General features: G+C 69.6%; 56 protein-coding genes and 1 tRNA gene (1 of these 57 only partly in view). 26 read left to right on the forward strand and 31 right to left on the reverse strand.

Annotated elements, in window-relative coordinates; translation table 11 throughout:
* Positions 1-320 precede the first annotated feature (320 nt).
* Complete coding sequence (locus AC25YV_RS12140) at positions 321-1109, forward strand: hypothetical protein (protein WP_488124114.1); 789 nt, start codon at positions 321-323, stop codon at positions 1107-1109.
* 121 nt (positions 1110-1230) lie between these two features.
* Here the strand turns inward: AC25YV_RS12140 and AC25YV_RS12145 are convergent, their stop codons facing one another.
* Positions 1231-1410, reverse strand: a complete 180-nt coding sequence (locus AC25YV_RS12145; RefSeq protein ID WP_488124115.1) for a helix-turn-helix domain-containing protein — start codon at positions 1408-1410, stop codon at positions 1231-1233.
* Positions 1411-1525: 115 nt separating this feature from the next.
* Here AC25YV_RS12145 and AC25YV_RS12150 point away from each other — a divergent pair, with 115 nt between their 5' ends.
* Positions 1526-2137: a hypothetical protein gene (locus AC25YV_RS12150; RefSeq protein WP_488124116.1), complete on the forward strand. Its 612-nt coding sequence runs from the start codon at positions 1526-1528 to the stop codon at positions 2135-2137.
* A gap of 413 nt (positions 2138-2550) precedes the next feature.
* Here the strand turns inward: AC25YV_RS12150 and dacB are convergent, their stop codons facing one another.
* From dacB to AC25YV_RS12175, 5 genes are all read right to left on the reverse strand, one after another.
* Positions 2551-4068: a D-alanyl-D-alanine carboxypeptidase/D-alanyl-D-alanine endopeptidase gene (gene dacB / locus AC25YV_RS12155; RefSeq protein WP_488124117.1), complete on the reverse strand. Its 1518-nt coding sequence runs from the start codon at positions 4066-4068 to the stop codon at positions 2551-2553.
* Positions 4069-4134: 66 nt separating this feature from the next.
* A complete protein-coding gene (locus AC25YV_RS12160; RefSeq protein WP_488124118.1) occupies positions 4135-5331 on the reverse strand; it encodes a serine hydrolase domain-containing protein in 1197 nt (398 codons plus the stop codon).
* A gap of 109 nt (positions 5332-5440) precedes the next feature.
* Positions 5441-6820 carry a helix-turn-helix transcriptional regulator gene (locus tag AC25YV_RS12165; RefSeq protein ID WP_488124119.1) on the reverse strand — a complete coding sequence of 460 codons (1380 nt, stop codon included), beginning with the start codon at positions 6818-6820 and terminating at the stop codon, positions 5441-5443.
* 66 nt (positions 6821-6886) lie between these two features.
* Entirely contained in the window at positions 6887-7873 is a 987-nt protein-coding gene (locus AC25YV_RS12170; protein ID WP_488124120.1) for a hypothetical protein, read from the reverse strand.
* Between the two features lie 50 nt (positions 7874-7923).
* On the reverse strand, positions 7924-10665 hold the full coding sequence (locus AC25YV_RS12175) for an OmpL47-type beta-barrel domain-containing protein (RefSeq protein ID WP_488124121.1): 2742 nt from the start codon (positions 10663-10665) through the stop codon (positions 7924-7926).
* 153 nt (positions 10666-10818) lie between these two features.
* Here AC25YV_RS12175 and AC25YV_RS12180 point away from each other — a divergent pair, with 153 nt between their 5' ends.
* Positions 10819-11214 (forward strand): hypothetical protein, encoded by a 396-nt coding sequence (locus AC25YV_RS12180; protein ID WP_488124122.1) that lies wholly within the window; start codon positions 10819-10821, stop codon positions 11212-11214.
* 32 nt (positions 11215-11246) lie between these two features.
* On the opposite strand, the gene AC25YV_RS12185 is transcribed toward AC25YV_RS12180, so the two are convergent.
* Entirely contained in the window at positions 11247-11588 is a 342-nt protein-coding gene (locus AC25YV_RS12185; RefSeq protein WP_488124123.1) for a DUF6804 family protein, read from the reverse strand.
* Positions 11589-11752: 164 nt separating this feature from the next.
* Here AC25YV_RS12185 and AC25YV_RS12190 point away from each other — a divergent pair, with 164 nt between their 5' ends.
* Entirely contained in the window at positions 11753-12877 is a 1125-nt protein-coding gene (locus AC25YV_RS12190) for a cystathionine gamma-lyase (protein ID WP_488124124.1), read from the forward strand.
* 44 nt (positions 12878-12921) lie between these two features.
* Here AC25YV_RS12190 and AC25YV_RS12195 read toward each other — a convergent pair whose 3' ends face one another.
* Positions 12922-15126, reverse strand: a complete 2205-nt coding sequence (locus AC25YV_RS12195; protein WP_488124125.1) for an LLM class flavin-dependent oxidoreductase — start codon at positions 15124-15126, stop codon at positions 12922-12924.
* Positions 15127-15236: 110 nt separating this feature from the next.
* Here AC25YV_RS12195 and AC25YV_RS12200 point away from each other — a divergent pair, with 110 nt between their 5' ends.
* Together AC25YV_RS12200 and AC25YV_RS12205 are read left to right on the forward strand one after the other, a co-directional pair.
* The gene (locus AC25YV_RS12200; protein ID WP_488124126.1) at positions 15237-15740 is read left to right on the forward strand and encodes a DUF2243 domain-containing protein; all 504 of its coding nucleotides are present in this window, start codon (positions 15237-15239) and stop codon (positions 15738-15740) included.
* Positions 15697-16536 (forward strand): cytochrome c oxidase assembly protein, encoded by an 840-nt coding sequence (locus AC25YV_RS12205; protein ID WP_488124127.1) that lies wholly within the window; start codon positions 15697-15699, stop codon positions 16534-16536. The genes AC25YV_RS12200 and AC25YV_RS12205 overlap by 44 nt, the downstream gene beginning before the upstream one ends.
* A gap of 22 nt (positions 16537-16558) precedes the next feature.
* Here AC25YV_RS12205 and AC25YV_RS12210 read toward each other — a convergent pair whose 3' ends face one another.
* Together AC25YV_RS12210 and AC25YV_RS12215 are read right to left on the reverse strand one after the other, a co-directional pair.
* Positions 16559-17146, reverse strand: coding sequence for a hypothetical protein (locus tag AC25YV_RS12210; protein ID WP_488124128.1), 588 nt, complete (start codon positions 17144-17146; stop codon positions 16559-16561).
* A gap of 17 nt (positions 17147-17163) precedes the next feature.
* Complete coding sequence (locus AC25YV_RS12215; protein ID WP_488124129.1) at positions 17164-18309, reverse strand: zinc-dependent alcohol dehydrogenase; 1146 nt, start codon at positions 18307-18309, stop codon at positions 17164-17166.
* Positions 18310-18452: 143 nt separating this feature from the next.
* Here AC25YV_RS12215 and AC25YV_RS12220 point away from each other — a divergent pair, with 143 nt between their 5' ends.
* Together AC25YV_RS12220 and AC25YV_RS12225 are read left to right on the forward strand one after the other, a co-directional pair.
* The gene (locus AC25YV_RS12220) at positions 18453-18851 is read left to right on the forward strand and encodes a glucose-6-phosphate dehydrogenase (RefSeq protein WP_488124130.1); all 399 of its coding nucleotides are present in this window, start codon (positions 18453-18455) and stop codon (positions 18849-18851) included.
* A gap of 62 nt (positions 18852-18913) precedes the next feature.
* The gene (locus AC25YV_RS12225; RefSeq protein WP_488124131.1) at positions 18914-19396 is read left to right on the forward strand and encodes an SRPBCC family protein; all 483 of its coding nucleotides are present in this window, start codon (positions 18914-18916) and stop codon (positions 19394-19396) included.
* 166 nt (positions 19397-19562) lie between these two features.
* On the opposite strand, the gene AC25YV_RS12230 is transcribed toward AC25YV_RS12225, so the two are convergent.
* Positions 19563-20717: an AI-2E family transporter gene (locus AC25YV_RS12230; protein ID WP_488124132.1), complete on the reverse strand. Its 1155-nt coding sequence runs from the start codon at positions 20715-20717 to the stop codon at positions 19563-19565.
* Positions 20718-20909: 192 nt separating this feature from the next.
* Here AC25YV_RS12230 and AC25YV_RS12235 point away from each other — a divergent pair, with 192 nt between their 5' ends.
* On the forward strand, positions 20910-22445 hold the full coding sequence (locus tag AC25YV_RS12235) for a Re/Si-specific NAD(P)(+) transhydrogenase subunit alpha (RefSeq protein ID WP_488124133.1): 1536 nt from the start codon (positions 20910-20912) through the stop codon (positions 22443-22445).
* Positions 22442-23836 (forward strand): Re/Si-specific NAD(P)(+) transhydrogenase subunit beta, encoded by a 1395-nt coding sequence (gene pntB / locus AC25YV_RS12240; RefSeq protein WP_488124134.1) that lies wholly within the window; start codon positions 22442-22444, stop codon positions 23834-23836. The genes AC25YV_RS12235 and pntB overlap by 4 nt, the downstream gene beginning before the upstream one ends.
* 89 nt (positions 23837-23925) lie before the next feature.
* Here pntB and AC25YV_RS12245 read toward each other — a convergent pair whose 3' ends face one another.
* Positions 23926-24282, reverse strand: coding sequence for a histone-like nucleoid-structuring protein Lsr2 (locus tag AC25YV_RS12245; RefSeq protein ID WP_488124135.1), 357 nt, complete (start codon positions 24280-24282; stop codon positions 23926-23928).
* 84 nt (positions 24283-24366) lie between these two features.
* Positions 24367-25227, reverse strand: a complete 861-nt coding sequence (locus AC25YV_RS12250) for a LuxR C-terminal-related transcriptional regulator (protein ID WP_488124136.1) — start codon at positions 25225-25227, stop codon at positions 24367-24369.
* Between the two features lie 134 nt (positions 25228-25361).
* Between AC25YV_RS12250 and AC25YV_RS12255 the strand changes: the two genes are divergently transcribed.
* Together AC25YV_RS12255 and AC25YV_RS12260 are read left to right on the forward strand one after the other, a co-directional pair.
* Positions 25362-25712, forward strand: a complete 351-nt coding sequence (locus tag AC25YV_RS12255) for a DUF485 domain-containing protein (RefSeq protein ID WP_488124137.1) — start codon at positions 25362-25364, stop codon at positions 25710-25712.
* Positions 25709-27331: a solute symporter family protein gene (locus AC25YV_RS12260; RefSeq protein ID WP_488124138.1), complete on the forward strand. Its 1623-nt coding sequence runs from the start codon at positions 25709-25711 to the stop codon at positions 27329-27331. The genes AC25YV_RS12255 and AC25YV_RS12260 overlap by 4 nt, the downstream gene beginning before the upstream one ends.
* 53 nt (positions 27332-27384) lie before the next feature.
* Here AC25YV_RS12260 and AC25YV_RS12265 read toward each other — a convergent pair whose 3' ends face one another.
* Positions 27385-27933: a methylated-DNA--[protein]-cysteine S-methyltransferase gene (locus AC25YV_RS12265; protein ID WP_488124139.1), complete on the reverse strand. Its 549-nt coding sequence runs from the start codon at positions 27931-27933 to the stop codon at positions 27385-27387.
* Between the two features lie 159 nt (positions 27934-28092).
* Here AC25YV_RS12265 and AC25YV_RS12270 point away from each other — a divergent pair, with 159 nt between their 5' ends.
* Positions 28093-31809, forward strand: coding sequence for an AAA family ATPase (locus AC25YV_RS12270; RefSeq protein ID WP_488124140.1), 3717 nt, complete (start codon positions 28093-28095; stop codon positions 31807-31809).
* The gene (locus tag AC25YV_RS12275) at positions 31799-31984 is read left to right on the forward strand and encodes a hypothetical protein (protein WP_488124141.1); all 186 of its coding nucleotides are present in this window, start codon (positions 31799-31801) and stop codon (positions 31982-31984) included. Before AC25YV_RS12270 ends, AC25YV_RS12275 begins: the two co-directional genes overlap by 11 nt.
* Here AC25YV_RS12275 and mscL read toward each other — a convergent pair.
* The 3 genes from mscL to AC25YV_RS12290 are packed head-to-tail and all read right to left on the reverse strand — an operon-like array spanning position 31978 to position 33365.
* Positions 31978-32427 carry a large conductance mechanosensitive channel protein MscL gene (gene mscL, locus AC25YV_RS12280; protein WP_488124142.1) on the reverse strand — a complete coding sequence of 150 codons (450 nt, stop codon included), beginning with the start codon at positions 32425-32427 and terminating at the stop codon, positions 31978-31980. The two genes, AC25YV_RS12275 and mscL, sit on opposite strands and share 7 nt — an antisense overlap.
* Positions 32428-32460: 33 nt before the next feature.
* The gene (locus tag AC25YV_RS12285; protein ID WP_488124143.1) at positions 32461-32751 is read right to left on the reverse strand and encodes an FmdB family zinc ribbon protein; all 291 of its coding nucleotides are present in this window, start codon (positions 32749-32751) and stop codon (positions 32461-32463) included.
* A gap of 17 nt (positions 32752-32768) precedes the next feature.
* Entirely contained in the window at positions 32769-33365 is a 597-nt protein-coding gene (locus tag AC25YV_RS12290; RefSeq protein ID WP_488124144.1) for a 5-formyltetrahydrofolate cyclo-ligase, read from the reverse strand.
* Positions 33366-33484: 119 nt separating this feature from the next.
* Between AC25YV_RS12290 and galU the strand changes: the two genes are divergently transcribed.
* The 4 genes from galU (at position 33485) to AC25YV_RS12310 (ending at position 36162) form a co-directional block, all read left to right on the forward strand.
* The gene (gene galU, locus AC25YV_RS12295) at positions 33485-34372 is read left to right on the forward strand and encodes a UTP--glucose-1-phosphate uridylyltransferase GalU (protein WP_488124145.1); all 888 of its coding nucleotides are present in this window, start codon (positions 33485-33487) and stop codon (positions 34370-34372) included.
* 24 nt (positions 34373-34396) lie between these two features.
* The gene (locus AC25YV_RS12300) at positions 34397-35026 is read left to right on the forward strand and encodes a GNAT family N-acetyltransferase (RefSeq protein ID WP_488124146.1); all 630 of its coding nucleotides are present in this window, start codon (positions 34397-34399) and stop codon (positions 35024-35026) included.
* 131 nt (positions 35027-35157) lie between these two features.
* Entirely contained in the window at positions 35158-36039 is an 882-nt protein-coding gene (locus AC25YV_RS12305) for a large exoprotein (RefSeq protein WP_488124147.1), read from the forward strand.
* Between the two features lie 47 nt (positions 36040-36086).
* Positions 36087-36162 (forward strand) — tRNA-Ala (locus tag AC25YV_RS12310).
* A gap of 41 nt (positions 36163-36203) precedes the next feature.
* Here AC25YV_RS12310 and AC25YV_RS12315 read toward each other — a convergent pair.
* The 4 genes from AC25YV_RS12315 to AC25YV_RS12330 all read right to left on the reverse strand — a co-directional run bounded on the left by AC25YV_RS12315 (position 36204) and on the right by AC25YV_RS12330 (position 39935).
* Complete coding sequence (locus AC25YV_RS12315; RefSeq protein ID WP_488124170.1) at positions 36204-37046, reverse strand: metal ABC transporter permease; 843 nt, start codon at positions 37044-37046, stop codon at positions 36204-36206.
* Between the two features lie 35 nt (positions 37047-37081).
* Positions 37082-37807: a metal ABC transporter ATP-binding protein gene (locus tag AC25YV_RS12320; protein ID WP_488124148.1), complete on the reverse strand. Its 726-nt coding sequence runs from the start codon at positions 37805-37807 to the stop codon at positions 37082-37084.
* Positions 37804-38718: a metal ABC transporter substrate-binding protein gene (locus AC25YV_RS12325; RefSeq protein WP_488124149.1), complete on the reverse strand. Its 915-nt coding sequence runs from the start codon at positions 38716-38718 to the stop codon at positions 37804-37806. Before AC25YV_RS12325 ends, AC25YV_RS12320 begins: the two co-directional genes overlap by 4 nt.
* Positions 38719-38855: 137 nt before the next feature.
* Positions 38856-39935 carry a Glu/Leu/Phe/Val dehydrogenase family protein gene (locus AC25YV_RS12330; protein WP_488124150.1) on the reverse strand — a complete coding sequence of 360 codons (1080 nt, stop codon included), beginning with the start codon at positions 39933-39935 and terminating at the stop codon, positions 38856-38858.
* A 196-nt stretch (positions 39936-40131) separates the two neighbouring features.
* On the opposite strand from AC25YV_RS12330, the gene AC25YV_RS12335 reads away from it, so the two are divergent.
* Entirely contained in the window at positions 40132-40608 is a 477-nt protein-coding gene (locus AC25YV_RS12335) for a YbaK/EbsC family protein (RefSeq protein ID WP_488124151.1), read from the forward strand.
* Between the two features lie 60 nt (positions 40609-40668).
* Here the strand turns inward: AC25YV_RS12335 and AC25YV_RS12340 are convergent, their stop codons facing one another.
* Entirely contained in the window at positions 40669-40899 is a 231-nt protein-coding gene (locus AC25YV_RS12340) for a hypothetical protein (protein ID WP_488124152.1), read from the reverse strand.
* A gap of 62 nt (positions 40900-40961) precedes the next feature.
* Positions 40962-41738, reverse strand: a complete 777-nt coding sequence (locus tag AC25YV_RS12345; RefSeq protein ID WP_488124153.1) for an IclR family transcriptional regulator — start codon at positions 41736-41738, stop codon at positions 40962-40964.
* A 61-nt stretch (positions 41739-41799) separates the two neighbouring features.
* On the opposite strand from AC25YV_RS12345, the gene hutH reads away from it, so the two are divergent.
* The 3 genes from hutH to hutI are packed head-to-tail and all read left to right on the forward strand — an operon-like array spanning position 41800 to position 46309.
* On the forward strand, positions 41800-43386 hold the full coding sequence (hutH, locus tag AC25YV_RS12350; RefSeq protein ID WP_488124154.1) for a histidine ammonia-lyase: 1587 nt from the start codon (positions 41800-41802) through the stop codon (positions 43384-43386).
* Positions 43387-43443: 57 nt separating this feature from the next.
* A complete protein-coding gene (gene hutU, locus AC25YV_RS12355; protein WP_488124155.1) occupies positions 43444-45093 on the forward strand; it encodes a urocanate hydratase in 1650 nt (549 codons plus the stop codon).
* A gap of 31 nt (positions 45094-45124) precedes the next feature.
* Complete coding sequence (gene hutI / locus AC25YV_RS12360) at positions 45125-46309, forward strand: imidazolonepropionase (protein ID WP_488124156.1); 1185 nt, start codon at positions 45125-45127, stop codon at positions 46307-46309.
* Here the strand turns inward: hutI and AC25YV_RS12365 are convergent.
* Genes AC25YV_RS12365 through AC25YV_RS12380 form a run of 4 tightly spaced genes read right to left on the reverse strand, consistent with a single transcriptional unit; the run spans position 46301 to position 49303 of the window.
* Positions 46301-46777, reverse strand: coding sequence for a SixA phosphatase family protein (locus tag AC25YV_RS12365; RefSeq protein WP_488124157.1), 477 nt, complete (start codon positions 46775-46777; stop codon positions 46301-46303). The genes hutI and AC25YV_RS12365 overlap by 9 nt on opposite strands.
* On the reverse strand, positions 46774-47661 hold the full coding sequence (locus tag AC25YV_RS12370) for an arginase family protein (RefSeq protein WP_488124158.1): 888 nt from the start codon (positions 47659-47661) through the stop codon (positions 46774-46776). Before AC25YV_RS12370 ends, AC25YV_RS12365 begins: the two co-directional genes overlap by 4 nt.
* 9 nt (positions 47662-47670) lie before the next feature.
* On the reverse strand, positions 47671-48012 hold the full coding sequence (locus AC25YV_RS12375) for a gamma-glutamylcyclotransferase family protein (protein WP_488124159.1): 342 nt from the start codon (positions 48010-48012) through the stop codon (positions 47671-47673).
* A 19-nt stretch (positions 48013-48031) separates the two neighbouring features.
* Positions 48032-49303, reverse strand: a complete 1272-nt coding sequence (locus tag AC25YV_RS12380; protein WP_488124160.1) for a DUF445 domain-containing protein — start codon at positions 49301-49303, stop codon at positions 48032-48034.
* A 333-nt stretch (positions 49304-49636) separates the two neighbouring features.
* On the opposite strand from AC25YV_RS12380, the gene AC25YV_RS12385 reads away from it, so the two are divergent.
* The gene (locus AC25YV_RS12385) at positions 49637-50500 is read left to right on the forward strand and encodes a DUF559 domain-containing protein (protein WP_488124161.1); all 864 of its coding nucleotides are present in this window, start codon (positions 49637-49639) and stop codon (positions 50498-50500) included.
* 104 nt (positions 50501-50604) lie between these two features.
* Here the strand turns inward: AC25YV_RS12385 and AC25YV_RS12390 are convergent, their stop codons facing one another.
* The 4 genes from AC25YV_RS12390 to AC25YV_RS12405 all read right to left on the reverse strand — a co-directional run bounded on the left by AC25YV_RS12390 (position 50605) and on the right by AC25YV_RS12405 (position 53971).
* Positions 50605-51765 carry an acyl-CoA dehydrogenase family protein gene (locus AC25YV_RS12390; protein WP_488124162.1) on the reverse strand — a complete coding sequence of 387 codons (1161 nt, stop codon included), beginning with the start codon at positions 51763-51765 and terminating at the stop codon, positions 50605-50607.
* Positions 51762-52517 carry an alpha/beta fold hydrolase gene (locus AC25YV_RS12395; protein WP_488124163.1) on the reverse strand — a complete coding sequence of 252 codons (756 nt, stop codon included), beginning with the start codon at positions 52515-52517 and terminating at the stop codon, positions 51762-51764. The genes AC25YV_RS12390 and AC25YV_RS12395 overlap by 4 nt, the downstream gene beginning before the upstream one ends.
* A 25-nt stretch (positions 52518-52542) precedes the next feature.
* Positions 52543-52686 (reverse strand): hypothetical protein, encoded by a 144-nt coding sequence (locus AC25YV_RS12400; protein ID WP_488124164.1) that lies wholly within the window; start codon positions 52684-52686, stop codon positions 52543-52545.
* 73 nt (positions 52687-52759) lie between these two features.
* Positions 52760-53971, reverse strand: a complete 1212-nt coding sequence (locus AC25YV_RS12405) for an MFS transporter (protein WP_488124165.1) — start codon at positions 53969-53971, stop codon at positions 52760-52762.
* Between the two features lie 361 nt (positions 53972-54332).
* Here AC25YV_RS12405 and nrdH point away from each other — a divergent pair, with 361 nt between their 5' ends.
* The 3 genes in view from nrdH to nrdE are tightly spaced (at most 28 nt apart) and all read left to right on the forward strand, a layout consistent with a single transcriptional unit that may run on beyond the window.
* Positions 54333-54563 carry a glutaredoxin-like protein NrdH gene (nrdH, locus tag AC25YV_RS12410; protein ID WP_488124166.1) on the forward strand — a complete coding sequence of 77 codons (231 nt, stop codon included), beginning with the start codon at positions 54333-54335 and terminating at the stop codon, positions 54561-54563.
* 28 nt (positions 54564-54591) lie between these two features.
* On the forward strand, positions 54592-55023 hold the full coding sequence (nrdI, locus tag AC25YV_RS12415) for a class Ib ribonucleoside-diphosphate reductase assembly flavoprotein NrdI (protein ID WP_488124167.1): 432 nt from the start codon (positions 54592-54594) through the stop codon (positions 55021-55023).
* Positions 55005-55218, forward strand: the beginning of a protein-coding gene (gene nrdE / locus AC25YV_RS12420) for a class 1b ribonucleoside-diphosphate reductase subunit alpha (protein WP_488124168.1). 1949 nt of this gene lie beyond the right edge of the window; the window shows 214 of its 2163 coding nt (coding positions 1-214); it begins with the start codon at positions 55005-55007; its stop codon lies off the right edge, out of view. Before nrdI ends, nrdE begins: the two co-directional genes overlap by 19 nt.

Consider the following 55218-nt stretch of genomic DNA (forward strand, 5'->3'; position numbering starts at 1 on the left):
CCCGTCCCCGACCCCTACCCGTCAACCAAAGTAGGGGCAGTCCGCAGAAGCGGCCTGAACACCCCGACCCCTACCCGTCAACCAAAGTAGGGGCAGTCCCCAGAAGCGGCCTGAACACCCCGACCCCTACCCGTCAACCAAAGTAGGGGCAGTCCCTGAGGCTCAATTGTCTGGCAATGAGAACGCCGACGCTCAAGCGAGACGTGGAAACCTTCGCTAGTCGTCCGGCGCGTCCTCCTCACGTCGTGAAGAGTGCGCGGCGGTGTCTACACCCGCCGCTAGGCTCCGGAGCAGAGAGTCACACGCGGTGGGGAGCGAGAATGTCGACGACTGTCCGTGAACTGTTCGAGCACGCTGGTGTGACCCGTTCCGGCGTCGTCCGCTGGGGAACCCGTGTGCCGCTTGAAAGACCAGGTGTGTATGTCATCTCGACCGGCGAAGACCCAGCTCGCGACGGTGGAGTCGCTGAGTGCCCGCTAAACCCCACCGCGCTCGAGCATCCCCTCCGTGTGCGCCCGGAACTTACCATCGACCACGCCGCCGCCGACGCGGGGCGACTCGCAACAAGACTGCGCGCAATGTGGCCCGCCGGCGAGAGCATCGTCTACATCGGTAAGGCCGGGACCGACACAGGGCACCGGGTGAAGCAGTTCTACGACACCAGGGCCGGCGCCAGGGGGCCGCACGCCGGCGGTTGGCCACTAAAGATGCTCGACACGGAGCTTCTCTGGGTGCACTACGGCGCAGCGGCTCGGCCGGATGATGCTGAGAAGACGATGGTCGCGCTGTTTGCCGAAGGGGTTCCCGTCGACACGCGCCGTTCGCTCGTCGACCCATCTGCGCCGTTGCCCTACGCGAACCTTGAGTACCCCGCCGGCAGGCGGAAGGCTCACGGAATCCGTGGGTCGAAGGAGCTACGAGGGAAGCCAGCTCCTCCCCGCCACCCCGCTTCTGTTCCTGCCACTTTCTCCCTCGACCCTGCTGGGTCCGACGAGCCCCTGGCCTTTGCAGCGTCGTTCGGACGCTACGTGCCGAAGAAGGATTACGGCACCTGCCCCGAGTGCTTCACCACGTTCACTGCGGCGGGCCCGTGCTCGTGTATGACATAAGCCGCCTCGCACGAAGGGTGATTCATGCGTTCACATCGACCAATCTTCGACGCTCGATGACTGCGTCGGGATGGCCAGACCGATGTAGGCCCGCTTAGCAGCACTCGCTGCCCTGTCGTGGTCAGGCGTCGACGCCGAAGGCGCGCAGCAGCGGGACTCGAGGGATCATCCGGCGCGGGCCGAGCTGGATTGTGGGGATGGTGCCGCTGTCGATGCCGAGCTTGATCGTGCGGTAGTCGACGCCGACGAGCTTGGCGGCATCCTTCATCGTCAGCGCGAGCGAGCTGTCCGTCTTGTTCATGTCCTTCTCCTTTCGGTGAGCAATGCATGTCATTGCTTGCCCACACCGTACTCCTGCCGTGAGCAAGCCGCGACACATATTGCTCAGCGCGCCAGAATCATGAAAAGCTCACGGCATGAGTGACTTGGTCGTCGAGGAGACGGACAGTGAGCGGATCAACGTCGGCGACGGCGTCAGCATCCCGAAGGCATGGGATGTGGTCGCCACCGGCGAGCCGAACGTCGCGGGCGCGATCCGCCTTCACGTGGTGTTTGACGAACAGCTGCGGCGCACCGCGGCCGCATCGGTCCGCCTCGATCGCGCGGGGGAGGGGGATGAGGTGACAGCCGCCGCGCTCCGCGATGTGCGCGTTCAGTACCTCGTCTCGCTCTCATCTATGCGCGTGGTCACTGTGACGCGTGAGGTGGGCAAGCCCGAGTCGTTCGGTGAGTACATCGCGGAGGTGAGCTCGCGTACCGATCGCACCTACCAGGAGACGGTGCTCGAGGCGGTGACGCTTTACCGGCTAGCGGCGACTGTCAACGTGCCGCCCCTCAAGCTCGTGTCCGAGCAACTCGGTGTGAGCGTCAGTACTGCGACCCGCATGATGGCTCGCGCCCGCGAAGCCGGCCTCGCCGAAGATCTGATTACGCGGGCGACGTACAACCGAATGCGAGCCGCCGAAGACGAACAGACGCGGCCGCACCAACTCCCCGGCACTCCGTCAGGCCCCTCGATGGGACGTTGACGGCAATCTGGTGCACCGAGCGTCTCCTTGGCACTTTGCACTACTTACTCCTCCAGCGGTAGCAAAGTGCACAAATCTTGCCAGCTTCTGGGAAGCGAATACGTTTTTGCCCACATCCGTTTCTCGCACCGGTCGGAGACCTGCTCCACGACAGGGAGTTTTTGCCCACGTTTTGCCCACTTTTGATTTCCAACTAGCTGTTTTCGGACGTCGCCCGATGTCGGTGAGACCTCCAAAACCCGCGTGATTACGCGGAAATTTGCTGTTCGACGGTGGCATGCAAAATGCTCAAAACGTGTTCGAGTCCCTCCAGGGGTACAGCCCTTTCGCTCTGCCGCACAGGAGCCCCGCGAACTCGAGCTGCGGCGTGCACCTCATCCTTTAGGTAAGCAGAGCCCGCCTGCCCCAACCCCTCAATAAGCCTGCTGTATCGCCGCAACAACCGCGCCCACGTCATCGTTCGCGGCGAAGACCCCGTTGATGTCCGAGGCAAAGCCCTGGTTCATGATGATCACGAACACGAGGTTGCGGCCGCTCTTGGCTTCCATGTCTCCGCCGAGCGCCTTGGTGTTGACGCGGTAGCGGCCGTTCGCGTCATCACCGCCGAGCAGCGTGCCGGTCTTGGCGAACACCTTGCCTGCGGCGCTGCTGTCCGGCTGCACGGTCGCGAGCGATCCATCGACCCCGAGGATCGGCATCGTGGCCCGCCAGAGGTCGCCGTCGGGGCGCTTCAGCATGATCGACTGCGCCTCGACCCCGTTTCGGGGAGTGACGTAGTTGCCGACCAAACCCGACCCGTCGACGAGCGAGATCCCGGTGGTGTCGAGCCCCGCATCGGTCCAGATCTTCTGCAGCTCGGTCAGACCGGCGCTGCAGTCGTCTTTGCCTGCGGCGGCCGACAGCATGCACACGTACGCCTGCGCGCCGCGGTTGTAACTGATCTTCATGACGTACTTGGCTTGCTCAGACAGCGGCAGCGAGTCGAACTCGGCCACCGAGGGCAGTGCGTCGACGTCTTCTTTCGATGGCAGCGACGCCGTCGAGTTCGCCGCGATCGGGTCGCCGCCCACGGTGACTCCGGCACGGCCGAGTGCCTCGATGAACGCCGTGCGGGCGAACGTCGCGGGGTCCTCGAGGGCGAACACCTTGAGCACCGGCTCGCTGTCGGCGGCGATCGTGCCGCCGACCGTGATCGCGCCGTCGCCCCCGTCGACCGGGTTGGTGACGGCGAAGTCGGCGCCGGCATCCACCGTCTGCACGTCGCTCACGATTCGCCAGGGCGACACCTGCGGGCTCATCTCGACCGTTGCCGGCTCGCCGGGTGCCCCGGGCGTGACGAGCACGTCGATCAGGTTCTGGTTGACCACGATCGGGCTGATCGGCTCGCCCTCGAGCGTGCCCTGGAAGAGACGATCATCGACCACGACGGTTCCGGACAGCGCATCGATCCCGGATGCCTTGACCTGAGCCGCGAGGTCGTCAAGGCCCGTCAGGGGGTCTTCGGTCGTGAGCGTGGCGCCCGGCAGCGGGTTGGCATCGTTGTGGTCGAGGTTCGTGTAGTCGACGGTGCCGTCGGCCTTCGTGCGGCCGCCGAGCGTGAAGTCGCCCTTGCCGACGAGCACGAGGTCGCCGTCGAGAGTGCCCGCCGTGACCTCGCCGGTGCTCTTGACCGGGGTCGTGATGACGTAGTCGGGCCCCCACTTGAGCCACGCCGCGCCGACGCTGTAGGTCTTCGTGAATGACGCGGGCTCGCTCATCTTGTCGCCGTCGAGGTCGAGCAGCACCTCTCCGGTGTCGAGGTCGCGCACCGACATCAACCAGCTCGCGTGGGAGTACTGCGGCTGGTTCATCACCTTGAGCGCAGCCTCGGGCACGGCGGAATCGCTCGTCGTCGATGCGGGGCTCGGGGCGCCGACGGTGCAGGCGGTCATCAGCCCACCTATGAGCACGAGAGTTACCGCGGCGGCGGTCCAACGGACGGGGGAGAGGGGCACGTGCTACTCGCTGTCTACGATGGCGGCGAGGCGTCGGAACGTCTCGTCGGCGGGGTGTACGCCGTTTTCGGCATTGGATTCGTTCGTGTACACGACGATGCTGGCGCCGCTGTCGGGGTTGTGGAAGACCGCGACGGTGAAGCCCAGTCCCTCGCCGTTGTGGCCCCACCATCCGTCGGTCTCGCCGATCCCGAGCGCGTACTGGCCGTACGGCGGGCCCGCGTCCAGCGGCGCTCCCATGAGACGCTCGGCCTGCGTCTCAGGCGAGAGCAGCGCACCCGTGGCGAGAGCTTCGACCCACGTGCGGGCGTCGTTGACCGTGCTGATGAGCGACCCGGCCGGGCCCAGGATCGAGAAGTTCTGCTCGAACGGCTCGCGCGGCTCGTCGGGGGGTCCGTAACCGAGCGGATGCGGCTCGGTCCAGGTGCTGACATCGAGGATGTACCGGGTGTCATCGAGCCCGAGCGGCGTCAGGAGCTTCTCGTCGATGACCTCGGCGTACGGCTGGCCGGTCACCTTCTCGATGACCGCGCCCAGCAGGTTGGTGTTCGCGTTCGTATAGACGTGTTTCGCGCCCGGTTCGAACTGCGCGGGCTGGCCGAGCACGAAGGCGTTGAGCTCTGCGAGCGTGAACATGCGCGTCTGGTCTTCGAGGAAGACCGTCTGGAACTCGTCCGTCGTGTAGTCGGGGTTGCCGCTGGACATGCCCGCGAGCTGGCGCAGCGTGATGCGGTCGCCGTTCGCGACATCGTCGACGTACTGGTCGAGCGTGTCATCGAGCGACACCTTGCCCTCGTCGACGAGCTGCAAGAGGAGCGTGACCGTGAACGACTTCGTCACACTGCGGATGGGCCACGACATGTCGAGTGTCGGTGCAGCGCCGCCGTCGATATCGGCCAGACCTGCGGCCGTCGTCCACGAGCCTTGACCCGGAATCCAGACGCCCACCAGAGCGCCCGGCACATCGAAATCGGTCATGCTCTCGTCGAGTGTCTTCTGCAACTCGGCCTGCAGCTCGGCCGGCAACTGCCCGTCGGCTGCAGAGGCCGAGGGGGCGGACGACGACGTCGGGGCGGTGCCCGGTGTCGCGGCGCAGCCGCCCAGTGCGACGGCCCCGGCGACGACGATGACGGTGGACAGGATGGCTGTGCGCATGCCGCGTCGGCGCGCGGGTGTGCCGAGAGCCGTGAAGCCGAACACGAGAGACCCCCCAGGTCGAAGAGGGCTCCAAGCTAGCGACTTCGGGATCACGCGCAGTAGCGACCTAGGTCCCGTTTTCGCTGACGTCCGCGAAAAACGGGCCTGGGTCTCACGTCTCGGCGGCCGCGAGGTAGAGCACGACAGCCTGCACGCGGCGGTGCGCCTCGGCATCCATCGGCAGATCCAGTGCCTGATAGATGCGCGAGACGTGCTGCACGACCGACTTCTCGGCGACGAAGAGCTTGGCGGCGATGCTGGCATTGCTGCGCCCCTCGGCCACCAGCGCGAGCACCTCTCGCTGACGCGGAGTGAGCGAGCGAAACACGGCGTCACTGCCCAGCGACCGGCCGACCATGATCTGTTTGGTGGCGAGCAGGTCGGTGCTCAGGCGTTCGCGCTCGACGGCGATGGCGACGATGCCGCCCGCCGCGGCGACGAGGCCCGCGTCGGTGATCAGGCCCGCGTCGTAGACGATGATGCCGACGACCTCACCGCGGACGACGATGTCGCTGCGCCCGCGGCGCGGGTCTGCGTGCTCGTCGATCACCCGGCCTTCGGCGTCGGCGAAGACGCCCTTCTCATCGGAGCGGAAGTACAGCTCGAGCGACGGGTCGCCGAGGGCCCGCGAGAGGGCGTCCGACAGACGATCGCCCGACACCGAGGCATCCCCGAGCCACGTGCCGAGCTCTTCGAGGCCGCCCGTGCGCGGAAAGCCGCCGCGCAGCAGCCCGAAGACGAAGGCGATCGGCACGCCCGAGACCACGACGAACTGCGACATCGCGAGCACCAGCGGGTCAACGGGCACCAGGGCGCGCACGAGCGAGAGCAGGGGAGTGAACGCCACGGCGAAGATGCTGTAGGCCAGCAGCGGCACGAGCATGCGGCGATGGATGGGCTCGGCGCGCAGAAGCCGCCCCACCAGGATCACCACGGCGGCGATCGTGACGGTCGCCCCCGCAACGGTCTGGGCGAGCTTCGTCACCTCGACGACCGTGGGGGCGTCCGCGATGGCGAGCGGCGGAAACGCACTGTTCGGGTCGAAGAGGTAGAGCGGTATCTGCAGGACGAGCGACACGACATAGGTGCACCACACCGCTACCCGCGTGGCGGGTGTCTCAAGCCGTCCGGTGGGAAAGGCGAGCACGAGATGAATCACCGCCGCCAGTGCGAGCGTGGCGAGGATCGTGCCGAGGGCCTGCAACAGCGGAACCCCGGTCGAGCCGAGGCCGCCCACCAGCACCGCCGCCCCGGTCCAGATCATGAGGGCACCCATGGCGTTGCTCGGCCGACGCTGCCAGGCGATGATTCCCGCGACGGCATATATCGCGAATCCGAGGGGTGAGATCAGGGTGACAGCGTCGTCGGGGGTGACCTGCGGCCACAGGATCGCGACGACGATGATCACGACGAAGGCGCTGAGCGCGCCGATCGCGACGAGCGCTCGATCCAGGGAGCGGGTGCTGTTCGGAAGGATCCGGGCGTGACTCATGGGGATCCTTCGGTGGTTCACAAGTTGTCTGGTCAAGGCCCCGGGCGAGCCGTGCGAGCCATTCCGTTATCGGGTCGGCCGATTCAACGCCACCACGAACGGCGCCCACGTGCGCGCGTTCTGGAACCTGCGCTCCCGGATACGGAACGGCGTCTCTGCGATATAGGTCGCCGCGGTTCCCACCCCCGGAACCATCGTGTCCAGCACACCCTGGGCGACGGGGACACCGATCGACCGAAAGACGTGCGGATCCTTCACGTACCGCTCGGCCAAGGCATCCACGGCGTCGAACGCCGCCTGAGAGATCTCGTTCGCGAGGCTGATCCCGTCGGTGACCGGTGCATCGATGGAGAGGAGGTACTGCCGGAACTCAGCGACATCGCGGCGATCGCGGATGTCCTCGAGCCCTTCGTGGTACGAACCGGACGGGCCGAGGATGTTGGGCACTTGTAGGGCCGCCAGCTGTGTCGCTGCGGCGCGCTTCGTCGCGCTGAAGTATTGGCTGTCGGCCAGCTCGCGCTCGAGCTCGTTGTTCAGCGCTTCTTGGGCTGGCGAACCCAAGATGACGTCGGTGTGACTCAGGCCGAGTTCGGCAACGACCCACAGGTCACGCAATGCGTTGTCGAGTCGCATGCCATTGCCCACGACCTCGGTCTGCCCGACATGCAGGTTTCTCGTGTGGTTGTCGATCGCGAACTCGCCCGAGGCCGGCCCGCACATCTCCGCTGAGATGTCGGCGAAGAGCTGGAAGCTGGGACTGTCCAACCACTCTGCGTCACCTGCTGCGTCGAACGCGTCGAGCGCGGTGACGGCGGCGTCGATCGACGGGGGGTCGTCGGTGAGGAAGCGGACATAGGGAAGGTCGCGCATATCCGCGGGGCAGAACTGCGGCGCCAGAAACACGAGCTCGTCGTAGCAGAGGAGCAGCCCCAGCACGTTCTCGAGAACCGGGTTGGGACTGCTGCCGTCGCGCTCATCCACCCGCGGTGCCGGATTGCGGTAGTCGTAACCGAACGGACCGGCCAGCCCGATGTATGCCGCATTCTTCGCCACCGCCGAATGCTACAGCTTCGCGCGGACCGGCTGGAAATGCCCGCCCCCGTCTACTCTTCGTCGACGTAGAGGCGGCCGTCGTCGCTGCGCACCCGCAGGACGACGAAGCCGCGGACGTCCCGCTCTGAGACGGGCACCGGGCCGCACGGACGGGCACTCCCTGTGGTCGAAGGGGTGCGCGCGGTGCCCTCGTTGTCCGAACCCTCGTCGTCCGGGGTTCCGCCGCATCCGCAGTCGTCGCCGCGTGGTTGCGTCCTGCCGTCGACCGGGCGCCCGGCGGTATGCGGCAGCGCGCGCTCGCTGCGCTCATCCACGTCTCGCTCGGTGCGCTCCTCTTCGCGCTCGCGCTCCTCCTCGCGTTCGCGTTCCCGCTCCTCGCGTTCCCGCTCGCCTTTCTGCTCCTCGCGTTCGCGCTCGCGCTCCTCTTCGCGTTCGCGTTCCCGCTCCTCGCGTTCGCGCTGCTCCCGCTCTCGCTCCTCGCGCTCGCGCTCCCGCTCGCGCTCCGGATCCGCATCCCGGCACGGCCCACACGTCCCCGTCCCCGACTCGTGCACGACGATCGAGTAGTCGTCGAGGGCATCCCACCGCGCCTTCACGACGCGCCGAGCTTCTCCGCCGCCGATCGCGACGAGTTGGCGCACGCCGAGCAGGGGGTGAGCGGCGTTGCGACCCACGAGGCGCTCGAACACCATCGTGTTGCGCTCGCTGCGTCGCCGCCACTCGTCGCGCTCGCCTTCGGGCGAGTCGATGGGCCGCACCTCGTCTGCGCTCTCGCGCGCGTGCCGGTAGTCGTCGTACACGAGCGCGATCACGCTCGCCTCATAGGCGAACGGCGAGCACCGCACTTTCAGATGCAGCGTTGTGGTGTTGTCGGCGAGATCACGCACCTCGTAGACGCGCATCTCGGCGGTGTCCGAGCCGAAGGGCGTCCACTCCGTGTCGGCGCGGGATGCCGGTGCGATCGGTCCCGTCGCCACTCCCGAGAGCGCGTCCCGCCCCTGCACGAGGATGTCATCGATGTCGGGGGCGTAGAAGATCTCGATCTCGGGCGCCGTCAGGTCGACCGCGACGACAAGCCGCTGCTGCGGCTCGACGTTCTGCGACCGGTCGACGGAGTGAAAATCGACCGCGTGCGAGCCCTCGCTCGCCACGCCGATCGGCGTCGAATACGTCATCGGCCCGACGCCGTCGAGGCGGTATTCGGTGCGCGCGACACCCGACATGTCGTCGGTCGCGGTCAGCTGCACGGCGATCGGCGTGCGGTTCCAGCCCGCCGCGTTCGGCGGAGGCGACACGATCGCGGTCGTCGTGGGAGGGGTCGTGTCTGGCGGCAGGATCTGCGCCTGCAGCTGCGGTGTGAGCTCGGGCAGCAGGAGCGACACGGTCGGAGGCTCATACCCGCCCGAGCCGATCGCCCCGCCGCGCAGCCGCAGGATCTGCCAGTCGTTGCACGGCTGCAGGGTCGTCTGCGCGCCGTCGTTGTTGGTGTCCACCGACAGGTTCACGGCGGTGGCGAGACCATCGCCGTTCCAGTCGATGGGCGCGGCGGCATCCGCCACCTGCACGAAGCCCGCGGGGGCGGTGGGGGTCGCCGGCAGCCAGCGCGACGTGGCGTACCCGGCTGAACCTGGCCCCAAACCGACCGTCTCGTTGAGTGCCATCTCGCTGAGGACCGCCAGCGCGACGCTCGAGTAGTCCAGGACGAATGCGCCGCCTCGGCGGATGCCCGACATCTGCCAGAGATAGCTCATGACGCTCGGGTAGTTCGCTTTGAAGTTCACCCCGTCACTGCCGCCGTGATCCAGGCCGAGCGCGTGACCGAGCTCGTGCATGAAGGTGCCCGCCACGTTCATGTCGGTGATCGGCGGGGCGAACGTGCCGAGGCTCACGATGAAGTCCGACCCGGGCATGTTGCGGGCGACGCCGCTGTTTCCCACCGAGCCGATCTGATGACACGCCACGGCGTAGCGGAAGATCGGACCGCGCCCTGAGGCGAGGTGCCCGCCGGCACGGCCCTTGAGCTTGTCGAAATCGGTCCAGTCGTAGTTGATGCCCGCGGCGTCCGGACTCGTCGTGCCCAGCTGCGCGACGTGCCCCACCGACGCGGCACGGCTGAGGGGCCCCCACGTCGCGCCGGTCGTCGGATTCAGGATGCTGGTGGGCCCCGCATCCACGTGCAGATTGATGCCCACAGCCCCGTTGCGTGCCACGTACGGCGCATTCGCGAACGCATCGATCACGAGCCGGATCGCAGCGTCGCTCGGGCGGTGCGAGTGGGTGGCGTCATCCATCCAGTCGAGGTGCACGAAGATGTCGGGCTTGCCGACCGTCGCACCCATCGCGGGCAGGTCGACGAACTGCGGTCCCGAGCCGTCGCCGGGGTCGATCGTCGCGCCCGAGGTCTTCCACGAATCAGGGATGCCGTCGCCCGTCGTCGACGCGTCGGCGATGACCCAGTGCGCCGTCGCGTCGTTGCCCGACCCGTCGCCGGCGCGCGCCACGGTCAGCACCTCGGGACCGGACTGGTCGAAGTTGTTGCTGCCGATGTACGGGTTGTCCCAGTGCAGGCGCACGAGACCCGTCGCTCCCGGCGTATCGAGCCGGTACCAGACCGTGCCCTCGGTTCCCGTCGCGATGCCGTCAGACTCGGCGACCCACTGGGCCGTCGTGCCGGGCTCGATCCGCGGCGGCGGCGGCGAACCCCAGATGCCGTGCTGCACGCTGTCGTGATCGAACACGAGAGCCACATCGATGTCGAGTTGGACCTTGATGGTCACGCTGCGTGCAGCCATGACTCCTCCTTGCGCGTGAAGGGCGCTGAATGCGGTCACAAGAAAAAGAGGGATGGCGGGTGGCGGCTGATACGGGCAGATGGGTCGTGGGTCAGGTGCTCACGAGCGACGGCGGGTTCAGCCTGCGCTGACGCCGCCCGGTACGGTGACCCCATGCCCTTCGCCCCCGTGCTCACCGTCGTTCTGGCGCTGCTCGCGATCTTTCAGATCGCCCTCATTGCGGGGGCGCCGCTCGGGCGCTTCGCGTGGGGCGGGCAGCGCAGGGTGCTTCCGCGTCGCCTGCGTATCGGCAGCGCCGTCTCGGTGCTCGTCTACGCCCTCATCGCCCTCATCGCGTGGGACCGGGTCGGCGTCATCCAGGTGTTCCCCGACCCGTTCAGCCAGATCGCGATGTGGGTCATCTTCGCCTACTTCGTGCTCGGCATCGCCGTGAACGGGATCTCACGCAGCAGACCCGAGCGCTACACGATGGCGCCCGTGTCGCTCGTGCTCGCGGTGATGTCGTTCCTCATCGCGATGGGATACGGCACGATGGCGATGGCGATCTGACCGGGGCTGACGCCGGGGGAGACCCACGCAGGTCAGGGCATCGGCCTCGGGGTCTTGATCAGCGCGCCGGCAGAGAGGAACGTCGCCGTCGCGGCGATGTTCACGCCGATCCACCACGGTCCGTCGAAGACGATCGGGTAGAGCGGGTTCCACACCACGGCGATCGCGAGCATCGGCAGGGCCCACCACCACTGCCCCGCCTGCACGGCGAACCAGCCGATGATCACGGCGAGGATCGCGATGATGAAGCGCGCCACGAGGTAGAGCTCCTGATCGACGAGCGCGATGCCGGCGATGCAGACGATCGAGGCCAGGATCCCCGGGGCCAGGGCGTTGCGCTGGAAGGCGGGTGATGGCGTCGGACGTGAGGACACCAGGGGCTCCGTTCGTGGGCGGGAGGGTCAGTCGACTGTACGACGGGAGGGCAGGAGTGGGCGATTCGGGCGGGCGCGGTCGTGGGCCACGCGGGGTGTCGGTCATCCGTGTGAAAATCTGGAGCGTCCGACGATGTCGCGTCGGCTGCCGGGAGGAGTGAACCGTGGACGCATTCGCCGAGCCCTCGTTTGCCGAGGTGCTGCACCATCGTGCGCAGACACTGCGCCCCGGCGAACCCCTCTCGCCGCCCGTCGTCTCGGCGAGCACGTTCGTGCTGCCGGGAGACCCCACGGGCATCCCGTACCAGTACGGACGGATGGGCTCGCCGACGTGGACGGCCCTCGAAGACGCGCTGTCGCTGCTCGAGCGCGCCGAGACGGCGATCTTTCCGTCGGGGATGGCCGCGATCGCGGCCGTGCTGCTGACGCATCTGCGTCCGGGGGACCGCGTGCTGCTCCCGAGCGACGGCTACTACACGACGCGCCTCATCGCCGACAAGTATCTCGAGACGATCGACGTCGAGGTCGAGCTGTGCGCGACGCGCGACTACGCCTCGGTCGACGTGGCGGGATTCCGGCTCGTGTTCCTCGAGACGCCCTCGAACCCTGCTCTCGACGTGTGCGACATCGCCGACATGGCGCGCCGTGTTCACGACGCGGGCGGACTCCTCGTGGTCGACAACACGACCATGACGCCTCTGGGGCAGCGTCCGCTCGATCTCGGCGCCGATGTCGTGGTGGCATCCGACACGAAGGCGGTGAACGGGCACTCCGACGCACTCCTCGGTCACGTCGCGAGCCGCGACGCCGGTGTCATGGAGCGGGTGCGCGACTGGCGCAAGATCACGGGCGGCATTCCGGGGCCGTTCGAGGCGTGGATCGTGCACCGCGGCCTCGAGACGCTCGAGGTGCGGTTCGACCGCATGTGCACGAGTGCCGCCGTGATCGCCGAGCGGCTCGTCGACGTGCCGGGCGTGGTCGAGGTGGCGTATCCCGGCCTGTCGTCGCACCCCCAGCGCGAGATCGCCGAGCGGCAGATGCTGCGGTTCGGGTCGCTCATCGGGATCACCCTCGACACCGTGGATGCCGCCGAGCGATTCATCGAGCGAGCACGTTTCGTCGTGCCGTCGACGAGCTTCGGGGGTGTGCACTCATCGGCCGAGCGCCGGGCGCGCTGGGGCGACGACGTGCCCGACGGCTTCGTGCGCCTGTCGGTCGGCTGCGAGCCGACCGAAGAGCTCTGGGCCGACATCGCGCAGGCGCTCTCGGACACCGCGACCGGTCGCTGAGCGGTGGACGCCCGCCACGACCTGCCGCGGGCGCCTCGCCGAGGTCAGGCGATGGGGAAGTTGTCGCGGAACAGCGCCGTCGGGTCGTAGCGGCGCTTGATCTCGCGTAGACGCTCGAGAGTCGCCGGAGGAAACGCCTGCGCCACGATCTCCGGGCTGACCCGGGTCTCGAAGCTCAGGTAGAGGCCGTCGAAATGCTGCGCGAGGTCGTTCCACAGCTGCTCGAACGTCGCGCTCGAGCCGATCGCGGCGACCGAGAACTCCGCGTCGCGGAACGCGTAGGCGGTGGCATCGGCGGGCACATCCGCGACCGCCCCGCCGACGGCGCGCAACTGGAACCACGGTGCCGATCCCGACCGCACGATCGCGGCGATCGCCTCGGCGCTCTCGTCGGTGATGCGGCCGAGAAGGCCCGAGCGGAACCGCGGCTCGCCCTGACCGCTGTGCGCGGCATCCGAGGCGTTGGCCATCACATCGGCGTACGACGCGAGCTGCACGGACTGCCCGACCAACGGCGCGATCTGGGCGAACGGCTGCAGTCGCTCGATGATCGTGTCGGCGTCGGGGCTGTCGACGACGCCGTACACCTGCCCGATCGGCGGCTGGCCGCCGCGCGCCGGCGCGAGGATCGCGAACAGCGTCACATCCCGCGGGGCGGCACTCATCGTGTCGGCGAAGCCGCGCACGAACGCGGCGGTATCCGAGGCGTCGAAGGTGAGCTGCACCCACCCGACGTCGCCGACGGCCGATGCCTCGAACTCGAACGACACCACGATGCCGATGTTGCCGCCCGCGCCGCGCAGCGCCCAGAACAGGTCGGGGTTCTCGCCGGCCGACGCGCGCACGACCTGCCCGTCGGCGAGCACCACCTCGGCGGCGACGAGACTGTCGATCGTCAGCCCGTGCTCGCGCCCGAGGAAGCCCACCCCGCCGGCCGTCGCGAGTCCGCCGACGCCGACACCGCCGGAATCGCCCGAGCTCAGCGCCCAGCCGTACCGCTGCAGCGCCCGGGCCACCTCCATCCACCGCGCTCCGGGGCCGATCCGCACGCGCCGGGTCTGCTCGTCGAGCACCTCGATGTCGGCGAGCGCGCGCAGATCGATCACGATGCCGCCGTCGTTCGTCGACCGCCCGCTGATGCCGTGCCCGCCGCTTCGCACACCCAACGGCAGATCCGGATGCTGCCGCGCGAAGCCCACGGCATCCACCACCTCGTCGACCGTGCGGGGGCGCAGCACGACCCCCGGCGCGCCGCCGCGCATGTACGTCGAGCGCACCGTGCGGTACGCGAAGTCGCCCGGCTCGACGGCGGTGTCCCGCAGCGAGGCGGGGATGCCGTCGTACGCGATGCCGGCGCGGCGGGCCGCGAGCGCGGTGCTCGAGCGGCCGGGAGTCGAGATTCCGGTGCGTGCGCGTTCGGCGTCGACGGCCTCGCGCACGGCGGGCGCGGTCTCGGCCGAGAAGCGCTGCAGCAGCCCCGGGTCGTCGCTGCTGACGATGAACGTCGAGACCCCGTCGTCGATGGCGAGCGCCGCGAGCTCGTCGGCCGACTCGCGCCCCGAGATGTTGAGCAGCCGCACGATCTCATCGGGGTGCCGGTCTGCCGCGGTCGCCGCTTCATCGATCCGGGCGTTCCCCGCGGCGATGTCACCGGGCTTCATATACCCGAGCGAGGGCAGCCACCCGTCGCCGAGGCGGCCGGTGAGGCGCAGCATCCGGGGTTTGTAGGCGCCGATCCAGATCGGCACGCGGTGCGCGGGCGCGGGCCCTCGCTTGGCGCCCTTCAGGGGGTAGTGCTCGCCGCCGCGCACCCCGCCGCGCGTGTCGGTGTCCCACAGTTCGCGGATCACCTCGATGCCCTCGGCCAGCGCGTCGACCGCCTCGCCGGGCGTCAGGCGGCGCGTGCCCATCGCCTCGATCGCATCCCAGAATCCGCCCGCGCCGAGCCCGAGGGCGAAGCGGCCGCCCGAGAGCAGATCGAGGGATGCCGCCGCGCGCGCCGTTACGGGAGCCGGACGCATCGGCAGGTTCAGCACGTTCGGCGCGAGCTGGATCGTCGACGTCGCCGCGGCGGCGTAGGACAGCAGCGTCCACGTGTCGAGGAACGCCGGCTGATACGGGTGGTCCTGGAACGTGACGAGGTCGAAGCCGAGCTGCTCGCTCAACTGCGCGAGCTGCACGGGCCGCTGGGGATCACCCGCGGCGGGAGTGATGAAGGTGCCGAAACGGAGAAGGTGGCCGTAGTCCATGCCAGGGGTAACAGCGCATGCGCGTGGATGCTTCCGGGGCACCGCTAGCAGGACACAAGCCGCGCCTCAAGCCCCGCGCGCGCCAGCGCAAAACCCCGCATTGTCGAAGGATGCGAGCCGAACACGACGCAGCCGCAGAAGCGGCGCCCCTGTCCGTCGCCGCGTCCGAGCGGCCCTCCCGCAACCTCTGGTCGGGCGTGCTGTTCGGTGTCGGGGCGATCGCCTTCATCGACGAGACGGTCTTTCACCAACTGCTGCACTGGCATCACTTCTACGACCGGTCGACGACCGACATCGGCCTCGTCTCGGACGGGCTCTTCCACGCCCTCAGCTGGTTCGCCACGATCGCGGGACTGTTCCTCCTCGCCGATCTGCGCCGCCGCAACGCCCTCTCGTGGCGGCGCTGGATCGGGGGAGCGCTCGTCGGCGGCGGCGCCTTCCAGCTGTACGACGGCATCGTGCAGCACAAACTGATGGGCCTTCACCAGATCAGATACGTCGACGACCTCATCGTCTATGACATCGTCTGGAACGTCACCGCCGTCATCATGATCGCCGCGGGCGTCGTGCTTGTCATCGCGACGCGACGCCGCCGCACGGCAGACGGCCGCTGACGTGCACGCGCACAGCGGCGGTGCCCTGCCCGTGCTCGACGCGCTCGTCGTGCTCGTGGGACTCGCGGCGATCCTCGCCTACGGCGCCGGGGTGGTCATCTCGCGCCGGCGGGGCCGGGCCTGGCCCTGGTCACGGTCGGTCCTGTGGATGCTGGGAGTCACCGCCGCGACCCTGTCGCTGGCGGGCCCGTTCGCGCACGCCGCGCACGGCGACGTGGTCGCGCACATGGGCGTGCACCTCGTCAGCGCGATGCTCGCCCCCGTGCTGCTCGTGCTCGGCGCCCCCGTCACCCTCGCGCTGCGCAGCCTCGCGGTGACCCCGGCCCGGCGATTGTCGCGCGTGCTCGGCTCCGCGGCGGCGCGACTCATCGCGCATCCCGTCACCGCCGGCATTCTGCTCGTGAGCGGATCGTGGCTGCTCTATGCGACACCGCTCATCGTCGTCGTGCAGCAGGTGCCGCTTCTGCACGTCTTCGTGCTCGCGCACCTCGTCGTCGTCGGATACCTCTTCACCGCGGCGGTCATCGGCCTCGATCCGCGGCCGCACCCGACGCCCCGCCCCGTCGTCGCCGTGGTTCTCGTGCTGAGCCTCGCGGCGCACAGCATCGTCGCGAAATACCTCTACGCGTACCCGCCGGCCGGGCTCGACGTCGCCGCCGTGCAGCAGGCGGCGCAGCTGATGTACTACGCCGGGGCGTGGGTCGAGGCGGTCATCGTGGTCGTGTTCTGCGCGCAGTGGTACCGCGCAGCCGGTCGCCCGCGCGGTGCGGCGCGGGTGGCGGCGCGGGTCGCCTGATCGAGTGCCGGTCTCGGTGCGGCTACCGCCTGCGGTGTCGGCGTTCTGCGGGCAGGAAGATCGCGCGACCGAGCTTGACGGCGGCCAGCCCCGCGAGCACCCACGGACCGACGACGAGGAGCGGATCCATCCAGGTGTGCTTGTAGTCGATGCGTCCCGGCGTCAGGCGCGACGCGATCGGATGCCGGCCGCGCTCGCCGGCGATGCCCGACTGGCTGATCGGTTCATCGGGATGCCGCGAGAAGAACGACCGCCCGTGCGAGAGCGCGGCATCCACTCGATCACCGAGGATGAGAAGCAGCCAATGCGCTGTCTGGCCCTCGCTGTAGCGAACGTAGGCGAAGCGGCGGATGGCGCCGGACACTCCGTGCAGCGGCTGCGCCGTGCCGAAGACCGGTGTCATTCGCTCGTGCTCGACCGAGCGCTCGCGGCCGGAGAACCCGGGCTGCTGTTCGGGCAGGTCCCAGTGCGCACCGGTCTCGATCCCCGGCTGCTCGCGCGGGAAGGCGGGCCGGTCGGCGGGATCGAGATCGGCGCCCCACCCGGGAATGCGCGCGCGCAGGTCGGTGGGGTCGGGGGTGCTGCCGGGCTTGTCTGCGGTGTACGGCATGGTGCTCCTTTCCCGGGTCACGCCACCGGCGCGATGACGGGCTTGATGATGTCGTCGAGCTTCGACGAGAAGACGTGGTAGCCCTCGGCGATCTCGTCCAGCGGAAAACGGTGCGTGATCAGGTCGCGCGGTGCGATGTGACCGGCGCGGATGTGCTCGAACAGGCGCGGCCACTGACGCTTGACGGGAGCCTGGTTCATGCGCATCGTGACGCCCTTGTTCACGGCGTCGCCCATCTTGATGGCGCTGAACAGGGGGCCATACGCCCCGATCACCGAGACCGTGCCGCCCTTGCGCACCGCGTCGATCGCCCAGTTGAGCGCGACCGGCGATCCGCCCTGCAGCTTCAGCTTGGCCGACGTGACATGCTGCAGCACGTGGCCGTCGGCCTCGGCTCCGACGGCGTCGATGACCGAATCGGCACCGAGCCCGAACGTGGCCTTCTTGAGCGTGCGCACGATGTCATCGACCTCGCCGAAGTTGATCGTCTCGGCGTACGCGAAGTCGGCCGCTTTGCGAAGACGGTAGGCGAGGTGATCGACGACGATCACCCGTCCCGCACCCATGAGCCAGCACGACCTCGCCGCCGCGAGGCCGACGGGGCCCGCGCCGAACACAACGACCGTGTCGCCCTCTACGATGTCGGCGAGCTGTGCTCCGAAGTATCCGGTCGAGAACGCGTCGGTCAGCATGAGCGCGTCCTCTGACGAGATGTCCTCGGGGATGACGCTCGGCCCGACGTCGGAGTAGGGCACGCGCACTAGCTCGGCCTGCGCGCCGTCGTACCCGCCGGCGGTGTGCGAATAGCCGTAGATGCCGCCGAGGGCCGTCGCGTTCGCGTTGACGTTGTGGCAATTCGAGAACAGGCCACGCGCGCAGAAGAAGCATGACCCGCAATAGATGTTGAACGGCACCATGACCCGGTCGCCGGGGGACAGGTTCTGCACGGACGAACCGACCGACTCGACGGTGCCGATGAACTCATGGCCGAACGTGTGGCCGATCCGGGTGTCGGGCAACATGCCGTGATAAAGATGCAGGTCGGAACCGCAGATCGCTGCGAGCTCGACCCGCACGATCGCATCGTTGGGGTGCTCGATGCCCGGATCGGGTTTTTCTTGAACCCGCAGTTTGTAGGGGCCGCGGTAGGTCATCGCCTTCATGGGTCTCCTCCCGTTTCCCCCACTCTCGCGGCCGCCGACACAGGTGCCAAAGGGGTTGCATTCGGGCGTGGGGCATGGCACCCGTGGTCAGTCGGCGGTGGCCGGTCGCGTAACGTTGAGGTGGGGAAAGTGAGGCTCGTCGCATGAAGGTTGCATCATCCGCAGACTGGCGCCAGTCGATTCCGTTCGAGTCGCCGATGCTGGTGGCTGATCTCGTACCGGGCGAGCCGACCCGCTGCTTCGAGTGCGGCCTGTCGTCCGAGCCCCGCGAGCGCACCGAGCTGTGGGCGTTCAAGCACCGGCATCCGCGCCATCACGACGGTTTCGTACGGTTCTACTGCCAGGCCCACGTGCCCGTGGTCACGCAGCCTGAGCCTGTCGCGGCGCCCGCCCGGGCCCGTGCGGCATCCCGCCCCGAGCGCACCACCGCCCCGCGCCGCACGCCCGTGGCAGACCCGAAGCCGCGCGCCATGTGCCCCTCGTGCTACGTCGAGGTGTCGGCAAAGGGTGAGTGCGGCATGTGCGGGACCTCGGTCGTATAGCCCACATCGCGCGCGGGCAAAACCCCGTGTGCCCGCGCCGTGACCGGTGGCAGGGTCGAAGCATGTCGACCAACGTCCGGATGCTGCGCTGTGAACCCGAGCACGTCTTCGACGTGCTCTCGAACGGATGGCTCTACCCCTCGTGGGTCGTCGGCGCATCGCGCATGCGCGACGTCGACGCGAGGTGGCCGCAACCCGGTTCGGAGCTGCATCACTCGTTCGGGGTCTGGCCCGCGCTCATCGACGACACGACCGTGAGCCTAGAGTGGGACCCGCCGCGGCGCGCCGTGCTGCAGGCCCGCGGCTGGCCGATCGGCGAGGCGCGCGTCGTGATCGACGTGAAGGCGCACGCCGAGGGGCGGTGCCTCGTGCGCATTCAGGAGGAAGCCGTCTCAGGCCCCGGCCGTCTCGTGCCGGCGCCCGTGCTCGATGTGCCGCTGTACTGGCGCAACCGCGAGACCCTGCACCGCCTGGCCTACCTCGCCGAGGGCCGCGCGATCACGGCCGAGCCCTCGACCGCCGAGCGCGAGGGCACCCAGGACTGAGTTCGGCCGCGGGCTCGCCCGTGGCATCCGTTGGCGCGCGTGGCATCCGTTCGTTTGCCTCAATCTGCTCGCCGGCCGGGGCTTTGGAGCATTTCGGGGCATATGAACCGGGGTATTAGTCAGGTTCGGTCGGGGTAGTTAGGCTCACGACTCACCGGCGGGGCGGTCAGGCCTGTAACGGATGCTTCGGGCGCGCCCAGCGGGCGGGAAGATCCGGGCCGTCCCACACCTGCACGACCCCCCACACGGCGGCCGCGATCGGCACGGCCAGCACGGCGCCGACGATCCCTCCGACGGCGGTGCCGACGGTCAAGGCGACCAAGATGACGAAGGCGTGCAGCTTCATCGACCGTCCCATCAGCACGGGCTGCAGGAAGTTGCCCTCGAGTTGGTTGACGAGCACGACGACACCGACGACGAACAGGGCGTTGACCCAGCCGTTCGCGACGAGGGCGACGAGGGCGGCCAGGATGCCGGCGAGCGTCGCACCGACGATGGGGATGAACGCGAGCAGGAACACGAGCACGGCCAGCGGGATCGCCAGCGGCACCTGCAGGATGAGCAGACCGATCAGGATGCCGATGGCATCGACGGCCGCGACGGTCGCCGTCCCTCGCACGTACGACCCGAGCACCGACACCGTCTTGTCGCCGATGCGGCGAGCCCGCGCGTAGCTCTCGCCGCGGAAGGGGCGCAGCAGGAACTCCCACATACGCGGGCCGTCCTTGAGGAAGAAGAACAGGATCACGACCATGAGCACGAGGCCCGTGACGAAGCTCGCGACGGCGCCGATGCCGGCGATCGCGCCCGAGCCGAACTGCGCACTCGTGACGAAGTCGCCGAGGGCGTTGAGCCACTCGTCGATCTGATCCGGCGAGAGGAACTCGAACGGCAGGGTGTTGATCCAGGAGAGCAGGCTCTGCACGCCGTCTTCGGCCTGCGCGTAGAGGTCATCCCACTGGTCGCGCACCGCCCAGACGATGAGCCAGCCGAGCAGCGACAGGATGACGACGATCGCGAGCAGGGTCAGGACGGTCGCGAGCAGCGACGGGAAGCCATGCCTCCGCATGAACTGCATGACGGGCGAGAACGCCGACGCGAGGATGAGCGCGATGACGAGGGGGATCGTCACGAGCGTCAGGGTCTGGATGACGAAGATGATGCCGGCGGCGACCGCCACCACGAGGATCACCTGCAGCGCGCGGATCGCGAGCTTGCCGAAGCCGTCGGCCCACAGGCTCCATGGCTGGCGTGACGCCTCGAGTTCGATCGAGGCATCCTCGAGGCGGATGGTTCGCGGTTCTTTCCCGAACAGTCCCATACCGGAACGGTACGCGGTGAAGGCCCGCCACGGGAACACCGCGCCGAGATGAGTCTTCGAGCCGTGCTGGAGACGACTCCCGACGCGGATGCGGCGTGCCCCGCGTCGGGAGATGCGATCAGGTCATCGTGACCAATAGAGTCGGGAATCGTGCGCGCTCTCGCGGTGCACAGGTGAGCAAAGGAGCTGTGCATGTCTCGTATCGGCATTGTCGCCGAGCGGCCGGGGGAAAACCGTGTCGCCGCGACGCCGGCGACGGTGGTGAAGCTGCGCCAATTGGGTTACGACGTCTCAGTCGAATCGGGGGCGGGCAACGCGTCGTCGTTCCCGGATTCCGCGTTCGCCGAGGCCGGCGCCGACATCGTCGACACGGCGACGGCCTGGGCCGCGCCCATCGTCTTGAAAGTCGACGCGCCGACCGAGGAGGAGATCGCGCGCCTGTCCGACGGCGCGACCCTCGTGGGTCTGCTGAGTCCGGCGCTGCGTCCCGAGCTGCGGGCCGCGCTCGCGGTGCGCGGCATCACGGCGATCGCGATGGACGCCGTGCCCCGCATCTCGCGGGCACAGTCGATGGACGTGCTCTCGTCGATGGCGAACATCGCCGGCTACCGCGCTGTCGTCGAAGCCGCGAACGAGTTCGGCCGGTTCTTCACGGGCCAGGTGACGGCCGCGGGCAAGGTGCCTCCGGCCAAGGTGCTCGTCGCCGGTGCCGGCGTCGCGGGCCTGGCGGCCGTCGGTGCGGCATCCAGCCTCGGCGCGATCGTGCGCGCGACCGACCCTCGTCCGGAGGTCGCCGACCAGGTCAAATCGATCGGAGGCGAGTACCTCAAGGTCGAGGTCGAGGTCGAGCAATCCACCGACGGCTACGCCAAGGCGACGAGCGAGGCGTACGACAGGCGCGCCGCCGAGATCTACTCGGAGCAGGCGGCCGACGTCGACATCATCATCACGACGGCGCAGATCCCGGGGCGCGCGGCGCCGCGCCTGATCACGGCGGCCGATGTCGCGACCATGCGGCCCGGCTCGGTCATCGTCGACATGGCCGCGGGGTCGGGCGGCAACGTCGAGGGGTCGGTCGCGGGGGAGCGGATCGTCACCGACAACGGCGTCATCATCCTCGGCTACACCGACCTCGCGGGGCGGCTCGCCGCTCAGGCATCCCAGCTGTACGGCACGAACCTCGTGAACCTGCTGACGCTGCTCACGCCGGGCAAGGACGGCCGGCTCACGCTGGACTTCGATGACATCGTGCAGCGCTCGGTGACCGTCGTGCGCGACGGTGTCGAGACGTGGCCGCCCCCGCCCGCGCAAGTGTCCGCCGCGCCGCCCGCGGCACAGCCCGCCGCTGTCGTCGCGCCCGCCGCCAAGCCCGTGCGCAAGGCCCCGAAGATCATCGGGTTCGCCGCCGCGGCTGTGCTGCTGTTCCTCGCCGCCGCCTTCGCGCCCCAGCCGCTGCCGCAGCACCTCACGGTGTTCGCCCTCGCGGTCGTCGTGGGCTTCTATGTGATCGGCAAGGTCGCGCACGCGCTGCACACCCCGCTCATGAGCGTCACCAACGCCATCTCGGGCATCATCATCGTCGGCGCCATGCTGCAGCTGACCACCGATGACCTGGTCGTGCAGATCCTCGCCGGCATCGGCGTGCTGGTGGCGAGTATCAACATCTTCGGCGGGTTCGCCGTGACCAGACGCATGCTGCGCATGTTCTCGAAGGGAGACGCCCGATGAACGCGGAAGCGATCGCCACCGCCGCGTATCTCGTCGCGGCGCTGCTGTTCATCCTGAGCCTCGCGGGGCTGTCCAAGCACGAGACATCCCGCGCCGGTGTGTCCTACGGCATCGTCGGCATGACCATCGCGCTCGTCGCGACGGTGTGGCTGATGTCGCAGTCGCCGAGCGACGGGATGATGACCGGCCTCATCATCATGATCATCGCGATCGCCATCGGCGCCGCGATCGGCCTGTGGCGGGCGCGCGTGGTCGAGATGACCGGCATGCCCGAGCTCATCGCGCTGCTGCACTCGTTCGTCGGTGCCGCTGCCGTGCTCGTCGGCTGGAACGGCGCGCTGTACGACGGTGATCTGACCGGCGCGCTGCGCGACATCCACCACGCCGAGGTCTTCATCGGCGTGTTCATCGGTGGCATCACGTTCACCGGGTCGATCGTCGCGTTCCTCAAGCTGTCGGGCCGCGTGTCGTCGAAGCCCCTCGTGCTGCCGGGCAAGAACATCCTCAACCTCGGCGCCCTCGTCGTGTTCGCGGGGCTCACGGTCTGGTACGTCATCACGCCGGACATCTGGCTGCTCGTCGTCGTGACGATCCTCGCCCTCGCCCTCGGCTGGCACCTGGTCGCCTCGATCGGCGGCGGCGACATGCCCGTCGTCGTGTCGATGCTCAACAGCTACTCGGGGTGGGCAGCGGCCGCAGCGGGCTTCCTGCTCAACAACGACCTGCTCATCGTGACCGGTGCCCTCGTCGGCTCGTCGGGTGCTTACCTCAGCTACATCATGTGCAAGGCGATGAACCGGTCGTTCTTCTCGGTCATCGCCGGCGGCTTCGGCATCGAAGCGCCCCGCTCGGGCGATGAGGACCACGGCGAGCACCGTGAGATCGATGCCGCCTCGGTGGCCGCCATGCTCACGGGCGCGTCGTCGGTGGTCATCGTGCCCGGCTACGGCATGGCCGTCGCGCAGGCGCAGTACCCCGTCGCCGACCTCGCGCGTCGCCTGCGGGAACGCGGCGTCGACGTGAAATTCGGCATCCACCCCGTCGCGGGACGCCTGCCCGGCCACATGAACGTGCTGCTGGCCGAAGCGAAGGTGCCGTACGACATCGTCCTCGAGATGGACGAGATCAACGACGACCTCGCGCGTACCGACGTCGTGCTCGTGATCGGTGCGAACGACACCGTCAACCCCGCCGCGGCCGAAGACCCGGGCTCGCCGATCGCCGGCATGCCCGTTGTACGCGTGTGGGAGGCCGAGAACGTCGTCGTGTTCAAGCGCTCGATGGCCTCGGGCTATGCCGGCGTGCAGAATCCGCTGTTCTACCGCGAGAACGCGCAGATGCTCTTCGGCGACGCGAAGGTTCGGGTCGAGGACATCCTCCGCGACTTCTGACCGGGGGAGTGTCGACAACTCCGGATAAAAGCGACTCCCGACGGCGTGTAGCCGTCGGGAGTCGCTCTTCTTCCTGAGTTATCGACGCGTCAGTGGGCTGCCTCGTAGGCCTCGATGACAGAAGCCGGCACGCGGCCCCGTTCGGAGACGCTGTAGCCGTTGTCTTTCGCCCAGGCCCGGATGCCGCTGTAATCGGTCTGCCCCGAGCGGCGGCGGGTGCGCCCGGAGTTTCCGCCGGTCGTGGTCGAGCCGCGCGACGTCGAGATGCGGCGGCCGGCGGTGATGAACCGCTCGAGAGAGTCGCGCAGCGCGCGCGCATTCTCGGCGGTGAGGTCCACTTCGTAGGCGACGCCGTCGAGCGAGAAGAGCACGGTTTCGCCCTCACCCACATCGAGGACGGTGCCGTCCAGGTCGTCGACCAGCTGATGCACAATTCTTCGAGCCATGACTGAACGATACGCCGATATCGGTCCGTCCACTATTCCCTCACTGCAGCGCGACAATTCATCGGAAAAGGCGGGGAATTCCGTTCAGGGAAGAAGCCCGGCGTGCCGCGCTTTCGCCACGGCGGCGTGGCGACTCGACGCGTCGAGTTTTGCCATCGCCGATTGCAGATACGACTTCACGGTGACTTCTTTGAGGCCGAGGGTCTCGGCGATCTCGGCATTGCGTGAGCCCAGAGCAGCGCACGCGAGCACGTCGGTCTCGCGCGGTGAGAGGCGCACATCGAGCGCCGCGGGAGCTTCGGGGGTCTCGGTCGACAGGGCGGCGAGGCGTCGCTCGACCTGCTCGAGCCGGTCGCGCAGCGCGGCATCCTGCACCGAGGAGGCGATCGTGCGCAGTTCGGCGTAGCTGTGTCGCAGCTCTTCTCTCGCCGAGCCGCTCAGCGCGCCTGCCGGCGGATTCGGGACCACCAGCGACAGCCGTCGCTCGACCTCTTCGCGCACGCGCAGCTCGGTGGCGAGCTCGTTGGCGACCTCGAACGCCGATGCCGTGCCGAAGGAGCCGACGGGGGATTCGGCCCACGAGCCGCAGTACAGCACGCCGCGCGCGCGGTCGCCGACGATCACGGGCACGGCGAACAGCGTCGCGATGCCCTCACCGAGCACGGCTCGGTCGTAGTCATGCGTGATGCCGCGCGACGAGCGGTAGTCCAGGGCCAGGCGCGCGCGCCGCTCGACGAGCGCGCGGCCACCGAGGCCCCGACCCGCCTCGACGACGAGCCCGTCGAGGGCGCGAGTACGGGCGCCCGTGATCGCTGAGACGTGCACCGCGCCATCTCGTTCGAAGCCGCCGAAGGCGACCGGGAATCGTGTGCGGCGCGACAGCTGATCGACCGCACGTCGCACGAGCTGCGCGTCGGCGTCGATGGCCGTCTGAGCTGCTCCCACCAACTACCTACTTCCGGGGGTACGGCCTCGTCGCCGCATTTCGTAGCGTCGACCCTACCACCGGGCAGGATCGCACCTGTCTGACCGGAAAAGGACGCGATGACGCGTCACGACCATGTAGGCAAGGAGGCCACATGTCCGAACCCCGCATCGATGCGGCGCCCCCAGGCGGCATCGATTACATCGCCGTCGACGAATCGCCGCCGTTCCAAGAGCTCAAGCGCCGGCAGCGCAGCTTCGTGTTCCCGCTCGCGATCGCCTTCCTGGTCTGGTACTTCACGTTCGTGCTGCTGGCGTCGTTCGCGCCGGACTTCATGGCGCAGCCCGTGTGGGGCAACATCAACGTCGGTCTGCTGCTGGGCCTCGGCCAGTTCGTGTCGACCTTCGCGATCACGATGGGCTACGTCTCGTACGCGAACCGCCGCCTCGACCCGCTCGCCGAGCAGCTGCGCGACGAGCTCGAGCAGCAGGAGGCTTCGGCATGAACGAGGTCTTCGGAGCCATCGACTCGGCCGTCCAGACCGTCGAGAACAACCCCGTCCTGAACATCTCGATCTTCGGCGCCTTCGTCGCCGTGACGCTGTTCATCGTCATCCGCGCGAGCCGCAACAGCAAGACCGCCGCCGACTACTACGCCGCCGGCCGCTCGTTCACCGGCCCCCAGAACGGCTTCGCCATCTCGGGCGACTACCTCTCGGCGGCATCCTTCCTCGGCATCGTCGGAGCGATCGCCGTCAACGGGTTCGACGGATTCCTCTACTCGATCGGGTTCCTCGTCGCCTGGCTCGTGGCCCTGCTGCTCGTCGCCGAGCTCATGCGCAACACGGGCAAGTTCACGATGGCCGACGTGCTGTCGTTCCGGCTCAAGCAGGGTCCGGTGCGGATGGCCGCGGCCATCACGACCCTCGCCGTGTGCTTCTTCTACCTGCTCGCCCAGATGGCCGGAGCCGGCGGCCTGGTCTCGCTGCTGCTGGGCATCGATGACTGGGTCGGGCAGTCGCTCGTCGTCGCGGTCGTCGGCCTGCTGATGATCGTGTACGTGCTCATCGGCGGCATGAAGGGCACGACCTGGGTGCAGATCGTCAAGGCGTTCCTGCTCATCGGCGGCGCCCTGGTCATGACGATCTGGGTGCTCGCGATCAACGGGTTCAGCCTGGACGCACTGCTGGCCGGAGCCGTCGAGGCATCCGTCAGCGACCCGAAGGATGCGATCCTCGAACCGGGGCTGCAGTACGGCGCCAACCCGTGGGACTTCATCTCGCTCGCGATCGCCCTCGTGCTGGGTACGGCCGGTCTGCCGCACGTGCTCATGCGCTTCTACACCGTGCCCACCGCGAAGGAAGCCCGTCGCTCGGTGGTCTGGGCGATCTGGCTCATCGGCCTGTTCTACCTGCTGACGCTCGTGCTCGGCTACGGCGCGGGTCAGCTCGTCGGTTCCGAGACGATCAAGAACGCCCCTGGCGGCGTCAACGCGGCCGCCCCGCTGCTCGCGTTCGAGCTCGGCGGGCCGTTGCTGCTCGGCTTCATCTCGGCGGTCGCCTTCGCCACGATCCTCGCGGTCGTCGCGGGTCTGACGATCACGGCGGCGGCATCGTTCGCGCACGACATCTATGCGAACGTCATGAAGAAGGGCAACGTGCCGCCCGACGGTGAAGTCAAGGTCGCCCGTCGCACGGTCATCGTGATCGGCGTGCTCGCGATCATCGGCGGCATCGGCGTGCAGGGGCAGAACATCGCCTTCCTCGTCGCCCTCGCGTTCGCCGTCGCTGCGTCGGCGAACCTGCCGACGATCCTGTACTCGCTGTTCTGGCGCAACTTCACCACGCGCGGCGCGGTGTGGAGCATGTACGGAGGACTCGCCGCGGCGATCATCCTCATCTTCCTGTCGCCGGTCTTCTGGGGCACCGAGACGAGCGTGTTCAAGAACGTCGGCACGGCGATCTGGCCGCTCAACAACCCCGGCATCGTGTCGATCCCGCTCGGGTTCCTGCTCGGCTGGCTCGGATCGGTCACCTCGCGCAAGGCCGAGGACCGGCGCAAGGCCGCCGAGATGGAGGTGCGCTCGCTCACCGGGTACGGAGCCGAAAAGGCCACCGACCACTGATGCACAGAGCGACCCCGGGGGAGGACCCCGGGGTCGCCGTGTGCGCGGGCGGCCTACACGCCCGCGCTCGGAGCGACGCTCTCGGCGGCGCGCACCGCGTGCTCCATGTCGATGAGGTGGCGCTTGATCTCGGGATGCCGCCCATACAGGCCGAGCGAGCCGTCGGATCGCACGACCCGGTGCACCGGCACGACGATTGAGAACGGCGTCTTCGCGCACGCCGTGCCGACCGCCCGTGCCGCGCCGGGCCGCCCCGCCATGATGGCGACCTCGCCGTAGCTCGCTGTCTCGCCGTACGGGATGTCGCACGCCGCCTCGAGCGCTTCGCGCGGAAACCCGCGCACGAGTCGCCAGTCGAGGTCGAGGTCGAACCCGCGGCGCTCGCCCGCGAAGTACTCGTCGAGCTGGGCGGCCGCTTCTGTCGCGGCATCCGTCACGGCGGCCTCGGGAACCGCGCCCAGACGACGCGACAGCTGCTCGAGCTCGATGCCGAGGGGAGCGCCGAAGGGCGCGAGTGACACGATGCTCTCGCCCTCGGTTACGACGAGGATGTCGCCGACGGGAGACGGGTGGACGAAGAAGCGCGGCGTCGGAGCGGTCATGCGCACCATCCTGACGCCACCGCCCGTGCGACGGCCCGCGCGTCGCGCAACGGGGGAGAACGCGGCGGTGGCCCACCGTGGGGAGGAGCGGCGCCCTAATACCGTGAAACCCGGCGCGGATGCAACCAGGGCGGGCAGACGCCGCCTAATGTTGCTGACGTGTGGCGAACAAATGGCAACACCGTGATCGGTGACGAGGTGGGTGCGACGGTTGGTCCGGCAGACCTCGGGCTGTCCGACCCCGGCGTCGAGGTGGCGCACGTCGCCGACTCCGAACGCGACCGGCTGCGGCGCGAAGCCGCGCAACTCGGCGGTCGTTCGACGCTTCTGCACTTCACCGACCGCGACGACGCGGGCATCGAGATCACGCAGGCCCACCCCAGCAGCCTTCCGCAGTTCCTCACGGGACGCTCGACGCTGCTGTCGAACCTCTTCCGCGACGAGGTCGCGCTGCGTAACGCACGCCTGGCCGCCGAGCGCATCACGGCCAAGAGCGTCGAGCTGCGCACGACACGAGGCCTCGACACGGTGCACCTCGCCGTCGGCCTCGCCTCGTGGCGCATCGGCGGCGTCGCCTGCACGGCACCCGTGCTGCTGCGCCCGCTCGCGATCCGGCGCCACCAGTCCGACTTCGAAGTCAAGCTGCACGGCCCCATCACCCTCAACCCCGAACTCGCGCGCGCCCTGCGCACGCACTTCGGCATCGAGATCGACGCCATGGCGCTCGCCGCCCTCGCGTATGACGAGGGCATCTTCAAGCCGCAGCCGGTCATCGACCACCTGCGCGCCATCACGCGCGACATCGCGTCGTTCACGGTGCATCCGCGCCTCGTCGTGTCGAGCTTCGGCGATGTCGGGGCGGCGATGGCGACGGATGCTGCGAACCTCGACCACCCCGTGCTGAATGCGCTCGCCGGTCACGTCGACGACCGGGAGCGGCTCGCGACGCGCGTTTCGGTGCCGACGCGGCCGAACTCCGATGAGCGGCCTCCCGCATCGGACACGCTGCTCCTCGACGCCGACGCCGAGCAGGAGCGCGTGCTCGAGAAGATCGCGGCGGGGCAGTCGCTCGTCGTGCACACCCTTCCCGGCACGGGCGGCACGCAGACCGTCATCAATGCCGTCGGCCAGCTCGTGAAAGACGGCAAGCGGGTGCTCGTCGTGAGCGCGCGCCGCTCGACCCTCGAGGGCGTGCGGCACCGCCTCGCGGGTGTCGGCCTGCCCGGGCTCGCGGTCTCGCCGCGGCACGTGCAGCGCGACCTCATCCGCGCGATCGGCCGCAACGAGAAGGCCGTTCCCCCCAAGATCTCGGACATCGACGACGCGCTCGTGCGCTTGCGCGGTGTGCTGCGCGACTATCGCGGTGCCGTCACGGCGAAGCACCCGACGCTTTCGGTCTCGGTGCTCGACGTCCTGCGCACGCTCGCCGAACTCACGGCCCGCGAGCCCGCGCCCACCACATCCGCGCGTTTCGACATCGGCGCCCTGCAGCGCCTGGCCCCCGTGCGCGCCGAAGCCGCCGCGAAGCTCGCTTCCGCCGCGCGGCTCGGAGAGTTCCGCTTCGGGCCCGACGACTCGCCCTGGTACGGCGTCTCGTTCGACACGACCGAACAGGCCCGCGGTGCGCACGGACTGGCATCGCGCCTGCACCGGCAGGACCTGCCCGCCCTGCTCGAGCGCGGCTACGAGCTCATCGCCCAGACGCGGATGCGCCCCTTCCGCACGGTCGCCGAGCTCGGCGTGTATCTGCGGCTCCTGCAGGGCATCCGCGACTCGCTCGACCGGTTCAGCCTGACGGTGTTCGAACGTCCGCTCGGCGAACTCATCCAAGCGCACGGTCCGCGCCGTGATTCCCCCACCATGACGGGGGCCAACCGGCGGCGGCTGCGGCGGCTGTCGAAGGAGTACATCCGCCCGGGCGTGCACATCGCCGACATGCACGAAGCGCTCATCCGCATCCAACAGCAGCGCACCGAATGGCAGCGGCTCGTCGAATCCGGCGTCGCACCCGAGGTGCCGCTGGGTCTGGGCGACGTGCAGGTCGCGTGGCAGCGTGTCGACGGCGAGCTCGCCGAGCTCGACCGCGCACTCGGCCGCTCCGAATCCAACAGTCTCAGAACCCTTCCCGTCGCCGAGCTCGTGCGCACCATCGCGGGCCTGGCGGCAGATTCCGATGTCTTCGACAACCTCGTCGAACGCGCGACGCTGCGCACCGAGCTGTCCCAGCTCGGACTGGGACCCCTGCTGTCCGAGCTGTCGGTGCGCCACGTGCCCGAAGAGCGGGTCGGCGGCGAGCTCGAATACGCGTGGTGGCAGTCGGCCCTCGAGCACCTGCTGCGCAGCGACCGTGGCCTGCTCGGTGCGAATACCTCGGTGGTCGACCGGCTCGAGCGCGACTTCCGGCTCGTCGACGAAGCGCACGCCGCGGCATCCGGTCCGTTGCTCGCGGCCCAGTTGGCGACGCAGTGGCGCATCGGCATCGTCGACGAAGCCGGCGAAGCCACCGCGCTCAAGCGGCTGCTGAAGGACGGTGCCGCCACCCCCGGCCAGCTCTTCGCCGCTGCGCCGACCCTGCTGCGCTCGCTTGCTCCGGTGTGGCTCTCGTCGCCCTACGACGTGCCCTCGATCCCCGACGCGTTCGGGTTCGACGTCGTCATCATCGCGGATGCCGGTGCGCTCTGCCTCGCCGAAGCCGCACCCGCGCTGCGCCGCGCGCGGCAGGTCGTCGTCTTCGGCGACCCCGTGACCCAGAAGCCCACGCCCTTCGGCGTCGCGGCAGTCGTCGGGCACCCCGCTGCCGAAGAGCCCGAGGTTCCCTTCGACGACACGAGCCTGTTCGAGCGCTTCGCCGACATCGTGCCCGTCGAGACCCTCACCCGCAGCTACCGCGCCGGTGGCGAAGACCTCGCCGAGCTCGTCAACGACGCGTTCTACGGCGGCGAGATCCTTTCCTACCCGTGGGCGGGCTCGTACCTCGGCCGCGGCAGTCTGAGCGTCGACTACGTCGAGGGCGGCACGGGCGCCCCCGATCCCGTGAGCGGCGCCGTCGAGAGCCCCGACGCCGAGGTCGCGCGCGTCGTGACGCTCGTCGTCGAGCACGCCATCAACCGCGGCAACGAATCGCTCATGGTCGTCACCGCCAGCGCCAAGCACGCCGAACGCGTGCGCGCCGCTGTCGAACGCGCCTTCGCGGGGCGTTCCGACGTCGCCGACTTCGTCTCGCGCGACACCGCCGAGCCGTTCGCCGTGCTGACCCTCGAGGAGTCGGTCGCCGAGAGCCGCGACCGCGTCGTCTTCTCGCTCGGATTCGGCCTCACCAAGCACGGCCGCGTGCTGAGCGACTTCGGCGACCTGTCGACCCCCGACGGCGAGCGCCTGCTCACGGTCGGCATGACGCGCGCGCGACGCTCCATGGTCATCGTGTCGTCGATCCGGCCCTCGGCCTTCGACGACGGACGCCTCGAGCACGGCGCCGCGACCTTGATGGGGATCCTCGGCGGAATCGCCGCGCGCTCGCGCGATGCCCGGCTCGAAGACCTCGCCGACCCGCTCACCCTGGCCCTCGCCCGCGAGCTGCGCAGCCTCGGCATCGCCGTCGACGTGCACTACCGCGGAACCCTGCCGCTCGTCGCGCAGTACAACGGCAAGGCCGTCGTCGCCGAGAGCGACCCCGAGACGATCGGCGAATCGCTGCGCGAGGCCCTGCGCCTGCGCCCGCAGATCCTGCGGCGTCTGGGCTGGCACTACGTGCGCGTGCACTCGTTCGACCTGTACAGCGACCCCCGCGCCGTCGCGACGCGCATCGCCGAACTGCTCGGCGTCGCACCCGAATCGCCGCGCGCGGAGCAGCAGACGCAGCCGATCGATGTCGACTGACGACGACCGTCAGAAGCTCGTGCGGGTGCCCGGCTCCCGTCGGGTCAGGCTCACGCCCGTGCCGGGGACGACGGACGAACCGTTGACGCAGGACGAACCGGATGCCGCGGCATCCGGTTCGCCCTCAGGCCCGAACGACGAGCGCATGCGCCAGGACGTCCCCCCGCACTACTGACGCGGTGCGTCGCCTGCGGGAGGAGTCGAAGAGACCTGGACGCCTGTCTGGCGCTCGAGGAGATCGCGGATCTGGACGAGGAGCTCGGTCTCGGTGGGAGCCGGCGGCTCTTCGTCGACGCCGGCCTTGGCCGCCTGGACCTCTTTCCACTTGTTCATGGGGTACACGAACACGAAGTAGACGACGACGGCAATGGCGAGGAAGCTGATGAGCGCGTTGATCAGATTGCCGATCGGGAACGTCACGGTGCCGCCGTAGAGGTCACGCACGGGAAAGCCGATCGCGCCGTCTTCCTGGGGCTTCCAGAAGATGGCGAGCAGAGGCGTGATGATGCTGTCGACGATGGCTGTCACGACGGCGGTGAACGCCGCTCCGATGACGACCGCGACGGCAAGGTCGATGACGTTGCCGCGCATGATGAAGTCTTTGAAGCCCTTGATCACGAGGTCTCCTTTGAGATTGTCGGCTTCCGCCGGTTATGAGCCCGTCGCGGCGGGGGAGGACTTTGCCTCCGGCTTCGATGATGCCGAAGATGACGCGGAACCGGAAGACGACCCGGAGTCACCGGAACTGCTCGCCGTGCTGCTGGACGCACGCGAGTCGGTGCGGTAAAAGCCCGAGCCGTTGAAGGTCACCCCGATCGAGCCGTACTCCTTGCGCAGGGATCCGCCGCACTCGGGGCATTCGGTGAGGGTGGGGTCCGCGAAGGACTGGACGGCATCGAAGCGGTGATTGCACTGCTTGCAGGCATAGGCGTAGGTGGGCATGGGTGCTCTCGGATGGGTCAGTGTCGCTCGAGGGACAGGGACAGGGTGCGGGTGGGCGTCACGACGCCCGAGACGGGCTGGTCGAGCTCGTCGAAGGGAACCTCGTCGAGCACTTCGGTGTCGTAGACGACGGCGTAGACAGGCGGACGGCGCTCCATCGAGCCGAGCGTCTTGTCGAAGTATCCGCGGCCCCAGCCCAGTCGCATCCCGTCGAGCGACACGGCCGCGGCGGGGATGATCATGAGGTCGACATCGTTGACGGCGATCGGTCCGAGCACGTCGCCGACCGGTTCGGGCATGCCGAACAGTCCTTCGGCGATGGGGGAGTCGGGGGTCGACACCGACCAGTCCAGCAGGCCGTCGGCGCGGGTGATGGGCAGCAGGACCCGGATGCCGCGGGCCACGGCGGCGTCGACGAACTCGCGCGTGCCGGGTTCGGTCGGTGTCGACAGGAAGCACGAGACGCTCGTCGCGCCGAGTTCGGACACGAGGGCGTCGAGCTGTTCGCGGATGCCGTGGGCTGCGGCATCCCGTGCGCTGTCGGAAAGCGTCTGGCGACGCTCGCGCAGGTCGGCGCGCAGGGCGCGCTTCGCGTTGACGAGGTCGGGAGCCATGCCCCGAGTCTAATCGCGGTGCTCGCGCCCCGGCCGGAGGCGGGCGGCTGAGCGAAGCGCTCATCCGCTTTCCGAAGCGGGGAGAGGGCTGTGTCGGACGCGCCGGTAGAGTAACGAACATGTCGCAGAAGACTTTCAAGGCCGTCATTCCCGCTGCTGGGTTGGGGACGCGTTTCCTCCCCGCCACGAAGGCGATGCCCAAAGAAATGCTGCCCGTCGTCGACAAGCCGGCGATCCAGTACGTCGTCGAAGAGGCCGCGAGCGCCGGCATCGACGACATCCTCGTCATCATCGGGCGCAACAAGAACGCGATCTCGAACCACTTCGACTCGGTGCCCGAGCTCGAGGTCAGGCTGAAAGACAAGGGAGACGACGAGCGACTGCGTCGCGTTCTCGAATCCAGCGACATCGCCGACATCCATTTCGTGCGCCAGGGCGAGCCCAAGGGGCTCGGCCACGCCGTGCTGCGTGCCCGCGCCCACGTCGGCGACGCGTCTTTCGCCGTCCTCCTGGGCGATGACCTCATCGACGAGCGTGACGAGCTGCTGACGCGCATGCTCGCCGAGCACGAGCGCACGGGCGCCGCGATCATCGCGCTCATGGAGGTCGAGCCCGACAGCATCCACATGTACGGCGCCGCGGCCGTCGAGCACACCGGCGATGACGATGTCGTGCGTGTGACGGGCCTCGTCGAGAAGCCCCCGCGCGAAGACGCACCCTCGAACCTCGCCGTCATCGGGCGCTACGTGCTCGCTCCGTCGGTGTTCGACGTGCTCGAGCACACCGAGCCGGGCAAGGGCGGCGAGATCCAGCTCACCGACGCGCTGCAAGAACTCGCGGCCGACCCGGACGGACCCGGCGTGTACGGCGTCGTGTTCCGCGGGCGCCGGTATGACACCGGCGATAGGCTGGATTACATCAAGGCCATCATGCAGCTCGCGGCCGACCGCGAGGATCTCGGTCCCGAGCTGCGTCCATGGATCAAGGACTTCGCGGCGACGCTCTGATCGCCGCCGAGTAGGGGGAGTCGGATGGATCTCACGACTCCGCGAGCACACGGGCCGATCTCTGTGCGGCTCGTGCGTCAGCGCGACGCTCGCACGCTGCAGAACGAACTGCTCAGCAACCGCTCGTGGTTGCGCCCGTGGGAAGCCACGAACCCCGATGGCGCCGTGTCGTTCGACATGCGTCTGGGCGTCCGCCGGCTGCTGCAGCAGTATCGCGACGGCTCCGGGGTGCCCTTCGTCATGGAGTACGACGGTGAGATCGCCGGACAGCTCAACGTGTGGGGGATCGCGCGCGGCTCGCTCGCGACCGCGACGATCGGCTACTGGGTGAGCGAGCGGTTCGCCGGCCTCAACATCACGCCGACGTCAGTGGCGCTGGCGACCGACGTGTGCTTCACCGACCTGCGGCTGCACCGCATGGAGATCTGCATCCGTCCTGAGAACGTCGCGAGCCTGCGCGTCGTCGAGAAGCTGGGCTTCCGGTACGAGGGTCTGCGTCGCCGGTACATCCACATCAACGGCGACTGGCGGGATCACTACGCCTTCGCCCTCGTGCGCGAGGACGTGCCCGAGGGCGTGCTGCGCCGCTGGGTGTCGGGTCGCGCCCCCGCCGACGCGGCGACCGTGCCGCCGGCGGACCGCCTGCACGCCTGACCCGCGTCGCCGCACATCTGTCGCCTCGGCGGCGGCCTCGGCCTCGGCGTGGCAGGTTCGCCGTGCCGGGGTTGGGAAGACACGCGGGGGGATGCGGGGGCGCACGGCCCGCGTCGCTTACCGTGGACGGCATGGGTGGGCAGGTGTTGGGCGGCGGCGTGATCGTGTTGGTCGCGGCGCTGCTGTGGCTCGTCTACCTGTTGCCGAGCTGGCACAGCCGGCGGCAGTACGACGCCGCCGAGCGCAATGCCGTACGCCTCAACCAGGCCCTCCGCGTGCTCGCCGAGACGAGCGAGACACCCGAAGAGGTTCGTCTCGAGCTCACGGCCCGCACCGCTATGGCGCAGCAGAAGCTCGCTCGCCGCGCTCTCGCCGAGCGCGAGCAGGCGGCCCTCGAACACGCGCGCATCGAACTCGAGCGTGCCCGTGACGAGCGCGTCGCCGCGAGGCTCAGTCCCGAAGCCCGTCGCGCCCGCGCGCGCCGCGGTGTGCGGCTGAGCGCCATGATGCTCGGCCTGGCCGGGCTCGGCGTCGCCGGGTGGGGCGCCTGGGCCGTCATCGCGACAGGCGCACAGCTGCTTCTGTGGGTGGGGCTCGCCGCGACCCTCATCGCCGTGCTCGTGCTGCAGCGCATGGCGCGTGTCGGCGCACGCGCCGTGACCCGTGCCGCCCACGTCGCTCGGGAGCGCGTCGCCCTAGACATGCAGGACGTCGAGCTCGAGCGGACCCGCCGCGAGTGGGCGCCGCGTGAGCTTCCGCGTCCGCTGACCGCATCGGCCGGCTCCCGCGCCGCGGCCGTGCTCGACGGCGAAGACGCGCGTGAGGCCCTGCGCCTGGCCGCCGTCGACGAGGCGATCCGTCAGCGCGCCGCCGCGCAGCGCCCGACGTCGATCGAGTCGGCGCGACCGCAGCGCGCGGCATCCGCGGAATACTCCCGCATGGGGTACGTCGACGACGCCGAGATCGAAGCGCACGTGCGCGACCTGCTCACGCGTCGCGCATCCGGTCAGTAGCGCGTTCGTCCGCGACTTCTCAGCGTGATAATCTTGCTGAGGTTTACGGGCCTGTGGCGCAGTTGGTAGCGCGCTTCGTTCGCAATGAAGAGGTCAGGGGTTCGAATCCCCTCAGGTCCACCACACTCGAGAAGGCACCCCCCGTGGGTGCCTTCTTTCGTTGGTCAGCGCACTGCCGGGGGAGTGAGGATGCCGCGGGCCGGGCGCCGGCGCGCGGAGCGCCGCCGACCGAGCAGGCCGTGCCGCGGGCTGAACACCCAGACGAGGCCGAAGACGACGCCCTGCACGAGCACGACGAGGCCGCCGGACGCGGCATCCACCCAGTAGCTCAGGTAGATGCCGACGACGGCGCTCGCCGCCGAGAGCAGGGGTGCGAGCAGCAGCATCCGGCTGAAGCGGTCGGTGAGCAGATACGCCGTCGCACCCGGGATGATGAGCATCGCCACGACGAGGATGACGCCGACGACCTGCAGGGCGACGACCGAGGTGAGCGCGATGAGGCCCAGCAGCAGCGCTCCGAGCAGTCGCGGGTTCAGGCCGATCGCGAACGCGTGCGTCGCGTCGAAGGCATAGAGGGTGAGGTCGCGGCGCTTGACGAGCAGGATCACGAGGGCGACGGCGGCGAGGATCCCGATCTGGATCAGGTCGGCCGTGCTCACCCCGAGGATGTTGCCGAAGATGATGTGGTTGAGGTCGGTCTGGCTGGGCGTGACCGAGATCAGCACGAGTCCGAGGGCGAACAGCGTCGTGAAGACGATGCCGATCGCGGCATCCTCTTTCACTCTGGTCGTGCCGCGGATCGCGCCGATGAGTCCGACGGCGAGGAAGCCGAAGACGAGAGCGCCGATCGCGAACGGCGCTCCGACGACGTAGGCGATCACGACCCCCGGCAGCACGGCGTGCGAGACCGCGTCGCCCATGAGCGACCAGCCGACGAGCACGAGCCAGCACGACAACAGCCCGCAGACGACGGCGGCGATCACGGTCGTGACGAGCGCGCGCACCATGAAGTCGTACTGCAGCGGTTCGAGGAGCAGATCGATCACCGCTGCTCCTCGATGTTGGTGCCGAATGCGAGGGCGAGGTTGCGGGGAGTGAGCACGTCGGCGACCGGACCGTGCGCGAGCACGCGCCGCTGCAGCAGGATCGCCTCCTCGGCGAGCCGCGCGAGCCCGGCGAGGTCATGCGTCGAGACGAGCACCGTGCGACCCTCGCGGGCGAGGTCCGTGAGCAGTCGCACGATGAGCGCCTCGGATCGCCGGTCCACACCCGCGAAGGGCTCGTCCAGCAGCAGGATGTCGGCATCCTGAGCGATCCCGCGGGCGACGAACGCCCGCTTGCGCTGCCCGCCCGACAGGCGTCCGATCTGACGATCGGCGAGGTCGGTGAGCTCGACGCGCGCCAGCGCAGCGTCGACGGCGGTGCGATCGGCGGCGCGCGGTCGCCGGGTGAGGCCCATATCGCGGTAGCGGCCCATCATGACGACCTCGCGCACCGAGACGGGGAAGGTCGGGTCGATGTCTTCGGCCTGCGGCACGTAGCCCAGACCGCCCCGGCGCCGGATGACGGCAGGATCGGCACCGTCCAGAAGCACGCGTCCACGGTCGGGGCGCAGCATCCCCGTGATCGTCTTGAACAGGGTGGACTTGCCCGAGCCGTTCGTGCCGATGAGGCCCGTGACGAGCCCGGGCCGGATCACGAGCGAGACGTCCTCGAGGGCCGGCACGTCGCCGTACCGCACGGTGACGTCCTGCACGTCGATCGTCATGACCGGCCGCCTGTGAGCCCGTCGATGATCGTGCGGGTGTCGTGGCGCAGCAGATCGAGGTAGGTCGGCACGGGGCCGTCGGGCTCGGACAGGGAGTCGACGTAGAGGGTTCCGCCAAACGCGGCATCGGTCGCCTCGACGACCCTCTGCATCGGTGCATCCGACACAGTCGACTCGCAGAAGACGGCGGGAACGTCGTTGTCGCGGACGAACTCGATCGTCGCGGCGATCTGCTGCGGAGTGGCCTGCTGCTCGGCGTTGACGGGCCAGATGTACTGCTCGGTCAGGTCTGCGTCGCGCGCGAGGTACGAGAACGCCCCTTCGCACGTGACGAGCGATCGGTGCGCGTCGGGAAGCTCGCCGAGCGCGTCGATGAGCTCGTCGTGCACCGCCTGCAGTTCGGCCTTATAGGCCTCGCCGTTCGCCGCGAAGGCCTCGGCGTGCTCGGGGGCGAGCTCGGAGAAAGCCGGCACGATCGCGTCGACGTACATCTGGGCGTTGAGCGGGCTCATCCACGCGTGCGGATTCGGCATGCCGGCGTAGGCGTCGTCGGTGATGTCGATCGTGTCCACCCCGTCGCTCACGACGAGGTGGGGGGCGTCTGCGGACTCGACGAACCGCTCGAACCACGCCTCGAGGTTCAGCCCGTTGTCGAGGATGAGATCGGCCTCGGATGCCTTGGCCACATCGCGCGGCGTCGGCTCGTAGCCGTGCACCTCGGCGCCCGGCTTCGTGATCGACTCGACGCGGATGTGGTCGCCCGCGACGTTCTGCGCGATGTCGGCGAGCACGGTGAACGTCGCGAGGGCGACCGGACGGTCATCGCTCAGGTCGACCGTCGACGCACAGCCGGTGAGCGCGACGAGCACCGCGGCGGCGGGGACGGCGATCGCGCGGGCACATTTCGGCATACCGAAAACTTAGAACTTCGGTGGACCGAAAACAACTCGGCGGGGCGAAGCGTGCGCGTTCCGCGGCCCACCCCCACAGAAGGGGAACGCCCCCTGTCAGTGACGCGCGGGCGTCGCTGACAGGGGGCGCAGCCCGACTACGAAGCGGTGTTGACGAACGCGGGGCGACCGGCGGCGAGCCGTTCGGCGGCGAGGGCCTCCGCGGCGGCGAGCGGGGTGACCCCGCGCGACTCGGCCTCGTCGAAGATGCGGCGCACCGTGTCGCCGATCGCCGAGACGCGGTCCATGATCTCGGTGCGCGTGCCCATCTGCTTGGCCTCGAGGTCGAGGTAGATCACACCGCCCGCGTTGACGACGAAGTCCGGCGCGTACAGGATGCCGCGCGCGGCGAGCCGGTCGGCGCCTTCGCGACGTGCGAGGGGGTTGTTGGCGGGGCCGCAGACGGCCTTCGTGTCGAGCGCGTCGATGACCGCATCGGTGAGGAGGCCGCCGATGCCGGCCGGCACGAAGACGTCGGAGGTGATGAGGTGCTCTTCGCCCGGGGTCGCCCAGTGCGCGCCGAGCTCGCCGGCGAGGTTCTGCTTGGCGGGATTCACGTCGGTCACGGTCAGCATCGCGCCCTCGGCGGCGAGGCGCACCGCGAGGCGGCTGCCGACCTGGCCGAGGCCCGAGATCGTGATGCGGCGGCCAGCGACGTCGGCGGTGCCCGTCACGCGCTCGAGTGTCGCGCGCAGCGACTCGTAGACGCCCAGGCTCGTGGGGCCGGCGGGCTCGCCCGAGCCGCCCCCGGCTTCAGGGAGGCCCACGACGTGCGCCGTGCGCTCGCTGACGACGAGCATGTCCTCGGTCGTCGAGCCGACGTCTTCCGCCGTGCGGTAGAGGCCGTCCATCAGCTCGACGGCGTCGCCGAGATCGAGGAATGCCGCGCGGCGACGTTCCTCGTCGAGGATGACCCCCTCGGGCAGAGCGATGACCGACTTGCCGCCGCCCGAGTCGAGCCCGGCTGCGGCGTTCTTGAGCGTCATGGCGGCCGACAGCCGAAGCGCGTCGCCCAGGGCGTCGCTCCAGTGCGGGTAGGTCCACAGGCGTGCGCCGCCCAGCGCCGAGCCGAGCACAGAGGAGTGCAGTGCGACGGCGATGAACAGCCCGCTGCGTCGCCCCGTGGTCACCTCCACGCGCTCGTGAGTGAAATCGGGCAGGGGCAGAGTGTGCGTCATCGCGATCTTCTTTCGGCGGGCCTTATGGGCAGTGCGCTGGTGAGTGCCGCGGCTGTGCGGCATCCGTCACCATTGGACCACCGATGTGCGGATCGTTCAACCGAGGCGCGGCGAGTTCAGCACATCGACAAGCGCGGCGGGCACCGGGTGTCAGCGGGGTGGGCACTGTGCGTGCGGTGGCCTCTAGGCTGGGGCGGTGACCGAGCACCTGCACCCCCGAAGCCGAATGGTCCACGATGCCCTCCGCGCCGCGGGCATCGAGGGCGAGATCGTGGTTCTTCCTGACGCCGCCTCGACCGCCGCGCTCGCCGCCGCCGCCCTGGGAGTGGAGGTCGGCGCGATCGCCAACAGCCTCGTGTTCTGGTCGGACGACGAGCCCCTCCTCGTCATGACGAGTGGCGCGCACCGTGTCGACACCGCGGCTCTCGCCGAACGGCTGGGTCGCGGCAGCATCGTGCGGGCGACAGCGCAGCAGGTGCGGGATGCGACGGGGCAGGCCATCGGCGGCGTCGCACCGACCGGGCACCCGGCCCCCCTCACGACGATCGTCGACGAAGATCTCGCGGCGTTCCCCCAGATCTGGGCCGCGGGCGGCACGCCGCACACGGTCTTCCCCCTGACCTATGACGAGCTCGTCGCCCTGACGGGCGGACGGGTCGCGAAGGTCGACTAGGGGCTCCACCCCGCGAATGCGGTGACCGCCCGGCGCGATTCGGCCGGGCGGTCACCGGAATCAGCTGCGGGTGGCCGCGACGGCGAAGCGCAGCGTCGCCGCGACGGGAGAGCCGTCGACCAGATCGCGGCGCGGCACGGCGCGCACTCGGCCGCCGCTGCGCAGCACCCGCGCGGCGATCTCGTCGACGAGCGGGGTGGCATCTTCTTCGCGCTCGACCTGGCCGAACTCGTCGATCGTGCCGGTCGCATCGAGGAGTCCGGTCTGGTCTGGGGTCTCTTCGGGCGTCATGCTTCGACGCTATGCATGACCGCCGAGGACCCCCAAGGGGCTGCACGACATGCGTGTCCGCGCTATCCGACGCGCCCGATCCGTCGCTCCATCTCGCGCGCCGCGTTGGCGGCGTGAGCCGGGTCGGGAGCCGTTCCGTCGGCCGGCCACGTCACGGCGATCGCGGCCGCGGGCCACCCGGCGTGGTCGCGCACGACGACGCCGATGGACTGCAGACCGAGGGTGACCTCGCCGTCCTCGGTCGCCCACCCGCGCTCGCGCGCTTCGCGCAGCACGTCGCGCAGCTCGCGCGGTCGATGGGGGCCCCGGCCCGTGCGGTCGGCGAAGGCCGCGGCATCCGGATACAGGGCTCGCACCTGCTCGCGGGGGAGTGCCGCGAGCATCGCGCGGCCCGTCGCGGTCAGGTGCGCGGGCAGCCGCACACCGACGTCGGTCACGAGGGCGGGGCGCCGGGGAGCGCGCTCCTCGACGATGTACAGCACGTCGCGGCCGTGCATGACGGCGAGATGCGCGCTCTCACCGACGCGATCGACGAGGTCGGCGAGCACAGGGCGGCCCACCCGGGCGAGCGGCTCCTGGCGCGCATAGCCTCCGGCGAGTTCGAACGCCGCGATCCCGAGCCCCCACCGCCGCTCTTCGGGCAGGTGCACGACGAAGGCGTGCTCCTGCAGGGTCGCGAGCAGGTGGTACACCGTAGAGCGGGGCAGGTCGAGCGCCGTCGCGATCGTCTGGGCAGGCACGGGACCGCGCTGCTTCGTGAGGTGCGCGAGGATCCGCAGCGTCTGATCGGCGGCGGGCACCTGGGGCCGGGGGCCTCGGGGCACGGGTTTGTCTGGCATGACAGACACAGCTTGGCATACGCCACCGTTGCCCGCGAGGGACGGGGTGTGGAATCAAGCCATGAGTTCTGCTGTGGTCGTGGGCGCTGCGCCCCTCCTGCCCGAAGACGTCGTCGCCGTCGCGCGCCACGGTGCCCGCGTCGACCTCGACACCGCCGCGATGGAGCGGGCGGCGGCATCCCGCGCCCTCATCGAAGGACTCGCGGACGATCCCGAGCCGCACTACGGCGTCTCGACGGGCTTCGGTGCCCTCGCGACGACGTTCATCGCCCCCGAGCGCCGGCGCCAGCTGCAGGCGAGCCTCATCCGCTCGCACGCGGCGGGAACGGGCGCCGAGATCGAGACCGAGGTCGTGCGTGCACTTCAGCTGCTGCGGCTGCAGACGCTCGCATCGGCGCGCACGGGCGTGCGGCCGATCGTCGTCGAGACGTACGCCGCCATGCTCAACGCGGGCATCACGCCGATCGTGCGGGAGTACGGCTCGCTCGGCTGCTCGGGCGACCTCGCGCCGCTGTCGCACGTCGCGCTCGCCGCGATGGGCGAGGGAGACGTGCGGGTGGCCGGCAGCGGCGCGGCCGACTCCGTGATCGTGCCTGCCACCGAAGCCCTCGCGGCGGCGGGGATCACTCCGCTCGAACTGCAGGAGAAAGAGGGCCTCGCCCTCATCAACGGCACCGACGGGATGCTCGGGATGCTGCTGCTCGCCCTGCACGACCTCGGCACGCTGCTCGACACGGCCGACCTCGCCGCAGCGATGTCCGTCGAGAGTCAGCTGGGGACCGATGCCGTCTTCGCGGCCGACCTCATGACACTGCGGCCACAGCACGGCCAGGCCGTGTCGGCTGCAAACCTGCGCGCCCACCTCGCGGGCTCGTCGATCGTCGCGTCGCACCGCGACCCGGCCGTGTGCACCCGTGTGCAGGACGCCTACTCGCTGCGCTGCTCGCCGCAGGTGCACGGCGCGGCGCGCGACACGCTCGACCACGCCGCGTTGATCGCGTCGCGCGAACTCGCTTCGACCGTCGACAACCCCGTCTTGACGCTCGACGGGCGCCTCGAGTCGAACGGCAACTTCCATGGCGCCCCGGTCGCGTACGTCCTGGACTTCCTCGCGATCGCCGCCGCCGACGTGGCCTCGATCTCGGAGCGGCGGACCGACCGTGCGCTCGATCCCGCCCGCAGCAACGGCCTGCCGCCGTTCCTCGCGCACGAGGTCGGCGTCGACTCCGGGCTCATGATCGCGCAGTACGCCGCGGCGGGGATCGTGTCCGAGCTCAAGCGGCTCGCGGTGCCGGCATCGGTCGACTCGATCCCGTCCTCGGCGATGCAGGAGGACCACGTCTCGATGGGGTGGGCCGCAGCGCGCAAGCTGCGCCGCGCGGTGGACGGCCTCGCCCGGGTGCTCGCGATCGAGCTCGTCACGGCGGCGCGGGCCCTCGACCTGCGCGCGCCGCTCGAGCCCGCACCCGCGACGGGTGCCGTCCGCTCGCTGCTGCGCGCATCCGGCATCGCCGGGCCCGGGCCGGACGCCTTCGTCTCACCCGACATCGAGACCGCGACCGGGCTCGTCCTCTCGGGCGCCGTCGCCGAAGCCGCATCCCCTCACTCTGAGCGGGCGCTCTCGCACGGACAGGACGCCGCCGAGTGAGGATGCCCCGCCTGAGCCAGAACACCTGTTCCGACCACACCGACCGAGGAGCACGCCATGACTGACACCCGCACCATCCGCGCCGCGCGCGGGCCCGAGCGCACCGCGAAGAGCTGGGGCGCCGAAGCCGCCAAGCGAATGCTGATGAACAACCTCGACGCCGAGGTCGCCGAGCACCCCGAAGACCTCGTGGTCTACGGCGGCACGGGCCGCGCCGCCCGTTCGTGGGAGGCCTACGACGCGATCGTTCGCACGCTCGACGAACTTGAGCCCGACGAGACGCTGCTCGTGCAGTCCGGCAAGCCCGTCGGGGTGTTCCGCACGCACGACTGGGCGCCGCGCGTGCTGATCGCCAACTCGAACCTCGTGGGGGATTGGGCGACGTGGCCCGAGTTCCGCAAGCTCGAAGAGCTGGGTCTGACGATGTACGGGCAGATGACGGCGGGGTCGTGGATCTACATCGGCACGCAGGGCATCCTGCAGGGCACGTACGAGACCTTCGCCGCCGTCGCGCGGTCGCTGGGCCGCGACGACCTCGCCGGCACGCTCACCCTGACCGGCGGATGCGGCGGAATGGGAGGCGCGCAACCTCTTGCCGTCACCCTCAACGGCGGCGCCGTGCTCATCGTCGATGTCGACGAGTCACGCCTCGCGCGCCGCGTCGAGCACGGCTACCTCGACGAGTACACGACGGATCTCGACGCGGCGGTCACGCGCGTCCTCGCTGCCCGTGAGGCGGGCGAGGCACGGTCGGTCGGCGTCGTGGGCAATGCCGCCGAGGTGTTCCCCGAGCTGCTGAACCGCGGCATCCCGATCGACATCGTCACGGACCAGACGAGCGCACACGACCCGCTGGCCTACCTGCCCGTCGGCGTGCCGCTGGACCAGTGGCGGGCCGAAGCCGAGCGCGACCCGGCCGGGTTCACCGAGCGCGCCCGCGCGTCGATGGCGGCGCAGGTCGCAGCGATGGTGGGCTTCCAGGATGCCGGTGCCGAGGTGTTCGACTACGGCAACTCGATCCGCGCCGAGGCGCAACTCGGCGGGTACGAGAACGCGTTCGCGTTTCCGGGCTTCGTGCCGGCGTACATCCGCCCGCAGTTCGCCGAAGGGCGCGGGCCCTTCCGCTGGGTGGCGCTGTCGGGAGACCCCGAAGACATCCGCAAGACCGACGAGGCCGTCAAGGCGCTCTTCCCCGACAACGCGGGGCTCGTGCGATGGCTCGAGAAGGCCGGCGACACCGTGCACTTCGAAGGGCTTCCGGCCCGGATCTGCTGGCTGGGCTACCAGGAGCGCCACCTCGCGGGGCTGAAGTTCAACGAGATGGTCGCGTCGGGCGAGCTGTCGGCGCCCATCGTGATCGGCCGCGATCACCTCGACGCGGGCTCGGTCGCCTCGCCGTACCGTGAGACCGAGGCAATGGCCGACGGGTCGGACGCGATCGCGGACTGGCCGCTGCTCAACGCCCTGCTCAACACGGCATCCGGTGCATCGTGGGTGTCGATCCACCACGGTGGCGGTGTCGGCATCGGCCGCTCGATCCACGCGGGGCAGGTCACCGTCGCCGACGGCACACCCCTCGCCGCCGAGAAGCTCGCCCGTGTGCTCGTGAACGACCCCGGCACGGGCGTCATGCGCCACGTCGACGCGGGATACGAGCGGGCGGTCGAGGTCGCGCGCGAGCGCGGGCTGAACGTGCCCATGCTGTGATGGCCGCGAGCCCGAAAGAAAGGCGACTGCCGTGACGACGACCCTCATCACGAACATCGGCGAACTGACGACGAACGTCGAGGAAGCCGGTGACCCCTGCGGCACGCTGCGCGATGCGGCCGTCCTGATCGAGGACGGCGGCATCGCCTGGGTCGGCTCCGCCGCCGACGCCCCGTCCGCGGCGTCGCTGTCGGCGGGCGGGGGCGACGTGGTGGATGCCGGGGGACGGGCAGTCCTCCCCGGGTTCGTCGACTCGCACACCCACCTCGTCTTCGGCGGCGACCGCGCCGACGAGTTCGAGGCTCGCATGACGGGCGTGCCGTATGCCGCGGGCGGTATACGGCGGACCGTCGCCGCCACCCGCGCCGCGACCGACGACGAGCTGCGCGCGCGCCTCGCCGGCTTCGCCGACGAGCTGCACGGCCAGGGCACGACAACGTTCGAGGTCAAGACGGGCTACGGGCTGTCGGTCGCCGACGAGGAGCGCCTGGCCCGACTCGCGGCCGAAGTGACCGATGAGGTCACCTTCCTCGGCGCGCACGTCGTGCCCGCCGAATACGCCGACGACCGCGACGCCTACGTCGACCTCGTCTGCGGCGAGATGCTCGCCGCGTGCGCGCCGCACAGCCGCTGGATCGATGTCTTCTGCGAGCGCGGTGCCTTCACGCCCGCCGAAGCACGGCGGATTCTCGCGGCAGGCGTGGACCGCGGACTCGCCCCCCGCGTGCACGGCAACCAGCTCGGCCACGGCGAAGGCGTCGCCGTCGCGGTCGCCGCCGGTGCAGCCTCGGTCGACCACTGCACGTACCTGAGCGACGAGGACGTCGCGGCGCTCGCGGCATCCGGAACCGTCGCGACGCTGCTGCCCGGCGTCGAGTTCTCGACCCGGCAGCCGTACCCCGACGCGCGCCGCCTCATCGACGCCGGCGTCACGGTGGCCCTCGCGAGCGACTGCAACCCGGGGTCGTGCTTCACGAGCTCGATGCCGCTCATGATCGCGCTCGCCGTGCGCGAGATGGGGATGTCGCCGGCTGAAGCCGTCTGGGCGGCCACGGCGGGCGGCGCGCAGGCTCTGCGCCGCACCGACGTCGGCGTCATCGCTCCCGGAATGCGGGCCGACCTCGCCCTGCTCGACGCCCCCACGCGGGTGCACCTGGCCTACCGGCCCGGGGTGCCGATCATACGTGCGGTGTGGAAGGACGGCGTCCTACTCTGAGCGCGGCGTGCTCCAGGTCCAGTCCTCGGGATCGATGCTCGTCGCGATGTCCCAGTCGTCGGTGTCCCACCGGAAGGTCGCGACCGCGCACGTCGGCATGTGCCCGATCCCGCCGCCGGACAGCTCGCCCGCGAGCGTGCTGATGCCCGGATCGTGCGCGACGACGATGACCGATCGGGCCCCCGACTCGGCCGCCGCCCGCAGCAGCACCGGGGCGGGGGCGCCGTAGAGGCGCTCCTGCTCCTCGACCGGCACACCCATCGCGCCGCTGAAGAAGTCGGCCGTCGTGGACGCGCGCAGCGCCGTGCTCGACAGGATCGCGTCGACCCGCAGGCCCGTCGCCGCCAGCCGCGCCGCCATCAGCGGGGCATCCCGCAGACCGCGCGCGTTGAGCGGACGGTCATGGTCGTCGAGGTCGGGAGAGTTCCAGTCCGACTTGGCGTGCCGCACGAGCACGAGGTGCGTCATGACGACACCCCGGCGAGTCCAGCGAGCAGTTCGAGCACGCACAGTGCTGCAAGGCGCACGGTGCGCGCATCGTCGGCATCGCCCGTCGCGTCGACCTCGACGATGTCGGCCGAGCGCACTCGCCCGTCGGTCGCGACGCCGCGCACGAGAGCGCGCAGCTCCCAGGCGGCGAGGCCGCCCGGCAGCGATGCGGGACACCCCGGTGCGACCGAGCGATCGCACACGTCGACGTCGATATCGAGATGGATGCCGCCATCCCCGGCACCCGCGACCTCGAGCGCATGCGCCACCACCGCGGCGAGGCCGCGGCGGCGCACGTCGTCGAGCGTCACGACCGTGATGCCGAGGTCGGCGGCGCGACGGGCGTAGGCGATCGAGTTCGCGAAGTCCGCGATGCCGATCTGCACGATGCGGCGGGCGTCGAACCCCGACTCGACGAGCCGGCGCACGGGCGAGCCGTTCGAGACGCCGTCGCGCAGATCGAAGTGGGCGTCGAACGTGATGAGCCCTGACGCACCGGCGCCGCGCGCCACCGCATACGTGATCGAGTTGTCGCCGCCGAGGGCGACGACTCGGCGAGAACGCTCCGCGAGGGCGCGCACGCGCGACTCGGTCCGCTCCTCGCCGCCGGGCCCGTCGGGGTCGTCGATGTCGCCGCCGTCGACGACGTCGAGCACGGTCAGATCGACCGGCGGCGGTCCCATCAGAGTCGGGCTGTACCGCCGCAGCGCCTCTCGCACGGCGGCCGGAGTCGCGGCGGCTCCGGTCGGTGACAAGGACGTGGCGTGAGCGGGGACGCCGAGGATCGCGGCATCCGTCATCTCATCAGCGGCGGGCGGCCAGTCGCCCGCGCGGGGCCAGAGGGGATCGTGGGAGAGCGCCATGCCCACACGCTAGTGCAGTCGGTTCGCGATGTAAGCCCATGCCGCGCGGCCGCTCGCGAGCGTGACCTCGACGCGCCGGTACAGCTCCGCCTCGTACTCATCGCACGCGTCGAGCTCTGTCTCGGTCACCCACATCGCCCGCCCGATGACCTTGTCGAGCTCGCTGCCGGTCGGACGCAGCATGGGCCGCGGCGGCGAATCCGACGAGCGGGGGTGGGGTGCTTCGGCATAGTCGAGCCGGTGCCCCGGCAAGATGTCGGGCTCGCTCTCGACGGGCCTGCCCAACGTGTTCAGCTGCACGTCTGGGCGCTGCAGCGTCGCGTAGGAGAAGAGGAGCTGGTCGGCATCCACGGGCTCAGATTACGCCGTGTCACCCCAGGAGTGCATGGGCAATCATGAAGATCACCAGACCCGCCAGGGCGCCGACGATGGTGCCGTTCAGGCGGATGTACTGCAGGTCGCGGCCCACCATGAGCTCGATCTTCTCCGTCGTCTCGGCGGCATCCCACTTCTCGACGGTGTCGGAGATGATCGAGGCGATGTCGTGCCGGTAGCGGTCGACGAGGAACACGGCGGCGTCGGTCGCCCACGTGTCGACGCGGTTCTGCAGTGCGGCATCCGTCGTGAGGCGCTCGCCGATCTCGGCGATGGCCACCGTCGCCCGGCGCCGCAGCGGGCTGTCGGCGTCGGCGAGAGAGCGCAGCAGGCCTGCCTTCGCCGTGCCCCATGCCTGCGCGGCGAGCTCGCGCACGCGGGGGCTGTCGAACACGGCGGCCTTGGCGTCTTCGAACCGGCCGATCGTGACGGGGTCGTGCCGCAGGTTGTCGGCGAGGCGGACGAGGTAGCCGTCGATCGCCGTGCGTGCGGGGTGCTGCGGGTCGGCGCGAACCGCCGCGACGAACTTCGTCGCCTCACGGTAGGCGGTCTCGTCGATGAGGCGGTGGGCGATCGAGGGCAACCAGCTCGGCAGGCGGCGCGAGAGCAGTCCGGTGAAGGCGTCCTGGTTGTTCTCGAGCCACGCGGCGATGCTGTCGGCGGCGAGGTCGACGGCGGCGTGGTGGGCATCGGCTTCGACGATGCGCGAGAGCCAGTCCCCGAGCGGCGGGGCCCACTCCGGGGCGATGAGGTGCTCGCGGGCGAGGTCTTCGATGACATGCTGCACGTCGTCGTCGCTCAGGGCGCTGAGGACTCCGGAGGCCATGACCGACGCCTCGGCGGCGATGCGATCGGCGTGCTCGGGCTGCGCGAGCCATTCGCCGAGCCGCGCCGACAGGGCGGTCGCCTCAAGCTTGGCGCGCACGACGTCGCCGCGCAGGAACTCGGTCTCGACGAACTCGCCGAGAGTGCGCCCGATCTCGTCCTTGCGGTGGGGGATGATCGCGGTGTGCGGGATGGGAATCCCGAGCGGGTGGCGAAAGAGCGCCGTCACGGCGAACCAGTCCGCGAGGGCGCCGACCATGCCGCCCTCGGCGGCCGCCCGCACGTAGGCGAGCCAGGGGAGCTGCTGCTGCAGGGCGAAGGCGACGACGAACACGATCGCCATGAAGACCAGTGCGCCGAGGGCGACGCCCTTCATGAAGCGCAGTCCGCGGCGCCGCTCCTGGTCGGCGGGGCTCAGCAGGTGAGTGGGGGTGCGCGCCATGGCGTCATCCTCGCACGGGAGGAGGCCGACACGGCGGGGGTTGCGGGCGGGGGCCGGGCCGGTGGGGGGCGGGCGGGTGGCGGGCGGGTGGCGGGCGGGCGCGGCCCGTCCGGGGCGGCTCCAGGGCCGGGGGAGGCCCGGCCGGGCCGGCTCCAGGGCCGGGAGGCGTCGACAACTCCGGACAGAACCGGGTTTCGGGCCTGCAACGGGCGGGTGGCGGGCGGTTTCTCCGGAGTTGTCGACGCCCCTCCCCAGGGCTGACTGAGCGCGCCCCCTCCCCACATCCGGCTGTCGGCGAGCCCGGCACGCCGCGCCGCCCCGACGATCGTCGGCATGATGCACCTCGATGTGCCCCGGAACACCCTGCTGCGACGTTGCGACCTCTCCGGTCACGGCTTGAGCGACCGTCACGCGCGGCGCCTCGTTCGCGACGGCGTGCTGCTGAAAGCTCGACGGGGCGTGTTCCTCCGAGCGGACTGCGCGCCCTCCGTCGCCACGGCGGCACGCGCCGGAGGACACCTCGCGTGCGTCTCGGCCCTTCAGCTCGCCGGCGTGTTCGTGCACGGCGGGGCGACGGATCAGCTCGGCAGCCTCGGCGCCGTCCACGTGCAGGTCTCGGCCCGCGCCAGCCGGCTGCCCGTGCCCGCACGCGGCGCGGGAGTACGGCTGCACTGGGTCGAAGTCCGTCGCCAGCAGCCTCCCCAGCACGCCACCGTCGGAGTCTTCGACGCGCTCGTGCAGGCCGCGGGCTGTCAATCCCCACGGGCGACGATCGCGTCGATCGACTCCGCCCTTCACCTCGGGCTGCTCCACAAGGACGACTTGGACGAGCTGTTCGACGCGCTTCCGCGCCGGCATCGTCGGCTGCGTGGGCTCGTCGACGGTTTCGCCGAATCCGGACCAGAGACGCTCGTACGGCTGATGCTCCGCGGCCTCGGCGTCCGCCCAGAGCTGCAAGTGGAGATCCGCGGCGTGGGGCGTGTCGACCTGCTCGTCGACGGCTGGCTCGTCATCGAGTGCGACAGCCGCGCACACCACAGCAGCTGGGCCGACATCCGCAAGGACCGCCGCCGCGACCAGAAGCTCGCGGCCCTCGGATACGCGGTCTATCGCCCGATAGCCGAGGACATTCTGTACAACCCCGACACCGTGCTGAGTGCGCTCAAGGGGCTGCTGTTCGGGATGCGGCGTCGCTGACCCGTCGACAACTCCGGACGGATCGTCGCCCGGGCCGCCCCCAACCGCCCAACTCCCCATTCCTCCGGAGTTGTCGACGCGCTACGGGCGCAACACCGTCGCCGTCAGGACTCGACCGGCCCCAGCCAGGCCGAAGCGACCGTCGCGTGAGCGGACTCGGGGTCAGAGGGGTGGAAGAGCCCCGCGACCACGTCGCGATAGAGCCGGCTGAGCTCGGAGCGCGTGAAGTACGACGAGCCGCCCGCCGCGAGGACGGCGTCATCGACGACGGATTTCGCCATCGTCACGGCCCGATGCTTGACGCCGCTCAGCAGCGAGAACCAGCGGGCCCCGTGGTCGATGAGACCGTCGACGTCGCGGCAGAGCGCCTCGACCTGCGGGGGCAGCGCGTCGTAGGCGAGGGCCATTTCGGCGATGCGCCAGCGGATGTCGGGGTCCTGGCTGTACGTCTTGCCCGTCTTCTTCGAGGTGCGCTGCTGCACCGTCTCGACGGCGACATCGAGCGCCCGCCGCGCGATGCCGGTGTAGACCGAGGCGAGCAGCAGCTCGAAGACGCTGAAGATCCCGAAGACGATCGGGTCGGGATTGGGTCCTGGCGCCACACGCCGCACGACCCGGTCAGCCGGCGCGATCACGCCGTGCAACTCGGTCGTACGCGACTGTGTGCCGCGCATGCCCAGTGTGTCCCAGTCGTCGCGCGTCACGACGGCCTCTGACCGCGGAACGAAGGCATAGACCAGTTGCGGAGCATCGGGCGAGGTCGTGTCGAGGCCGTGCAGGCCCAGCTGCGTCCACACGGGGGCGAGTGACGTGAAGATCTTCGTTCCGGTGAACGCGTACCCGCCGTCGGGCTGAGGCGCCGCGTCGGTATCGCTGCCGAACAGCACGAGGTCGTTGCCAGCCTCACTGATCCCGAAGGCGAACACCTCGCCCGCGGCGGCGCCCTCCTGCACGAACCGCAGGCTGTCGATGCCGCGATCGGCGAGCACCTTGGCGACCCCCGTCCAGACGAGGTGCATGTTGATCGCGAGTGCTGTCGCAGGAGCAGCCGTCGCGAGGCGCTGCTGCAGAACGGATGCCTCGGCCAGGCCGAGCCCCGCACCCCCGAGGTCGCGCGGCACGAGGATCGCGAGGTAGCCGTTCGCCTTCAGATCGGCGAGGTCGTCCTCGGGAAAGGTGTTGTCCCGGTCATACACGACGGCGCGGGCACGGAAGCGCTCGAGGAGGTCGTCGGGCAGCAGGTCCGCGGGGTCGAAGGTCGTCATGACAGTGCCTCTCTCAGGTGCCCGATGGTGTCGTCGGGCTTGTCGCGGTGCGGCGAGTGGCCGGCGCCCGCGACGACGGACATCATCACGAGCGGGTTCGTGAGCACGTCGCGTGCGAGCGCGCCCGTGAAGATCGAGTACACCGTCGGGTCGGACGCGATGACGTGGGTCGGGATCGAGAGGCGGGATGCAGCGTCCCTTTCGTCCCACGTCGAGTTCTGGGCGCTCGTCTGCTCGACCGCCCAACGGCTGGCCTGCTGAGCCGACAGCGCCTTGAGCTCGATGTCGTTCTCGTGCCAGGTCGGATGCTCGGCGCGGATGGCCGCCGGCGTGGGGTCGGCGAACGAGCGTTCCAGGCTCGTGCGCACGATCTCGCGGTCGCGGGCGCCCAGGTGGATCGCGGGGTCGATCAGCACGAGTCTGCGCGTCCACTCTGGGTCGGTCGCGGCTGTCGCCGTGGAGGCCGCCGCACCGAGCGAATGGCCGATCACGAGGTCCCACGATCCGCCGTCATCGGGGCGTGTGACCGCGAGGTCGGTGGCATAAGCGGCGATCGTGTAGTCCAGGGCTCGCGGCGCCGTCCCGTGGCCGCGAAGGTCGACCGCGACCGCGTGCCAGCCGTCCTCGGCGAGGGCTATGCCGTAGCGCCACATGAGCGCGCCGTTCGAGCCCAGGCCGTGCACGAGCAGGGCGTGGCGATCCGCGGCGGGATCGCCCCAGGACAGACGGGGGAGGGTCACGGGAGCCGGCATGGTTCCAGGGTAGGCCGCGCCCGGGTCACAGGCCGAGGAGCTCCCCGCCGAAGACGATGATCGCCGCCGCGGGCACCACGACGGCTGCCGCAGCGAGCACGATGAGCACGAGGATGTTGCCGAGCAGGGTGAGCACGAAGGCTCCGGTCGCAGAGAGGTTCTTCGTCACACTCCAACGCTATGAACGCGGCCGGGGGTGCGGCATCCGTCTGCGGCACGACCTGCGTACCTCTCGAGGATGATCAGGGCTGGGTGAGGGTCGAGATCGGTTCGGTGTCGGGGATCGGGCTCACGTCACGGTGCCTCAGATCGGGGAACCAGCGCACGAAGACGACGGCGACGAGCAGCCCGGCGGCGGCGAATCCGGTTCCGGCGATGTACGCACCGCTCGGGCCGATGTCGTCGATGAGGAAGCCCGCGATCGACGACCCGGCTGCGGCGCCGATGAGCTGTCCCGTGCCGACCCAGCCATAGGCCTCGGCCGTCTCGCTGAACTTCACGCTCGCCGAGGTCATCGCGAAGATGACCGCGAGGGCGGGGGCGATTCCGATGCCGGCGAGCACGAGGGTGCCGCCGAGCCACCACACGTTGAGTGAGAGCATCGTGAGCGACAGGCCGACCGTGACGATGGCGAGGCGCCGCGCCATCGACCAGCGCCCCATCGGCAGGTGGCCGAGGGCGAGACCGCCGCCGAGGCTGCCGAAGGCGAAGACGGCGAGCACGAGGCCCGCCTCGAGGCCGCCGTGGTCGAACGTCGCGACGACGCCGGCCTCGACCGAGGCGCACGCGCCGATCAGCAGGAAGCCCACGACCGTCGCGAGCAGGACGGGTGGCTTGGCCAGCACGCGCCCGATCCCGCGGCGGCTCGGCGGAATCCGCACGCGCCCGAGTTCGGGGGACAGGACGAACCACGTGCCGCCGCCGATCAGCACGACGACGACGAGCAGGAGCGCGGGGACGGTTCCCACCTGCGTCGCGACGAAGGTGATGACGACGGGCGCGAGGATCCAGATGACTTCTTGCAGCGAGGCGTCCAGCGAGTACAGCGGCGTGAGCTGCTTGGCCGGCACCATCTTGGGGTAGATCGTGCGGACGGCGGATTGCACGGGCGGCGTCGACAGGCCGGCGATGAGACCCAGCGCCATGTACAGCGCAAGCGGCAGGACGAGCAGGGCGATCGAGAGGATCGCGAGCGCGCAGACGACGAGGGCGATCGAGATGACGCGCCGCATGCCCCAGCGGCCCATCCAGCGGCTGGTGACGGGCCCGGCCACGGCCTGCCCGATCGAGGTCGCCGCGAGCACGAGGCCTGCTGCCCCGTACGAGCCGGTGACGTGCTCGATGTGCAGCAGCACCGCCAGGCTCGTCATCCCATTGGGGAAGCGCGCCGTCAATTGCGCTGCCATGATCCGCCCGACGCCGGGCGTGCGCAGAAGCTCCCGGTACCCCGCCACGGATCAAAGGTAGTGCTTCGGGATGCTGCCGGGCGACACGCCCACGACACGCCAGGGCGTCCGATCATCGCCCGATCCGATGTCGGAACCCCCTCGTAGCGTCCCGCCTGTGGATCGTTTGAGTGCGGGGCCTCCGAAACTGGCGTGATCCTGGCCTTTTCGGACACCGCAGCCAGTGTCGATCCTGTGGATGAATCGGTGGACAACTTGTGTTGTACCTGTAGAGAACGGTGGAAAACTACACGGATGTAACTACTAGACCTTGTGGTGCTATCGAATGTCGGCACCCATATGTAGTATTGGACTCCCGGTGGGGGGAAACCGCCGGAAAGCATCGAATGTAAGGGGGAGACGGATCCACATGGCGATCACGGTCTACACGAAGCCGTCGTGCGTGCAGTGCACCGCGACGTATCGAGCACTCGACTCGAAGGGCCTCGAGTACGAGGTTCTCGACCTCTCCGAGGACCCCTCGGCACTCGAGCAGGTGAAGGCGCTCGGCTACATGCAGGCGCCTGTCGTCATCACCGATGAGGACCACTGGTCGGGCTTCCGTCCCGACAAGATCGACGAGCTCGCGTCTCGTCTCTGATCAGGACGCATCACTGAGGGGGAAGGCCATGCAGGTCGCCGTTGAGGCACCGCTGCTGGTGTACTTCTCCAGCGTTTCCGGCAACACCGCCCGCTTCATCGAGAAGCTGGGCATGCGTGCCGCACGCATCCCGCTGTATCCATCTCACGAACCCCTTCTCGTCGACGAGCCGTTCGTCCTGGTCACTCCCACCTACGGGGGCGGCCAGGGTCGAGGCGAAGAGAAGGGGGCCGTTCCCAAACAGGTGATCCGGTTCCTCAACGACGAGCGAAACCGTCGTCACATCCGCGGGGTCATCTCCGCGGGGAACACCAACTTCGGCGAGGCGTTCTGCCTCGCCGGCGACATCATCAGCCGCAAGTGCCGTGTGCCCCACTTGTATCGGCTAGAAGTATTCGGCACGCCCGAGGACATCGATCGCGTGAGCGACGGATTGGAACAATGGTGGAATCTGCAGTGACCGAGGCGCGGACCGACTTCAAGCACAACCCCGCGTTCGAAGGGCTGGATTACCACGCCCTCAACGCGATGCTGAATCTGTACGACGCCGACGGCAAGATCCAGTTCGACGCCGACAAGCGTGCGGCGAGGGAGTACTTCCTGCAGCACGTCAACCAGAACACGGTGTTCTTCCACTCCCTCAAGGAGCGGCTCG

Source organism: Microbacterium sp. Y832, assembly GCF_057669765.1.

Excerpts from the sequence above, each read along its gene's own strand:
- AC25YV_RS12145 (WP_488124115.1), bottom strand. The coding sequence starts at position 1,410 with ATGAACAAGACGGACAGCTCGCTCGCGCTGACGATGAAGGATGCCGCC.
- nrdH (WP_488124166.1), top strand. The coding sequence starts at position 54,333 with ATGGCGATCACGGTCTACACGAAGCCGTCGTGCGTGCAGTGCACCGCG.
- AC25YV_RS12165 (WP_488124119.1), bottom strand. The coding sequence starts at position 6,820 with ATGAGTCACGCCCGGATCCTTCCGAACAGCACCCGCTCCCTGGATCGA.
- AC25YV_RS12180 (WP_488124122.1), top strand. The coding sequence starts at position 10,819 with ATGCCCTTCGCCCCCGTGCTCACCGTCGTTCTGGCGCTGCTCGCGATC.
- galU (WP_488124145.1), top strand. The coding sequence starts at position 33,485 with ATGTCGCAGAAGACTTTCAAGGCCGTCATTCCCGCTGCTGGGTTGGGG.
- AC25YV_RS12245 (WP_488124135.1), bottom strand. The coding sequence starts at position 24,282 with ATGGCTCGAAGAATTGTGCATCAGCTGGTCGACGACCTGGACGGCACC.
- AC25YV_RS12370 (WP_488124158.1), bottom strand. The coding sequence starts at position 47,661 with ATGGCGCTCTCCCACGATCCCCTCTGGCCCCGCGCGGGCGACTGGCCG.
- AC25YV_RS12200 (WP_488124126.1), top strand. The coding sequence starts at position 15,237 with ATGCGAGCCGAACACGACGCAGCCGCAGAAGCGGCGCCCCTGTCCGTC.
- AC25YV_RS12230 (WP_488124132.1), bottom strand. The coding sequence starts at position 20,717 with ATGGGACTGTTCGGGAAAGAACCGCGAACCATCCGCCTCGAGGATGCC.
- AC25YV_RS12395 (WP_488124163.1), bottom strand. The coding sequence starts at position 52,517 with ATGCCGGCTCCCGTGACCCTCCCCCGTCTGTCCTGGGGCGATCCCGCC.
- AC25YV_RS12300 (WP_488124146.1), top strand. The coding sequence starts at position 34,397 with ATGGATCTCACGACTCCGCGAGCACACGGGCCGATCTCTGTGCGGCTC.
- AC25YV_RS12390 (WP_488124162.1), bottom strand. The coding sequence starts at position 51,765 with ATGACGACCTTCGACCCCGCGGACCTGCTGCCCGACGACCTCCTCGAG.
- hutH (WP_488124154.1), top strand. The coding sequence starts at position 41,800 with ATGAGTTCTGCTGTGGTCGTGGGCGCTGCGCCCCTCCTGCCCGAAGAC.
- pntB (WP_488124134.1), top strand. The coding sequence starts at position 22,442 with ATGAACGCGGAAGCGATCGCCACCGCCGCGTATCTCGTCGCGGCGCTG.
- AC25YV_RS12260 (WP_488124138.1), top strand. The coding sequence starts at position 25,709 with ATGAACGAGGTCTTCGGAGCCATCGACTCGGCCGTCCAGACCGTCGAG.
- AC25YV_RS12235 (WP_488124133.1), top strand. The coding sequence starts at position 20,910 with ATGTCTCGTATCGGCATTGTCGCCGAGCGGCCGGGGGAAAACCGTGTC.
- AC25YV_RS12340 (WP_488124152.1), bottom strand. The coding sequence starts at position 40,899 with ATGACGCCCGAAGAGACCCCAGACCAGACCGGACTCCTCGATGCGACC.
- nrdI (WP_488124167.1), top strand. The coding sequence starts at position 54,592 with ATGCAGGTCGCCGTTGAGGCACCGCTGCTGGTGTACTTCTCCAGCGTT.
- AC25YV_RS12265 (WP_488124139.1), bottom strand. The coding sequence starts at position 27,933 with ATGACCGCTCCGACGCCGCGCTTCTTCGTCCACCCGTCTCCCGTCGGC.
- AC25YV_RS12210 (WP_488124128.1), bottom strand. The coding sequence starts at position 17,146 with ATGCCGTACACCGCAGACAAGCCCGGCAGCACCCCCGACCCCACCGAC.
- AC25YV_RS12225 (WP_488124131.1), top strand. The coding sequence starts at position 18,914 with ATGTCGACCAACGTCCGGATGCTGCGCTGTGAACCCGAGCACGTCTTC.
- AC25YV_RS12220 (WP_488124130.1), top strand. The coding sequence starts at position 18,453 with ATGAAGGTTGCATCATCCGCAGACTGGCGCCAGTCGATTCCGTTCGAG.
- AC25YV_RS12345 (WP_488124153.1), bottom strand. The coding sequence starts at position 41,738 with ATGCCAGACAAACCCGTGCCCCGAGGCCCCCGGCCCCAGGTGCCCGCC.
- AC25YV_RS12325 (WP_488124149.1), bottom strand. The coding sequence starts at position 38,718 with ATGCCGAAATGTGCCCGCGCGATCGCCGTCCCCGCCGCCGCGGTGCTC.
- AC25YV_RS12275 (WP_488124141.1), top strand. The coding sequence starts at position 31,799 with ATGTCGACTGACGACGACCGTCAGAAGCTCGTGCGGGTGCCCGGCTCC.
- hutU (WP_488124155.1), top strand. The coding sequence starts at position 43,444 with ATGACTGACACCCGCACCATCCGCGCCGCGCGCGGGCCCGAGCGCACC.
- AC25YV_RS12285 (WP_488124143.1), bottom strand. The coding sequence starts at position 32,751 with ATGCCCACCTACGCCTATGCCTGCAAGCAGTGCAATCACCGCTTCGAT.
- AC25YV_RS12215 (WP_488124129.1), bottom strand. The coding sequence starts at position 18,309 with ATGAAGGCGATGACCTACCGCGGCCCCTACAAACTGCGGGTTCAAGAA.
- AC25YV_RS12320 (WP_488124148.1), bottom strand. The coding sequence starts at position 37,807 with ATGACGATCGACGTGCAGGACGTCACCGTGCGGTACGGCGACGTGCCG.
- AC25YV_RS12290 (WP_488124144.1), bottom strand. The coding sequence starts at position 33,365 with ATGGCTCCCGACCTCGTCAACGCGAAGCGCGCCCTGCGCGCCGACCTG.
- dacB (WP_488124117.1), bottom strand. The coding sequence starts at position 4,068 with ATGACCGCCTGCACCGTCGGCGCCCCGAGCCCCGCATCGACGACGAGC.
- AC25YV_RS12330 (WP_488124150.1), bottom strand. The coding sequence starts at position 39,935 with ATGACGCACACTCTGCCCCTGCCCGATTTCACTCACGAGCGCGTGGAG.
- AC25YV_RS12175 (WP_488124121.1), bottom strand. The coding sequence starts at position 10,665 with ATGGCTGCACGCAGCGTGACCATCAAGGTCCAACTCGACATCGATGTG.
- AC25YV_RS12305 (WP_488124147.1), top strand. The coding sequence starts at position 35,158 with ATGGGTGGGCAGGTGTTGGGCGGCGGCGTGATCGTGTTGGTCGCGGCG.
- AC25YV_RS12380 (WP_488124160.1), bottom strand. The coding sequence starts at position 49,303 with ATGGCGCGCACCCCCACTCACCTGCTGAGCCCCGCCGACCAGGAGCGG.
- AC25YV_RS12150 (WP_488124116.1), top strand. The coding sequence starts at position 1,526 with ATGAGTGACTTGGTCGTCGAGGAGACGGACAGTGAGCGGATCAACGTC.
- AC25YV_RS12195 (WP_488124125.1), bottom strand. The coding sequence starts at position 15,126 with ATGGACTACGGCCACCTTCTCCGTTTCGGCACCTTCATCACTCCCGCC.
- AC25YV_RS12315 (WP_488124170.1), bottom strand. The coding sequence starts at position 37,046 with ATGGTGCGCGCGCTCGTCACGACCGTGATCGCCGCCGTCGTCTGCGGG.
- AC25YV_RS12140 (WP_488124114.1), top strand. The coding sequence starts at position 321 with ATGTCGACGACTGTCCGTGAACTGTTCGAGCACGCTGGTGTGACCCGT.
- AC25YV_RS12385 (WP_488124161.1), top strand. The coding sequence starts at position 49,637 with ATGATGCACCTCGATGTGCCCCGGAACACCCTGCTGCGACGTTGCGAC.
- AC25YV_RS12255 (WP_488124137.1), top strand. The coding sequence starts at position 25,362 with ATGTCCGAACCCCGCATCGATGCGGCGCCCCCAGGCGGCATCGATTAC.
- AC25YV_RS12365 (WP_488124157.1), bottom strand. The coding sequence starts at position 46,777 with ATGACGCACCTCGTGCTCGTGCGGCACGCCAAGTCGGACTGGAACTCT.